Origin of the sequence: Janthinobacterium glycogeni (genome assembly GCF_051380725.1) — a bacterium.
GTDB lineage: Bacteria > Pseudomonadota > Gammaproteobacteria > Burkholderiales > Burkholderiaceae_D > Janthinobacterium.
Map to the genome: position 1 here is coordinate 1079168 of NZ_JBNYXP010000001.1, position 57671 is coordinate 1136838.

Here is a 57671-nt window from a genome sequence, read left to right on the forward strand (position 1 = left end):
ATCTGCGCGGCGATCTGCTCGGTTTTCACGCGCTGGTCGAAGGGATCGAGTTCGGCGATCACATCGCCCTCTTTCACGATCTGATTGTCGTCGATGAAGACCTTGGTGACGACGCCGGAAATGCGCGCCGAGACGGGATGCACATGACCGGCCACATAGGCGTTTTCCGTTTCCACGAAATAGTGGCTGCGGTACCACATGCGCGCGCCGGCGCCCAGGGCGACCAGGACGATCAGGCCGGCGATGATTTTCACGCGGTTGTTAGGTGGGGCGGAGCTGGCGGAAGCGGCGGGCGTGGAAGGTGCGGCCGGGGCCGCGGGTGGGACGGCGCTCAGCACCTTGTGCTCTGCTTGGCCTGGCTGGTTGGACATACTCGCTCCGAAAATGAAATGATATAGGTTCATTATTGGGCAAAGAAAAGCCAAAGTCAAGAAATGAAACGATTGCATTTCATTTTAATTTGCACTACAGTGTGAGCCATCACTTACCTTTCCACTTATAAAGAGACCCAGACCATGTCCGATCCCGGCCTCAGCGACACCTTGCCTACCGATACAGAATCCGACGACGCCGCCCAGGAGCTTTCCTGCTGCGGCAAGCCAGCCGGCCGCCCGCGCGCGGCCGACATGGAAGCGCGCATGGACAACCTGCTGCACACGGCCGGCTGTTTGTTTCTGGAAAAAGGGTATGGAAAGGTGAGCCTGGAAATGATCGCCCGCGAAGCCCATGTGGCCGTGCGCACGATTTATGTGAAATTTGGCGGCAAGTCGGGACTCTTCAATGCCGTGGTGGAATTGCGCCGCGCCGCCTACTTCTCGACCATGCCGGCGCTGGAAACGGATATGCGGCCCCTGGCCACCATCCTGGGTGAGTTCGGCCTGCTGTTCGTGCAACTGGTTACCATGCCGGCGGCGATCCGCCTCAATCGCATGGTGGTGGCCGAAGCGGCCACGCACCCGGAACTGGCGGAAACATTCTACAAGGTGGGGCCGGGGCAGACGCGCGAGATGCTGGTCAAGTTTTTCAGCCGCCCCGACATCGCGCCCCTGTTCCGCGCGGAACTGACGCCCTCCATGCTGGCGCTGCACCTGCTCAATTGCCTGCTGGGCGACCAGATGTCGCGCCTGCTGTTTCCGCCACAGGCGCAACCGGACGTGGCGCAATTGCGCGCAAAGGTGGCGGTCAGCCTCGACCTGTTCCTGCGCGGCACCCTGCGCCAGCCGCTGGCGGGCTGACGCGGGACGGCTGGCCGCGGAAGTCAGCCAGGACGGCTGCAGTCTTCCGGCAACGCCGTTTTGGCATGGTCGTCGCTCAAGCCCATCGCGCGCAGGAAGGGCTGGGCCGCCGACGCGCCATCGAGAGCGAGTGAAGACTCACTGCCATCGTAGCGCTCCGGGCCGTAGCGCATCAGGTCGAACGAGGTTTCAAAGCGTTGCGCCAGGAAATACGTGCGGAAGTAATCGAAGGAAAACGCCACCTGGCCATCGTCCCGCGCCAGCAAGCCATGCGCATACAGCGGCGCCAGCCAGTCCCCGGCCACCATGCTCCAGCCCTTCACGCCGCAATAGTCGCTGGCAAAACGCTCGAGTTCCGCCTCGCTGAGGAACACGCTCTTGGCTTCGAACATCACGAACGCCAGCTCGATGAGGAATTCGCGCGCATCGGCAGCGACGCCGGCGTCCTCGTGCCGCTGCGCGCCCGCCTTGCCCAGCAGGCCATCGAGATAGACGCGATCGCCTGCCAGCTGCGGCAGCAAGGTGGCAAACACATACTCGGCATCCACCGACCCCGTTTCCTGGCCGTTCGGCGTGTACAGCACCGACAGGGCGAAGTTCTTGCTCACGTCATCGAACTCGCGCAGCGACACCGTCCACTGCGTGCCTGCCCCGCCGCCATCGGCCGCACCCGTGCCGAACTCAAGCACGGAAAACGCCGCCATCTGGCCATTCGCGCCGTACAGGCTGCCGGGATTGCTCTTGTACAAGATGCCCAGCGACTTCATCAGCGAACTGGCATCGCCCGTATGCTGATGGCCATGGAACACGGCGTGGACATTCTTGTAGTGCGCGCGCTGCTCGGCACTGGCGTGCTCGTCGGCGGAGAAAAAGCTGAAGCCGGCATCGCCCAGCGTCGCCGCGGCGACACCCTGCGCGCGGCTGCCCGGCACCAGGTAGAAACGCGCGCCCGGCAGGCTGGCCGCCTGCAGCAAGGGGCGCAGGAAGTATTCGTAGACGTACACGGGCGTCGTGCCGGCACAGGCGTCCGGCGCCACCAGCTGGCCCGTGAAGAAAATCGCATCGATCCTCTTGCCCGCCGCCAGGATAGCGGCCACATCCTGGTACAAGGCATGCAGCATCACGGCTTGCTCTTGCTCATCAGCCCTGCGCAAACGGACATCGGCGATATGGAGGGCGGTAAATTCTTTCATCGTTGCAAACCTTCTCAGTACAGCGGAACTTGACCGACTCCCACGCTGGCAACATTCCTGGAAAAATCACACGCTTCCATAGAAGCAAAACATGGTTACAGACCGCCATTCTGCCATTTTTTCCATACGGCAATACTCACCAATTTTCACATGGTGCCGCCGTGCCACGTTTTTTACCATACTGAAGGTCAAGAGAAATAAAAAAACCCGGGAACACGTCCCGTTTTTTGTACTGAAAGTTAATTTTTTATCAGCGCTTGCGCGGGGGCAAGTCCGTGCACACGCCTTCGTCCACTTCGGTGCGCTTTTGCCAAGCTGCCGATCGACTCGCCCAGGGTCGGGTGCGGGTGCGGGTGCCGACGCTGCCGCCGCCGGTGAGGTATTTAATCGTATTTGGACAATAAAAAACCCCGCAATCGCTTGCGGGGTTTTGAGTGTCACAGCGCTACAGCATCAACGCTTGCGCGGCGGCGGCAAGTCCGTGCATACGCCTTCGTAGACTTCGGCCGCCATCCCGATCGACTCGCCCAGGGTCGGGTGCGGGTGGATGGTCTTGCCGATGTCGGTGCCGTCGCAACCCATTTCGATGGCCAGCGCGATTTCGCCGATCATGTCGCCCGCATGCGTGCCGACGATGGTGCCGCCGATGATGCGGTGCGTTTCAGCGTCGAACAGCAGCTTGGTGAAGCCTTCGGCGCGGCCGTTGGCCACGGCGCGGCCGGAAGCGGCCCACGGGAAGTGGCCCTTCTCGACCTTGATGCCCTTGGCTTTGGCTTCGTCTTCCGTGATGCCGGCCCATGCCACTTCCGGATCCGTGTAGGCGACCGACGGGATCACCTTGACGTCGAAGTGCGACTTCTGACCGGAAGCCGCTTCCGCGGCCACGTGGGCTTCATGCACGGCCTTGTGCGCCAGCATCGGCTGGCCCACCAGGTCGCCGATGGCGAAGATGTTCGGCACGTTGGTGCGCATCTGGCTGTCGACTTCGATGAAGCCGCGGTCGGTGACGTTCACGCCGGCCTTGTCGGCAGCGATCTTCTTGCCGTTCGGGCTGCGGCCCACGGCGACGAGCACCAGGTCGTAGACTTGCGGCGCCGGTGCCGTCGCACCCGCTTCGGCCGCTTCGAACGTGACCTTGATGCCTTCCGGCAACGCCTCGACGGCGACCGTCTTGGTCTTGGTCATGATGTTATCGAAGCGCTTCTCGTTGAACTTCTGCCACACCTTGACGGCGTCGCGGTCCGCGCCCTGCATCAGGCCATCCATCATTTCGACCACGTCGATGCGCGCGCCAAACGTGGAGTACACGGTCGCCATTTCCAGGCCGATGATGCCGCCGCCGATGACCAGCATGCGTTTCGGGATCTGGCGCAATTCCAGCGCGCCCGTCGAATCGACGATGCGCGGGTCTTCCGGCACGAAGGGCAGCTTCACCACGGACGAACCGGCGGCGATGATCGCCTGCTTGAACTGCACGACCTTTTTAGAACCGTCGCCAGCCGTCACTTCGATGTGGTTCGCGGACAGGAACTGGCCCACGCCGGTGACGACTTGCGTCTTGCGCGCCTTGGCCATGCCGGCCAGGCCGCCCGTCATGTTCGAGATCACGCCTTCCTTGTACTTGCGTACCTGGTCGATGTCGATCGTCGGCTTGGCGAACGTCACGCCCGTGTTGGACATGTGCGCCGTTTCATCGATGACGGATGCCACGTGCAGCAGCGCCTTCGACGGGATGCAGCCCACGTTCAGGCACACGCCGCCCAGGGTGGCGTAGCGCTCGACGATGACGGTGCTCATGCCCAGGTCGGCCGCGCGGAACGCCGCCGAGTAGCCGCCGGGACCGCCGCCCAGGACCATCATGTCGACGTCGATGTCGACCTGGCCGCTGTAATTGCCGGCCGGGATGGCGGCGACAGGTGCCGCCGGTGCCGCAGCCGGTGCCGCAGCGGCTGCAGCAGGCGCAGGAGCGGCCGTAGGAGCTGCCGCAGCCGCGCCTTCGGATGCTTCCACCACCAGCAGCGCGCTGCCTTCGGCGATCTTGTCGCCGACCTTGACTTTCAATTCCTTGACAACGCCCGCGTGGGTCGACGGAATCTCCATGCTGGCCTTGTCCGATTCGACCGTGATCAGCGACTGGTCCACCTTGATGGTGTCGCCCACCTTGACCATCAGTTCGATGACTTCGACTTCCTTGAAGTCGCCGATATTCGGTACTTTTACCTCTACTGTGCTCATCAATCGCTCCTTACAGCAGAATTTTGCGCATGTCGGCCAGGACTTCGCCGAGGTACACGGAGAATCGCGCGCCCATCGCGCCATCGACCACGCGGTGGTCGTAGGACAGCGAGGTGCCCATCATCAAACGTGGCTGGAAGGCCTTGCCATCCCATACCGGCTTGATCGAGGCTTTCGACAGACCCAAAATGGCCACTTCCGGCGCATTGACGATAGGCGTGAAGTGCGTGCCGCCGATGCCGCCCAGGGACGAAATCGTGAAGCTGGCGCCCTGCATGTCGGCCGGTTTCAGCTTGCCTTCGCGCGCCTGCAGCGACAGTTCCGTCATTTCGCGGGCGATCTGCGAGACCGACTTCTGGTCCGCGCCCTTGATCACCGGTACCACCAGGCCGTTCGGCGTGTCGGCAGCGAAGCCGATGTTGTAGTACTGCTTGAGGATCAGGTTCTCGCCCTTGGCGTCGAGCGACGCGTTAAACGCGGGGAATTTCTTCAGCGCGGCGACGGAGGCCTTGATGACGAAGGCCAGCATGGTCAGCTTGGCCGCATCCTTGTTCTTCGCATTGGCCGCGTTGGTGTCGACGCGGAACGCTTCCAGGTCCGTCACGTCCGCTTCGTCGAACTGCGTGACGTGCGGGATCATGACCCAGTTGCGGTGCAAATTCGGACCCGAGATTTTCTTGATGCGCGACAGCGGCAGCAATTCGGTCGTGCCGAATTTGCTGAAGTCCAGCGACGGCCATGGCAGCAGGTCCAGGCCCACGCCCGAACCGCCTTTGGCAGCGACCGGCGCGTTTGGCGCGGCAACGGCGCCCGACATCACGCCCTTGACGAAGTTCTGCACGTCTTCCTGGGTGATGCGGCCCTTCGGACCGGAACCGCCAACCAGCGCCAGTTCCACGCCCAGTTCGCGCGCGAACTTGCGGATCGATGGCGACGCGTGCGCCAGCTTGCCGTTCACGGCAGGCACGGCGGCAGGTGCTGCGGCAGGTGCGACCGGCGCCGAAGCGACGGCGGCCGCAGGCGCGGCGGCAGCTTGCGCGGCCGGTGCAGGCGCGGCGGCAGGGGCGGCAGCGGCAGGAGCGGCAGCGCCGCCGGTCGTTTCCACGACCAGCACCAGACTACCCTTGGCGACCTTGTCGCCGACCTTGACCTTCAATTCTTTCACGACACCGGCGTGGCTCGACGGGATTTCCATGCTGGCCTTGTCCGATTCGACCGTCAGCAGCGACTGGTCGACCTTGATCGTGTCGCCGACCTTGACCATCAGTTCGATGACTTCGACTTCCTTGAAGTCGCCGATATCGGGCACGGTCACGTCGACCAGGGCCGGCGCGCCGGCAGGGGCGGCAGGCGCAGGCGCGGCCGCAGGAGCGGCGGCGGGGGCAGCTTCAGCTGCAGGTGCCGGGGCGGCAGCGGCGGCTGGCGCAGGGGCCGAGGCGTCGTCCGCCACTTCCAGCAGCAGGACCAGCGAACCTTCGGCGATCTTGTCGCCCACGTTGACTTTCAATTCCTTGACGACACCGGCGTGGCTCGATGGAATTTCCATGCTGGCCTTGTCCGATTCGACGGTAATGAGGGACTGGTCGACCTTGACCGTGTCGCCTGGCTTGACCATCAGTTCAATGATCTCGACTTCCTTGAAATCGCCGATATCCGGGACTTTGACTTCCACAATGCTCATAGCTTGCTCCGTTATTTTATTTGTCAGATGGACCCGCACACACGCCAGGGCGGCACTTTCGCACCGCCCTGGCATCATCGGGTCCGCACAACGATTACTGGGTCACCGGATTCGGTTTGTTCGCGTCGATGCCGTACTTGGCAATCGCCTGCTCCACCACCGACACGTCGATCTTGCCTTCGTCAGCCAGCGATTTGAGCGCGGCCACGGTGACATAATAACGGTTCACTTCGAAGAACTCGCGCAGCTTGGCGCGGCTGTCCGAGCGGCCAAAGCCATCGGTACCGAGCACTTTGTAGGTGCGGCCCTTCGGCATGAAGGCGCGGATCTGTTCTGCAAATGCGCGCATGTAGTCGGTCGTGGCGACGATCGGGCCGTCCGTGTCCTGCATCAGCGACGTCACGTACGGCACGCGCTGCTGTTTCGACGGGTTGACCATGTTCCAGCGTTCCGCATCCTGGCCATCGCGTGCCACCAGGGTGAGCGACGGCGCCGACCATACGTCCGCGGCCACGCCCCAGTCGTTTTCCAGCAATTCAGCGGCGAAGATCGATTCGCGCAGGATGGTGCCGCAACCGATCAGCTGTACGCGCAGCTTGGCGTCAGCCTTGCCTTCCTGCAGCTTGTACATGCCTTTCAGGATGCCTTCTTCCTGGCCTGGCTTGATGCCTGGCTGGGCGTAGTTTTCGTTCATGATCGTGATGTAGTAGAACACATCTTCCTGGTTGGCGATCATGCGGCGCAGGCCGTCCTGGATGATGACGGCGACTTCATGGCTGAAGGTCGGGTCGTACGGCATGCAGGTCGGGATGGTCGCGGCGAAAATATGGCTGTGGCCATCTTCGTGCTGCAAGCCTTCGCCGTTCAGGGTCGTGCGGCCGGCCGTGCCGCCCATCAGGAAGCCGCGGGCGCGCATGTCGGCCGACGCCCATACCTGGTCGCCGATGCGCTGGAAGCCGAACATCGAGTAGAAGGTGTAGAACGGGATCATGATGCGGTCGTTGGTCGAATACGACGTCGCCGCGGCGATCCACGAGCTCATGCCGCCCGCTTCGTTGATGCCCTCTTGCAGGATCTGGCCGGCCTTGTCTTCGCGGTAGTACATGACCTGGTCCTTGTCGACCGGCTCGTACAACTGGCCTTTCGGATTGTAGATGCCGATCTGGCGGAACAGGCCTTCCATGCCGAAGGTACGCGATTCATCGACCAGGATAGGCACGACGCGCTGGCCCAGGTTCGGGTCTTTCAGCAGGGTCGAGATGACGCGCACGAAGGCTTGCGTGGTCGAGATTTCACGGCCTTCAGGCGTGGCTTCCAGCACGTTCTTGAACGCGTCCAGGCCAGGCACGGGCAGGGTTTCTTCCGACTTCTGGCGGCGCTGCGGCAGGTAGCCGCCCAGGGCCTTGCGGCGCTCGTGCAGGTAGACCATTTCCGGCGCGTCGTCGGCTGGCTTGAAGAACGGGATGTCGGCCAGCTTGTCGTCAGGAATAGGCAGCGAGAAGCGGTCGCGCATTTCGCGGATGGCTTCATCGTCCAGTTTTTTCGTCTGGTGCGCCGTGTTGCGCGCTTCGCCCGACTTGCCCATGCCGTAGCCCTTGATGGTTTTCACCAGCAGGACGGTAGGCTGGCCCTTGTGTTCCTGGGCGATCTTGAAGGCCGCGTAGATCTTGTGCGGATCGTGACCGCCACGGGTCAGGCGCCAGATGTCGTCATCCGTCATGTTGGCAACCATTTCCAGCAGCTTCGGATGCTTGCCGAAGAAGTGCTTGCGCACGTAGGCACCGTCTTTCGCCTTGTAGTTCTGATATTCGCCGTCAACGGTTTCCATCATCACGCGCTGCAGGATGCCTTCCTTGTCCTGTGCCAGCAGGGCGTCCCAGCCCGGGCCCCAGATGACCTTGACGACGTTCCAGCCGGCGCCGCGGAATTCGCCTTCCAGCTCCTGGATGATCTTGGTGTTGCCGCGCACAGGGCCGTCCAGGCGCTGCAGGTTGCAGTTGACCACGATGACCAGGTTGTCGAGCATGTCGCGTGCGGCCAGGCCGATCGCGCCCAAGGACTCCGGCTCATCCATCTCGCCATCGCCGCAGAAGGCCCAGATCTTGCGGTTGTCGGTTTTCGCGATGCCGCGTGCGTGCAGGTATTTCAGGAAGCGCGCCTGGTAGATCGCCATGTGCGGGCCCAGGCCCATCGACACGGTCGGGAACTGCCAGAAGTCAGGCATCAATTTAGGATGCGGGTACGAGGACAGACCCTTGCCGTCGACTTCCTTGCGGAAGTTCAGCATTTGCTCTTCCGTCAAACGGCCTTCGAGGAAGGCGCGCGCGTAGACGCCGGGCGAGGAGTGGCCCTGGATGTACAGCAGGTCGCCGCCGTGGTCGGCCGTCGGCGCGTGCCAGAAGTGGTTGAAACCGATGCCCAGCATGTTCGCCAGCGAAGCGAACGAGGACAAGTGGCCGCCCAGGTCGCCGTCGGCGCGGTTGGCCTTGACGACCATGGCCATGGCGTTCCAGCGCATCCACGAGCGCAGGCGCTCTTCGTATTCCAGGTTGCCGGGACAGTGTGCTTCTTGCTTGGTGGGGATGGTATTGACGTAGGCGGTGGTGCTGGAGAACGGGATCTGGGCGCCGCGGCGGCGGGCCAGGTCAACCATGCGCTCCATCAGGTAATGCGCGCGTTCCGGACCTTCATTTTCCAGCACGGCTTCGAGCGCGTCCAGCCACTCCTTGGTTTCCTGCATATCCGGGTCGGTGCCGATCTGTGTCGTTACCTGGTTCAGTTGAGCTGACATCTGTTGAGTCTCCTTTGTGAACGCCCCACCCCGATTTTCCGGATCGCTGTCGGACGGTATTTCGCTGATTATTTACTATTAAGTCGGTTTAGTGTGGGGATTCTAACAGCGTATTTACTATTTTTCAAATTACGATATAGCATTTCATATTATGAAATTACCCTATGAAATTTATGCTGCACTGCCGCAAATTCTGCCCGGAAATTAGGATGATCAAAGTGCCAAAAACGGCGCCAAGAGAACCGAAGGCCCTTGCGCTCCCTAGGCCACCAGCACACCAGAAAAACGCATTAACGCCGCAGTCGTCGGCACAGGCATACCGGGCCAAGCGGGCCTGAAAAATGTCGAGTGCAAGGCGCGGCGACGCAGACAGTACGCCAGTACGGCAAGGAGCCGCAACGCCGCCATCGGCATTTTCTCAGGCTCGCGTCTCTGGCCCGCATTTATGCCGGGCCAGGCGGGCCTGAAAAACGTCGAGGGCAAGGCGCGGCGACACAGACAGTACGCCAGTACGGCAAGGAGCCGCAACGCCGCCATCGGCGTTTTCTCAGGCCTGCGTCTCTGGCCCGCTTTTATGCCGGGTCAAGCGGGCCTGAAAAATGTCGAGGGCAAGGCGCGGCGACACAGACAGTACGCCAGTACGGCAAGGAGCCGCAACGCCGCCATCGGCATTTTCTCAGGCCCGCGTCTCTGGCCCGCTTTTATGCCGGACCAAGCGGGCCTGAAAAACGTCGAGGGCAAGGCGCGGCGACACAGACAGTACGCCAGTACGGCAAGGAGCTGCAACGCCGCCATCGGCATTTTCTCAGGCCCGCGTCTGTGGCCCGCTGTTGTGACGGCTTTGCATAGCCAAAACCGCCCCTTTGCGCCGCCCGGCTTTATAATCTGTCTTTTCCCTCCCACACAGCCTCCCTACCATGCCAGCACAACTGATCGACGGAATCGCCCTCTCCCAAAAACTGCGCAGCGAGATCGCCACGCGCGCCGCCGCCCTCACGGCCAAGGGCACCCAGCCCGGCCTGGCCGTGATCCTCGTCGGCGAAGACCCGGCCAGCCAGGTGTATGTCCGCAACAAGGTCAAGGCGTGCGGCGACGTGGGTTTCCACTCGGTGCTGGAAAAATATGAAGCGGACCTGTCCGAAGCCGACTTGCTGGCGCGCATCGCCAGCCTGAATGCCGACCCGGCCATCCACGGCATCCTCGTGCAGATGCCCTTGCCCAAGCACATCAACCCGCACAAGGTCATCGAAGCGATCGCCACGACGAAAGACGTCGACGGCTATTCCGTGCTGAGCGCCGGCGAACTGATGACGGGCCTGCCCGGCTTCCGCCCTTGCACGCCGTACGGCTGCATGAAACTGATCGAAAGCACGGGCGTCGACTTGCGCGGCAAGCACGCCGTCGTCATCGGCCGCAGCAACACGGTCGGCAAGCCGATGGCCCTGCTGCTCTTGCAAGCGAACGCTACCGTCACCATCTGCCATAGTGCGACCCCGGACCTGGGCCTGTACACGCGCCAGGCGGACGTGGTCGTGGCCGCCGTCGGCCGCCGCAACACCCTGACGGCCGACATGGTCAAGCCGGGCGCCATCGTCATCGACGTGGGCATGAACCGCGACGATGACGGCAAGCTGTGCGGCGACGTGGATTTTGCCGGAGTGAAAGACGTCGCGTCCCACATCACCCCGGTACCGGGTGGCGTAGGTCCGATGACCATCACGATGTTGCTGATGAATACCGTCGAGGCCGCAGAGCGCGTGTAAAAACACCGGGGCGGCCTGACCGCCCCTTTTAATATATGGAACCGACGATGACTACCAATCCCCTGCTTGATTTTTCCGGCCTGCCACGCTTCGACGCGATCACGCACGAGCATGTCACGCCTGCCATCGATACCCTGCTTGCCCAAGCGCGCGCCACGGTGGCGCAGCTGGAAGCGCCCATGGAAGAAGTCAGCTGGGACAACTTCGTCGCGCCCCAGGACCAGATCGCCGAAACCCTGGGCCGCGCCTGGAGCATCGTCAACCACCTCAACAGCGTGATCGATACGCCCGAGCTGCGCGCCGCCTACAATGCCAACCTGCCCAAGGTGACGGAATTCTGGACCGAGCTGGGCCAGAACGACATCCTGTTCGGCAAATACAAGCAATTGCAGGCGAGCCCCGCTTTCGCCAGCCTGTCGCCGGCGCGCCGGCGCATCGTCGACAATGCCGTGCGCGACTTCCGCCTGGGCGGCGCCGAGTTGCCCGAGGACAAGAAAGAGCGCTTCGGCGCCATCCAGGAAGAACACGCGGCCGTCTCGACGCGTTTTTCCGAAAACGTGCTCGACGCCACGAATGACTACAAGTTGCTGGTCGAGAAAGAAAGCGACCTGGCCGGCCTGCCCGACGACGTGAAAGCCGCCGCGCGCGCCGCCGCCGACAAGGCCGGCAAGCAAGGCTATGAATTCTCGCTGCACTTCCCCTCGTATTACCCGATCCTGCAATTTGCCGACAAGCGCGCGCTGCGCGAAACCATCTACCGCGCCAATGCCACCAAGGCATCGGACCAGGGCGACGTCTTCAGCAAGAAGGACGAGTGGGATAACACGCAGAACATCGTCACCCTGTTGCGGCTGCGCAACGAAGAGGCACAACTGCTCGGCTACGCCAATTTCGCCGAAGTGTCGCTGGTCTCGAAGATGGCCACCTCGCCCGCGCAAGTCATCGCCTTCCTGGAAGACCTGGCCAAGCGCGCGCGTCCGTTCGCCGAGAAGGACCTGGCCGAACTGAAGCAATTCGCCCGCGAAGAGCTGGGCATCGACGAACTGCAGGCGTGGGACGTGCCGTATGCCTCCGAAAAGCTGCAGGAACGCCGCTACGCGTTCTCGGCCCAGGAAGTCAAACAATATTTCCCTGAACACAAGGTGATCGACGGCCTGTTCCGCCAGATCCAGAACCTGTTCGCCGTCGAGGTCAAACTGGATACGGCACCCGTCTGGCACCCGGACGTGCGCTTCTACCGCATCGAGCGCGACGGCCAGCTGGTCGGCCAGTTCTACCTGGACCTGTATGCGCGCGCGGGCAAGAGCGGCGGCGCCTGGATGGACGACGCGCGCGGCCGCCGCGCCGACACGCAACACGTGCAAACGCCGATCGCCTATCTCACCTGCAACTTCACGGAACCGGCCGTGGTCGACGGCAAGGCACAGCCTGCATTGTTCACCCACGATGAAGTGATCACCCTGTTCCACGAATTCGGCCACGGCCTGCACCATATGCTCACCGTCGTCGACGAGCTGGGCGTGTCGGGCATTGCCGGCGTCGAATGGGATGCCGTAGAACTGCCGTCGCAATTCATGGAAAACTTCTGCTGGGAATGGGAAGTGCTCGAACACATGACGGCGCACGCCGTCACGGGCGCGCCGTTGCCGCGCGCGCTGTACGACAAGATGCTGGCAGCCAAGAATTTCCAGTCCGGTCTGCAAACCCTGCGCCAGGTGGAGTTTTCCCTGCTCGACATGCATTTGCACTATGACTATGACGCCGGCACGGGCCAGAGCGTGCAGCAGCTGATCGACGGCGTGCGCGCCAGGTTTGCGCTGATCATCCCGCCCGCCTTCAACCGCTTCCAGAATTCCTTTGGGCATATCTTTTCCGGCGGCTACGCGGCCGGCTACTACAGCTACAAATGGGCCGAGGTGCTGTCCGCCGACGCCTATGCGGCGTTCGAGGAAGCCCGCGCGCTGGGACCGGCCGCCACCACGGCGGCAGGCAAGCGTTATCTGCAGGAAATCCTGTCCGTCGGCGGCTCGCGCCCCGCGCTGGAATCGTTCACGGCCTTCCGCGGCCGCGAACCGTCGATCGACGCCCTGCTGCGCCACAGCGGCATGGCCGCTTGACCGTCATGAGCCGCGTCGATTTTCACAGCAACGTGCCCGACAAGCTGGCCTACGCCTGCCGCCTGGCACGCAAGGCCTACATGGCCGGCAACAAGGTCGTCGTGCTGGTGGCTGACGGCGCCCAGCTCGACGCCCTGAACAGCGCCATGTGGACCATTTCCGCCACGGACTTCCTCCCGCATGTGCTGGCCGGCGATCCGCTGGCGGCGCAAACGCCCATCATCCTGACCGATGACGCGGCGGCCGAGCTGCCGCACCACGACATCCTCGTCAACCTGTCGCAGTTGCCGCCCGCCAATTACGCGCAATTCCAGCGCGTCTTCGAGATCGTCTCCATGGATGAGCAGGATGCGCAGGCAGGCCGCCAGCGCTTCCTGCACTACCGCCAGCAGGACGTGCAGCCGACGCATTTCGTGGCGGGTAAAGCATGAACCAGCCGCCATTCGACCAGGGCATCCCCCTGCTGACGGAGGTGCTGCTGGGACCGGAAATAGCTCCCGCCATCCCGGTAGAGCCTGCTGTCGCGGCACCGCCGGCATTGCCGCCAGCGGTGGCGCAACCCGACTGGGACGCCATCGAACAGCGGCTCACACAGCGCATCCTGCATCAGGTGCAGGGCAAGATCGACCATCTGCTGGAAGAGCGCATCGCCCATGTCCTGCAGACGGCCCTGCAAAACGCCCTGATCGGCATGCGCGGCGCCCTGCGCGAAGACTTGCAGCAATCGCTGGAACAGATCGTGGCGCATGCCGTCAGCCATGAATTAGGTCACCTGCACCCACCCGCATAGCCCTGAGCAGTCGGCTTACGCGCTGCGCGCTAACCCGACCTACGCACCTACATCCGCCCGCGCAGTAGCTGCATGTCCGTCTGTCGGTGGGACCATTTCACCCACCGGCAAAAATCCGGGGTCAGACCCGACGGGTCTGACCCCGGCATTCCCCCTACACCTTTCCCCCTCCCAACGCCATTCTTTGGTGCGCTCGCGCCTGCGAAATCGGTGCATCGCTCCTCACTTTGGTGATTGTTGCGACAAAATGCAAAAAGCCCGAAATGCGGCTTTGCGCCGCCTGTTTTTTGTTGTACCTTTCTTCACACGCACCGCCTGTCGAAGCGGTTTTTCACGAGACGCCGCCGTATCTTTATCCATTGGAGAATGTTTATGCTGCTCAAGACCAAAGTCCTTCCTCTCGCCGTCGCCCTCGCCTTTGCCGGCCATGCGGGCGCGCAGGAAATCATCAAGATCGGGCACGTCGCCCCGGTCTCTGGCGCCAGCTCCCACCTGGGCAAGGATAACGAGAACGCGGCCAAGATGGCCATCGAAGATTTGAACGCCAAAGGCTTCAAGATCGACGGCAAAGTCGTGAAATTCGTGCTGGTGCCCGAAGATGACGCGGCCGATCCCAAGCAGGGCACGGCCGTGGCGCAAAAGCTGGTCGACGCCAAGGTCAACGGCGTGGTCGGCCACCTGAACTCGGGCACGACGATTCCCGCCTCGCGCATTTACTTCAATGCCGGCATTCCGCAGATTTCACCGGCCGCCACCAACCCGACGTATACCCAACAAAAGTTCAATACGGCCTTCCGCGTCGTCGCCAATGACAACAAGCTGGGCGGCACCCTGGGCGCGTATGCCGTGGGCAAGCTGCAGGCGAAGAAAATCGCCGTCATCGATGACCGCACGGCCTACGGCCAGGGCGTGGCGGAACAGTTCGTCAAGGGCGCCAAGAAGGCGGCGCCAGGCGTGCAAATCGTCGGCAAGGAATTTACCAATGCCAACGCCACCGACTTCAATGCCATCCTGACCAGCATCAAGTCGAAAAATCCCGACCTGATCTTCTTTGGCGGCATGGATTCCGTGGGCGGCCCCATGCTGCGCCAGATGAAGGCGCTGGGTATCAAGGCCAAGTTCATGGGCGGCGACGGCCTGTGCACGGAACCGCTGGGCAAGCTGGCGGGCGACGCCGTGGGCGAAGACATGGTCACCTGCGCGGAAGCGGGCGGCGTGACGGGCGCGCAGCAAAAAGGCATGGACGATTTCCGCGCCCGCTACAAGCAAAAGTACAATATGGAAGTGCAGCTGTACGCGCCGTACGTGTACGACGCCGTGATGACCATGGCCACCGCCATGGCCGACGCCAAATCGTCGAAACCGTCCGTCTACCTGCCCTTCCTGGCCAAGGTGCACTACCAGGGCGTGACGGGCCCCATCTCGTTCGACGCCAACGGCGACATCAAGGATGGCGCGCTGACCTTGTTCACCTATCGGGATGGCAAGAAGACCAAGATGGAAGTGGTCAAATAATAGAACCTACTGCGCGGCGCGATTTGCGGCCTGCGATGCTCACTGTGCATTCGCACAGCTCCGCTTCTCAGCCACAACTCACATCCGCTCGCTACGGTTCTTGCTGTCCGGCTACATAAGCCAGCAAGCCTTCGGCCAGCGCGTCGAAGGTGGCGCGGCAGCGCAGGCTGCCGCGCAAGTCGGCATGCATGGTGACCCAGGTTTCCATGGGCAGCGAAAACGCTTGCGGCAACACGCGCCGCAGGGCCGGATCGCGCGCCGCCAGCCCCGCCTGGCACACGCCGATGCCGGCGCCCGCGCGGATCAGGGCCAGCTGCGCCAGGTCGCTGTCGCTGCGCCAGGCAAAGTTGTCCCGCGAAAATCCCTGGAAGGCCGCGCCCGCGTTGCGCACGAAGGGGCTCGCCTCGTCGTAACCGATGACGGCATGCCGTGCCAGATCGGCCAGTGCCAGCGGCGTGCCATGGCGCGCCAGGTAATCCGCGTGCGCATGCAGGCCCAGTTCGATATCGCCCACCTTGCGCGCCACCAGCTGTTCCTGGCGGGGGCGCAGCATGCGCACGGCGATGTCCGCTTCCCGGCGCAGCAAATCCTGCACCTTGTTGCTTAATACCAATTCAATGATCAAGTCAGGATGGCGCGCGCGCAGCCGGGCCAATATCGGCGGCAGCACCTCCACGCCCACCACTTCGCTGGCCGCGATGCGCACGGTGCCGGCCACGCCCTGTCCCTGGCTGCTGGCGGCACGCTCCATCAGGGCGGCCGTGTGCTCCATGGTTTCCGCATGGGGCCGCAGCGCCAGCGCCACTTCCGTGGGCAGCAAGCCCAGCTGCGAACGCGTGAACAGGGTCGCGCCCAGCGCCTGCTCGAGCGCGGCGATATGCCGGCCCACGGTGGGTTGCGTGATGCCCAGCGCGCGCGCGGCGCCGGACAGGGAGCCGTGCTGCAGCACGGCCAGCAGCGAACGGTAGTATTCCCAGGCGATGGATGTGGCGGTCATACATAAATGTATAGCTTGTGCTCGATGCTCGTCAATTCCCAATCAGCCTTGCGCGGCAGATACTGGCGCCATCAACCACACGGAGGTCAGGATGGAAAACACGAAAACGGCATTGGTACTGGGCGCCACGGGCGGCATCGGCGGCGAGATGGTGCGCCAGCTCCTGGCGGCAGGCTGGCGGGTACGCGCCCTGACGCGGGGAGAAACGCCATCGCCACGGAGCGATAACATCGAGTGGCTGCGCGGCGATGCGCTGGCGCGCGCGGACGTGCTGGCGGCCGCCAAGGGCTGCGCCGTCATCGTGCACGCCGTCAATCCGCCCGGCTACCGCCACTGGGGCCGGCTGGTGCTGCCCATGCTCGACAACACCATCGCCGCGGCGATGGCCGAGGGCGCCACCATCGTGCTGCCCGGCACCGTGTACAACTTCGGCCCCGACGCCTTTCCTGTATTGGCGGAAGACGCGCCGCAGCATCCGCTCACGCGCAAGGGCGCCATCCGCGTGGAACTGGAAGCGCGGCTGGAACGGGCCAGCACGCAGGGCGCCAGGGTGCTGATCGTGCGCGCGGGCGACTTCTTCGGCCCCCGCGCCGGCAACAACTGGTTTTCGCAAGGGCTGGTGAAACCGGGCCACAGCGTGCGCAGCGTGCTGTATCCGGGCGCGCCCGGCGTGGGCCACCAGTGGTCCTACCTGCCCGACGTGGCGCGCACGATGGTGCAATTGCTGGCCATGCGCGCCACCTTGCCCGCGTTTGCGCGCTTTCACATGGCCGGCCACTGGGACCACGACGGCCGGCAAATGACGGGGGCGATTGTCCGCGTGGTGGCACAGGCGACAGGAACCGCGCCCGCCATCCGGCGTTTTCCGTGGTGGCTGGTGGCGCTGGCGTCGCCGTTCGTGGCGACCCTGCGCGAAATGCGCGAGATGCGCTATCTGTGGCAAACGCCTTTATCCTTGGACAATGCGCGGCTGCTGGCCTTGCTGGGCCAGGAGCCCCATACGCCGCTCGACGAGGCGGTGCGGGCGACATTGGAGGGCATGGGCAATCTGCAACAGGCGACGGACAAAAAAAACGCGCCGGGATTGCCGGCGCGCTAATTGCAGTACTGCGGCACAGATTATTTCTGTGCCAGTACCCATTTAACCAGGGTGTGGGCTTCCGCATCGCTCACTTGCGGGTTGGCTGGCATCGGGATCGCGCCCCAGGTGCCGGAACCGCCCTTCATGACTTTCGCCGCGAGCTTGGCTTCAGCGTCTTTCTGACCGGCGTACTTGGCAGCCACGTCCTTGAACGCAGGGCCCACCAGTTTCGTGCTCACCGCGTGGCAAGCCATGCAGTTCTTTGCTTTCGCCAGATCCGGATTGGCCAACGCTGCTTGCGATGCCAGAGCCGATACGGTCAATACACTCACCAACATAAAACGTTTCATTGTCTTTTCTCCAAAGTTACTTCCTGCGGCATTTTACTGTGTTTCCGCAGATGCACCACGAGCCCAGATCAAGCGTTTCAATGTAGTAACGCAATGTCGTCAGAAGGCAGTCCTATTCTGCCCCATCTGCGCGCCCATGACCATGTTGTTTGTAAGGCGATGTAACGACGGCCGGCCCCGTCCAGTCAAACGGGGCCGGCCGTCGCACTTATGCAACAAATCAGCGTTTCTGCTTCTTCAGCTGGGAGAGATCGCGCACGGCGCCGCGGTCGGCCGACGTCGTCAGGGCCGCATACGCCTGCAGCGCCTGCGACACATAGCGGTCGCGGTTGACGGGCAGCCAGGCATCATCGCCCTTCGCTTCCATGGCGGCGCGGCGCGCGGCCAGTTCGGCATCCGTCACGCGCAGGTTGATGGTGCGCTCGGGGATGTCGATGTCGATGAAATCGCCCTCTTCCACCAGGCCGATAGCGCCGCCTTCGGCCGCTTCCGGCGAGGCGTGGCCGATCACCAGGCCCGAGGAGCCGCCCGAGAAGCGTCCGTCCGTGAACAGCGCGCACGCCTTGCCCAGGCCCTTGGATTTGATGTACGAAGTCGGGTACAGCATTTCCTGCATGCCGGGGCCGCCTTTCGGGCCTTCGTAGCGGATGATGACGACGTCGCCCTCATGCACGGTGTCTTCCAGGATGGCAGCGACGGCCGCGTCCTGGCTTTCGAACACGCGCGCCTTGCCCGAGAATTTCAGGATGCTTTCATCGACGCCCGCCGTCTTGACGATGCAGCCCTTTTCGGCAAGGTTGCCGTACAAGACGGCCAGGCCGCCATCCTGCGAGTAGGCGTGGGCCTTGTCGCGGATGCAGCCGGTGGCGCGGTCCGTATCGACGGCGGCGAAGCGCTCCGACTGCGAGAACGCCGTCTGCGTCGGCACGCCGCCCGGCGCGGCGCGGAACAGTTCATGCACGGCCGGATCGTCCGTGCACTTGATGTCGTTTTGCGCGATGGCGTCGGCCAGGGTCGGCGCGTGGATGGTCGGCAAGGTGGTGTTGAGCAGGCCGGCGCGCGCCAGTTCGCCCAGGATGCCCACGATGCCGCCCGCGCGGTGCACGTCCTCGATATGGTATTTGTCCGTCATCGGCGCTACCTTGCACAGGCACGGCACCTTGCGCGAGATGCGATCGATGTCGGCCATCGTGAATGCCACTTCCGCCTCGTGCGCGGCGGCCAGCAGGTGCAGCACGGTATTCGTCGAGCCGCCCATGGAGACGTCGAGCGCCATGGCGTTCTCGAAAGCGGCCTTGGTGGCGATGGAACGGGGCAGCACCGAGTAATCGTCCTGCTCGTAATGGCGCTTGGCCAGTTCCACGATCAGACGGCCCGCGCGCAGGAACAGCTGCTGGCGGTCCGAGTGCGTGGCGAGGATGGTGCCGTTGCCGGGCAGGGCCAGGCCCAGCGCCTCGGTCAGGCAGTTCATCGAATTGGCCGTAAACATGCCGGAGCAGGAACCGCAGGTTGGGCAGGCCGAGCGTTCGATCTCGGCCACGTCGGCATCGGAGACGGTGCTGTCGCCCGCCTTGATCATGGCGTCGACCAGGTCCAGCTTGATGATCTTCTGGCTGCCGTTGACGACCTTGACGACCTTGCCCGCTTCCATCGGCCCGCCGGAAATGAAGACGACGGGGATGTTGATGCGCATGGCGGCCATCAGCATGCCCGGCGTGATCTTGTCGCAGTTCGAGATGCAGACCATGGCGTCGGCGCAGTGGGCGTTGACCATGTATTCGACGGAGTCGGCGATCAGGTCGCGCGAGGGCAGCGAATACAGCATGCCGCCGTGGCCCATGGCGATGCCGTCATCGACGGCGATGGTGTTGAATTCCTTGGCCACGCCGCCGGCCGCCTCGATTTCGCGCGCCACCATCTGGCCCAGGTCCTTCAGATGCACGTGACCGGGCACGAACTGGGTGAACGAGTTGACGACGGCGATGATCGGCTTGTCGAAGTCGCCGTCCTTCATGCCGGTGGCGCGCCACAGGGCGCGGGCGCCAGCCATGTTGCGGCCGTGGGTGGTGGTGCGGGAGCGGTATTGCGGCATGATGGGGACCTTCCAAGAGTAATGGGTGCCGGACTGCGCGGGTTTGCAGTAAAACCCTGCATGCAGTGGGGGTACGCCAGATTGCCTTGCGCGCGCCCCACTGTCAAATATATGATGCACGTGTCTGTGAGTCGTTTTACATATCACAGCATTCAATCTGCATGGAAACGCATATGAACCTTGAGCTGCGCCAGTTGCGCTATTTCGTCACCGTCGCCGAGGAATTGCACTTCGGCCGCGCCGCCGCGCGCCTGCACATGACGCAGCCGCCCCTGTCGCAGACGATCATGGCCCTGGAAGAACTGCTGGGCGCACCGCTGTTCGTGCGCACGCGCCGCGAGGTGCAGCTGACGCCGGCAGGCACGGCCCTGCTGCCCGAGGCGCGCCGACTGCTGGCGCAGGCGCTCGATTTGCCCGCGCTGGTGCGGCGGGCCGCGCAGGGCGAGGCGGGGCGTCTGAGCCTGGCCTTTGTCTCGTCGGCCGACTACAGCGTGCTGCCGCCCTTGCTGCGCGCCTACCGGACGGCCTATCCACAAGTGCAGATCGCCCTGCAGGAAGCCACCTCCGACCTGCAGCTCGACGAATTGCTGGCCGGGCGCACGGATGCGGGCCTGCTGATCCCGCCCCTGCCCGAGAAGGCGAAAGGAGAACTCGATTACCTGCCCGTGCTGGCCGAACCGCTGGTGCTGGCCGCGCCATCCGGCCTCGACATATTGAAGTCGCCCGGCCCCGTGCGCCTGCGCGACCTGCCGCCCCTGCCCCTGATCATCTTCCCGCGCGCGATCTCGCCCGCCCTGCACGACGCCATCCTCGGCGTGTTCCGCGCGGCCGGCATCACGCCGCAGATCGGCCAGGAGGCGATCCAGATGCAAACCATCGTCAGCCTCGTCTCGGCTGGCATGGGCATGGCGCTTGTGCCACAATCGGTATCGAATCTGATGCGCCCGGGCGTAGAATACAGGCCGCTGCAGGACGCCACGCCGCTGGTGGAAACGGGCCTGGCCTGGCGCCGCGACAATCCGTCCGCCGTGTTGCAGGGCTTTCTGGCGCTGCTGCGCAGGCAGATAGGCCACCCAGCACGATAAATTAAGTGGCCGCTAAGGCAAAAAACCGCCAGCGCCCCCATACTACGCAACCTTAGCTTTAAACAAAGAAAGAAACCCCATGCTGATACACCCGATGCCCGACCCGATCGCCATACAAATCGGCCCGCTCGCCGTGCACTGGTACGGCCTGATGTATGTGCTGGCCTTCGCCCTGTTCATTCTCCTGGGCAGAGTGCGCATCAAGCAGCCGCATATCGCCGTGCTGGGCTGGAAGAAGGAAGACCTGGACGACATGCTGTTCTACGGCATGCTGGGCGTGGTGATCGGCGGGCGCCTGGGCGAAGTGCTGTTTTACCGTCCCGAATACTTCCTGCACAATCCGCTCGAGATCTTCATGGTCTGGCATGGCGGCATGTCCTTCCATGGCGGCTTCCTCGGCGTCATCCTGGCCATGTATCTGTGGAGCCGCAAGGCGGGCCGCAACCTGTTCGACGTGCTCGACTTCATCGCGCCGCTGGTGCCGCTCGGCTATGCCGCGGGCCGCCTGGGCAACTTCATCAATGCCGAACTGCCGGGCCGCATCGCCCCGGAAAGCCTGCCGTGGGCCATGCAATGGCCGGGCATTCCGTATCCCGTGCACCCGTCGCCGATCTACCAGATGCTGGTCGACGGTATTTTAGTCTTCATCATCCTGTGGCTGTATGCGCGCAAGCAGCGCCCGCGCATGGCCGTGGGCGCCATGTTCACGCTGCTGTACGGCTGCGCGCGCTTTTTCACGGAATACTTCCGCACGCCGGACTGGGAAGTCGTGTGGCTGGGCGTGCCGATCACGTCGGGCCAGATGCTGTCCCTGCCGATGATCGTCGGCGCCATCGCGCTGCTGGTGTGGGCGTATAAAAGCCAGGTGATGGGCACGCCGCCCACCAAGGCCCGCGCGGCCGGATGAACAGCTTAAGCCTGTAACCTGCTTGTAATCACTTTCCATTGCGCCGGCGTCACCGGCGTGATGGACAGGCGGCTGCCCTTCTTGAGCAGCAGCATGTCTTCCAGCTCCGGCATCTGGCGCATCTCGGACAGGGGCAGCAGCGCCGTCTTCTTCAGGCCCCGCACGTCGACGCTGATCCAGCGCGGCTGTTCAGGCGTCGCCTTGGCATCGAAATACTTGCCGCCCTCTTCAAACTGGCTGTGATCGGGATACGCGCCGCTGGCCACTTCGGCCACGCCCGCCACGCCCGGCTGCGGGCAGCTCGAGTGATAGAACAGCACGCCGTCGCCGACCTGCATGCCGTCGCGCATGAAGTTGCGCGCCTGGTAGTTGCGCACGCCGAACCACGGCAGGGTGTGCTGCGGCGCGGCCATCAGGTCATCGATACTCACTTCATCGGGTTCGGATTTCATCAGCCAGTATTGTTTCATGCAGCCTCCGTATCAAAGCGCCAGACGTAAAAAAACGGTTGCGCAGCGATGCGTCAACCGTTTTCAGTTGTACTTACAGTTGTACTTACAGTTGTACTTACAAACGTAATGCAAATTGGGCCCCGCCTGTGCCGCTATGCCGGCATCCCGAACCAAACGGTTCAAGGTGGTCACGTTAGTTCAATTTCGGGTTCGTCGAACGAGCGACGCTCACTCCCATCAAACAAAATTCGCAACCGATGCGCATAAATGGTTCAAGGAATATATGGCAATCGCGAACACCGCAGGGTAGACCCAAGTTTACTCCTTTGATCGCGCATCGCAAAGACAAATCGTCGCGTGCACGCTTAAAAAAGGTTTTCCTGGGGCGTCAGTGCACTGTCCAGGACGGTGTGCATGGCCGAGATTTTCTGCTTCACTTCCAGTATCGTCAGTTCCGACAGCGGACCTTGCGGCGACTTCACGGAGAGGAATTCCGCGGCCACGCCCAGGGCGGCCAGCACGGCGATGCGGTCGTTGCCCTTGACCTTGCCCGCGTCGCGGATGGCTTTCATTTTGCTGTCGAGATAGATCGCCGCTTCGCGCAGCGCGCGCTCTTCGCCGTCGCGGCACACCATGCTGTAGGACTGGCCCATGATATTGACATCGACACGCGGCATTACGCTTCCTTCTCGTTCTCGGCACTATAGGCGCCCGCTTCCGAAGCTGCCTGCTCCAGGCCGGCTTGCACCAGTTCGGGAATTTTTTCCAGCAACGCCTCGACCCGCTCCTGCGCCTCGCGCATGCGCTGCACATACAGGGCGTTCTCGGCGGCCAGCGCGGCATTGTCCTTGCGCAGTTGCGCGTTTTCACGACGCAGCGCATGGGTCATTTCGGCCAGCAGGCCTATTTTGTCGGATAATTCGTTGAATTCGGAAATCATCCCGCCACTATAGGGCGGACGCTCCATGGGCGTCAATCGAATCACGCCGCTGTCACACATATTTACATCAATGCAGGTCAGTTGCCGTGAAATACACGCTTTTTCCGGCGCGTTTCGCCATCTGCACGCATCCGCCGGCGCCGCGATGGCAGCGTGTTACTCGTCGACGTAATCGGGTTCGATATCGAGTCCGCCATAGCGGTTTTCGCAAGAGCGGCGCGTCAGCGTCTGTTGTCCGCCTTTGCCGTCAAGCACCATCGTCAAGTCGCGGCAAGTGCGGCGGTAGCTGCCAGGTTTGGCGTCCGTCCCCGAGGGCGTCAGGCGCACTGCCAGCGGCGCCGCATTGCCCAGGCCCTTGTTGTTCCACTGGCGGCTCTTGCCATCCTCTTCATCTTTCAGGGTGCGCACGGCGGCCGTCAACAAGGATTTCTGTTCCTTCGCATTGAGCCTGGCGATGGTCACGTCGGACAGGAAGGGCGGAGCCACGACGGGCGCCGGGTCCTTGCCCTGCACATCCCAGCGGCCGCTATTTTGCGAACAGGTGCGGCGGCTCAGGTCCTGCGACTTGCCGGCCGCCGTGACGACGAATTTCAGGTCGCGGCAGACGTGCGCCTTCAGGCTGTGCTCCGTCATGCCGGAGTTACTGAAGTTGTACGTGACTTTCACCGGCACGCCCTTGTCGGCGCCGTTGTCCCATACATGGGCTTCCTGGTCGTCGTCATCCTTGTTCAAATCGTTGAACAAGTCATTGAGCAGCATTTCCTTTTCCAGCGGCGTCAGGGTCGCCACGGTGATCTCGTCGACGATGGTTTGCGCGGCGGCATTGCCCAGGCAGGCGAGGCCGATGAGGGTGGCGCCCAGCAGGCGCAGGGCGGGACGGGAAGTAGTCGATGGCATGGTGTGCTTTCTCGTGCAGGTGGCGATATGTGGCGATATTGATATGCAATTACAATCATCTTATCAAAGTCCATAGTAAAACTCTGTTTCCTGTGCGTACAGGAACGCCCTTCGCCTGACGGGCATGCTAGAGTCGCGCCTGTTGCTGACGCCCGGGAGCAAGGCTTGCGTTTGCGCAAACCCTGCGTAAATGCAGGCTGCGCAGAACGTCTATGCATATCTTCCCGGAGAATAAGCCCTTGAATAAGCCCCCTACCGTCCCTATAATTAGCACTCGTTAGTAGAGAGTGCTAACAAACTCTTTCGTAGCAATCCTCAGGACATGATGGTGTCTGCCGGGCAACAGCAGGGAACGCTACGCGGCGGGCGACGCCGCGATGCCACCACTGCCCAGCGCCGGCATGCACCCGATGCCATGGGGTTTGCTTGACCGTTGCGGGCTGCTTTCAACGGCGGTCACTGAAAGCACGTCTGGCGCTGTGCCAGGCATGTATTCATTTAGCAACACCTATCCATTGAACTTTAAGGAGTTTTGTATGAATCTGCGCCCATTGAACGATCGCGTCATCGTCAAACGCCTCGACCAGGAAACCAAGACTGCGTCCGGCCTCATCATTCCTGATGCAGCTGCTGAAAAACCGGATCAAGGCGAAGTCCTTGCCGTAGGCAATGGCAAGATTCTCGACGACGGCAAAGTCCGTCCTCTGGATGTCAAAGTGGGCGACCGCGTCCTGTTCGGCAAGTACGCCGGCCAAACCGTCAAAGTTGACGGCGATGAGCTGCTGGTCATGCGCGAAGAAGACATCATGGCGATCGTCGTCAAGTAATTGTTTCCACGTTATAGACAGATACATCCCGAAACTCAGGAGAATTGAACATGGCAGCTAAAGAAGTAGTATTCGGCGACGCAGCGCGCGCCAAGATGGTCGAAGGCGTCAACATCCTCGCCAACGCAGTCAAAGTAACGCTGGGCCCGAAAGGCCGCAACGTGGTCCTGGAGCGCTCGTTCGGCGCCCCTACCGTCACCAAGGATGGTGTCTCGGTAGCGAAAGAAGTTGAACTCAAAGACAAGCTCATGAACATGGGCGCGCAAATGGTCAAGGAAGTGGCTTCCCGCACCAGCGACAACGCCGGCGACGGCACCACCACCGCGACCGTGCTGGCACAAGCCATCGTGCGCGAAGGCATGAAGTTCGTTGCCGCCGGCATGAACCCGATGGACCTGAAGCGCGGTATCGACAAAGCTGTTGCCGCCACCGTCGAAGAACTGGCGAAAATCGCCCGTCCTTGCACCACGACCAAGGAAATCGCCCAGGTTGGCGCGATCTCGGCCAACTCGGACTACTCGATCGGCGAGCGTATCGCTGAAGCGATGGAAAAAGTCGGCAAAGAAGGCGTGATCACGGTAGAAGACGGCAAGTCGCTGAACGACGAGCTGGACATCGTTGAAGGCATGCAGTTCGACCGCGGCTACCTGTCGCCATACTTCATCAACAACCCAGAGAAGCAAGTTGCCGTCCTGGACAGCCCATTCGTCCTGCTGTGCGACAAGAAAATCTCGAACATCCGTGACCTGCTGCCGGTACTGGAACAAGTCGCCAAAGCTGGCCGTCCACTGCTGATCATCGCAGAAGACATCGAAGGCGAAGCGCTGGCGACCCTGGTGGTGAACAACATCCGCGGCATCCTGAAAACTTGCGCAGTGAAAGCCCCTGGCTTCGGCGACCGCCGCAAAGCCATGCTGGAAGACATCGCTGTCCTGACCGGCGGCCAAGTGATCGCTGAAGAAGTCGGCCTGACCCTGGAAAAAGTGACCCTGGCCGAACTGGGCCAAGCGAAACGCATCGAAGTGGGCAAGGAAAACACCATCGTTATCGATGGCGCTGGCGAAGCTGCCTCGATCGAAGCACGCGTGAAACAAGTGCGTGTACAGATCGAAGAAGCGACCTCGGACTACGACCGTGAAAAACTGCAAGAGCGCGTGGCCAAACTGGCCGGCGGCGTTGCCGTGATCAAGGTTGGCGCAGCCACCGAAGTCGAAATGAAAGAGAAAAAAGCCCGCGTTGAAGATGCACTGCACGCGACCCGCGCTGCCGTGGAAGAAGGCATCGTGCCAGGCGGCGGCGTAGCCCTGCTGCGCGCACGCGCCAACATCACGGTCAAGGGCGACAATCCTGATCAAGATGCCGGCATCAAGATCGTCCTGCGCGCAATGGAAGAGCCACTGCGCATGATCGTGCAAAACGCTGGCGAAGAAGCTTCGGTCGTCGTGGCAGCCGTACTGGCTGGCACGGGCAACTACGGCTACAACGCTGCCAACGGCACGTATGGCGACATGGTGGAAATGGGCGTTCTGGACCCAGCCAAAGTGACCCGTTCGGCGCTGCAAAACGCCGCTTCGATCGCTTCGCTGATGCTGACGACCGACTGCATGGTCTGCGAAATCGCTGACGACAAGGCAGCCGGCGGCATGGGCGGCGGCATGGGTGGTATGGGCGGCATGGGCGGCATGGACGGCATGATGTAATCCAGGCGGCCGCGCGCGCAGGCGACGGCGCGCGCGGCCGCCACGCCGGGACAGGACAGGCAGACCAAAAGCTGCCAGCGCCTTCCCGGCAGCCCCGAGAGCCATCTTCCACGGAAGGTGGCTTTTTTTCGTCTTGCTTTTTAGAAATTTCAACGATTGCCCGCCTGCACGTTTTGCTTTAGCATGGCCGCCATCGTCCCTCTTTCTCACGCCACCATCATGCCGCCACGCGCCTCTTCTTCCAAAACCACCATCATCGCCGGCATCCTGGCCGGCTTGCTGGCCGCCGGGCTCGGCGCTTTCTACCTGCACCGGCAGGCCGCGCCGCACGATGGCAATGCCCCGGCCGCGAACAGCCAGGCGGCGCCGGAACAGAGCGCGCGCGCCGTCGACGCGCTGATGGCCTTGCCGGAAATCAAGGCCTGGTCGGCGCATATCGAAAAGGCGTCGGGCGGCCGCGCCCATGGCGCCGTGATGGAAACGTCGCCCGACGTGCGCCTCATCGATGGCAAGCCCTACTATGACCTGAACTTTGTGGAAAACACGCCGGACGCGGCGCACCGCTGGGAGAGTTTCGTTGTCTCCCAGGATGGCAAGCGCATCCTCGTCGACGATGTCGTCAGCGGTGAGCTGATCAGCCTGGAACAATGGCGCAAGGACAATGCGCCCATGCAGCGCATCGCCACCCAGTAAGTGCCTACGCCGGCGCCCCCTGCGGCGCTGCGGCGCGCACGCGCGCCACCCACCACACCGTCCACAGCGACAAAGCCGCCGCCAGCCAGCCATTGATGCCATAGCCGCTGATGTGACCGGCCGCGTCCGTCTGCAGGCTCAAGCCGCCCAGCCAGGCGCCCAGGCCGCTGCCCAGGCTTTGCAGGGCCGAATTGGCGCTGAGAAAGGCGCCGCGCTTGTGCGGTTCCGGGATGGTCGTCAGCAGCGCCTGCAGCGGCACCATGCGGCCCGAGACGAGGGCCATAAAGAAGGGAAACGCCAGCATCAGCCCCAGCAGCGGTAGCTGGGGCAAATGGGTCATGAACAGCAGCGGCGCGATCGACAGCAGCGACACCCAGCGGTACACCTGCTGCTTGCCGGCCCGGTCCGCCCAGCGGCCGATCAGGCGCGCCGTGAAGATCGTGGCGCAGCCGCCCGCCAGGTACACCCAGGTGACGTCGGCCGGCGCCAGCCCCATATTGCCCACCAGCACGGGTGAAATGAAGGGAATGACCAGCATGCCCGCCGTCATGTTGACAATCGACAAGGCAAACGCTTGCAGGTGACGCCGCTCGCGGAACAGCGCCAGCAGGTTCGGCAGCACCTGGCGCAGCGGCGTGGGAGCCGCGCCCATGTGCGCCGTGAGCGACGGCAGCACGCGCGCCGCGCCCAGCCAGACCAGCAGCGACAGCACGACCAGCAGGAAAAACGGCGAGGCCCAGCCAAAGTGCGCAGCCAGCACCACGCCGATGGGTACGCCGCCCACGGCCGCCATGGCAAACGAGGTCATGACGATGCCCGTGGCCGCGCCGCGCCGCTCGGCAGGAATCACGTCGCCGATGATGGCCATGACCATGGCCCCCAGCACGCCGCCCGTCAGCCCCGCAAACGCGCGCGACCACAGCAGCACGTGGAAGGTCGGCGCCAGCGCGCAAGCCAGGTTCGACAGGGTAAACAGGCAAAACATGGTCAACAGCAGTTTCTTGCGGTCGAAGCGGTCGATATACGTGGCCGCCAGCAAGCCGGACAGGCCCGCGCACCAGGCGTAGGCCGAGACGGCGCCCGAGACGGCGGCCGGGCCGATATGGAAGGCCTGCATCAGCTGGGGCGCCAGCGGCATCATCACCATGAAATCCATGATGACGGTAAATTGCGTCAGCGCAAGCAGCCACAGCATCGCGCGCTCGCGCGCCGGCGTCAGCACGGGAACGGGCGCGGCCTTCGGCGCGGCCGTCATGCGAGCGCCTCGATCTCGGCACGGGCCTGGCGCAGGATGGCGCGGATGGCGTCCAGGCGCACGGCATCCGGCTCGCCCGCGCGCCCGCGCGCCAGCACGGCCGCCTTCAGTTCGTGCATCAGGTGGCGCAAATCGTCGTCCGCGCCGGCCGGCGCATCGACCCTGGCGGCAATCGCATCGACATAGGCGCGGTTCGCTGCCAGGAAATCCCGTCCCTCGGGCGTGATGCTGTGCAGTTTCTTGTTGCCATCGAGACTGACGGCCACGTAACCGTGGCCCACCAGACCATGCATGAGCGGGTAGATGGCGCCGGGACTCGGGGCATACGCGCCGCCGGCGCGCTGTTCGATGGCCTTGATGATGTCGTAGCCGTGGCGCGGCTTGTCGGCGATCAATTGCAGCACCAGATAGCGCAAGGTGCCCGCGTCAAACATTTTCGGCCCGCGGGCAACGGGATGGCCAGGCGCGCCTGGCGCATCGCCCTGGCCATGGGCTGCCGCGCGCACGGGGTGCATTCCGCGCAGAAGATGGAACATGATGATTCCTTAAGATATATCGCAATAAGATATATCTTATGATCGAAACCACCGCAACGCAAGGTTTACTTTCTGGCATCGAAGCCCGATACTCGCCCACATGCCCGCCACCACCGTCCGCCCCCTCACGCCCGACGACGTTGCCGCCTACCGCGCGCTGCGCCTGGCCGGCATCGCCGAACTGCCCGCCGCCTTCTGCACCACGCATGCGGCGGAAAGCGGCTTGCCGCTGGCACGGATAGCCGAGCGCTTGCGTGTCACTTCATACCAAATAATATTTGGCGCTTTCGACAAGGAACAACTGATCGCCATTGCCGGCCTGCGCCGCGAGCCGATCGCCGTCGTGCATGACAAGGCCAGCCTGTGGGGCGTGTATGTGGCACCGCAGGCGCGCGGGCGCGGCGCGGCACGGCAACTGGTGCAGGCGGCCATCGCCCATGCCTGCGCCATTCCCGAACTGGCCCGCGTGCGCCTGGCCGTGGCGCAGGACAACCACGCGGCGTTGACCCTGTACCTGGGCTGCGGCTTTACCGTGGCGGACGGCCCCGCAGCGGACGGCATGCTGCAAATGCAGCTCATGCTGCCCCGCCCGGCGCGTGCCAGTGTCAGTGCAAGTGCCGAAAGTAATGTCTTTATGAAAATCAATACCTTACAAATCCCTGCGAAATAGCGGACAGGCCGTTTTTTCTGTTGCAAGCAAACGCGGCAGGCCTTAGCATCGCGGCTTACAAAAAAAACTTGGGGGAGAGCCAATGTCATCGGCCGAGACACAAACCGCCACGGGCAAAATGCCGCGGCAAATACCGTACATCATCGCCAACGAAGGCTGCGAACGCTTCAGCTTTTACGGCATGCGCAACATCCTGACGCCATTCCTCATCAGCACCCTGCTGCTGATGATCCCGATCGACCAGCGCACGGGCGAAGCCAAGCACGTGTTCCACACCTTCGTCATCGGCGTGTATTTCTTCCCGCTGCTGGGCGGCTGGCTGGCCGACCGCTTCTTCGGCAAATACAACACCATCTTCTGGCTCAGCCTCGTGTATTGCGCCGGCCACGCCTGCCTGGCCCTGTTTGAAAACAGCGTCAACGGCTTCTATTTCGGCCTGTTCCTGATCGCCTTCGGTTCCGGCGGCATCAAGCCGCTCGTCGCGTCCTTCGTCGGCGACCAGTTCGACCAGACCAACAAGCACAAGGCCAAGCTGGTGTTCGACCTGTTCTACTGGATCATCAACTTCGGCTCCTTCTTCGCCTCGCTGCTGATGCCGATGTTCCTGCGCGACTTCGGTCCGTCGATCGCCTTCGGCATTCCCGGCCTGATGATGCTGGCCGCCACCATCGTCTTCTGGATGGGCGCCAAGAAATACGTGCACGTGCCGCCGGCGCCGCCGAATCCCGATTCGTTCACCCGCGTGGCCCGCACGGCCCTGCTGGCGCGCATCGACGGCGGTTCGCGCCCTGGCCTGTACGTGGCGTATGTCGGCGTGATCGGCGCCCTGTATGCGTTCTACAGCATCCCGGAATGGGGCTTCGTGATTTCCGCGTGTACCGCGCTGGTCCTGCTGCTGGCCTTCGGCAGCATCGGCACGGCCATGCAGCTGGAACGCGCGCGCGGCATCCACCCGGACGAAGCCGTCGAAGGCGTGCGCGCCGTGTTGCGCATCCTCGTCATCTTCGCCCTCGTCACGCCCTTCTTCTCGCTGTTCGACCAGAAGGCCTCGACGTGGATCGTGCAGGCGAACACCATGGAAAAACCAAGCTGGTTCCTGCCGGCGCAGATGCAGGCGCTGAACCCGATGCTGGTGATGCTGCTGATCCCGTTCAACAACCTGGTGCTGTACCCGATGCTCAACCGCTTCGGCCTGGAAGCGACGGCCCTGCGCCGCATGACGGCCGGTATCGGCTTTTCCTCGCTGGCCTGGATCGTCATCGGCTTGCTGCAACTGGCCCTCGACAGCGGCAACGCCGTCTCCATCATGTGGCAGATCCTGCCGTATGCCCTGCTGACGTTCGGCGAAGTGCTGGTCTCGGCGACAGGACTGGAGTTTGCGTACAGCCAGGCGCCCGTCTCGATGAAGGGCGCCATCATGAGCTTCTGGAATCTGTCGACCACGGTGGGCAACCTGTGGGTGCTGATCGTCAACCGCAGCGTCATGAACGAAGGCGTGATCGGCAAGATCGCCGAAAGCGGCATCAGCGTGACGGCCTTCCAGATGTTCTTCTTCGCCGCCTTCGCCGCCGTCGCGATGCTGGCCTTCGGCCTGTATGCGAAGCGCTACAAGATGGTCGACAACTACCGCCAGACGGCCATCCCGGCAAAAGCGTGATGGCAGTTTAATCAGCCGCAATGAAGAAGGGCGCCCTCGGGCGCCCTTTTTTTACGTCGTCACGGTCGGCGCGTCGCGCCCCGTGCGCTCGCGGATCTGCGCCACCTGCTCGGCCACGGCGATCAGTCCCGCCAGCGCTTGCTGGCTCGGGATGTCATGCTGCGCGGGATCGGCTGCGTAGCGCTCCAGGTACAGGCGCAGGGTGGCGCCTTCGGTGCCCGTGCCGGACAGGCGCAGCACGATGCGCGCGCCGTCCGTCATGATGATGCGGATGCCCTGCTGCGTCGCCACGGAGCCGTCGACGGGGTCCGTGTAGCTGAAATCGTCGGCCAGCGCCACCGTGTAGCCATCGAACACCTGGCCCGGCAGGGCGGCCAGCTGGCCGCGCACGGCTTCCATCAGCTGTTGCGCGCCGGCGCTGTCGATTTCTTCGTAATCGTGGCGCGAATAATAGTTGCGGCCATACGTGGCCCAGTGCGCGCGCACGATGTCTTCCACCGACTGTTTTTTCTCTGCCAGCAGGTTGAGCCAGAACAGCACGGCCCACAGGCCATCCTTTTCGCGCACGTGGTTCGAGCCGGTGCCGTAGCTTTCTTCGCCGCACAGGGTGGCCATGCCGGCGTCGAGCAGGGTGCCGAAGAACTTCCAGCCCGTCGGCGTCTCGTAGCAGGGGATGCCCAGCGCGCTGGCGACGCGGTCGGCCGCTCCCGACGTCGGCATGGAGCGGGCGATGCCCTTCAAGCCGGCGCGGTAGCCGGGCGCCACGCTGGCATTGGCGGCCAGGATGGCCAGGCTGTCCGACGGCGTGACGTCGAAGCGCCGGCCGACGATCATGTTGCGGTCGCCGTCGCCGTCCGAGGCGGCGCCGAAATCCGGCCCATCGCCGGCCGCCATGATGGCGATCAATTCCTGCGCGTTGACGGGGTTCGGGTCGGGATGGCCGCCGCCGAAGTCTTCCAGGGGCACGCCGTTGATGACGCTGCCCTTGGTCGCGCCCAGCATGCCTTCCAGGATGGCCGTCGCATACGGGCCGGAAACGGCGTGCATGCCGTCAAAGCAGATGCGCAGGCCGCCCGCGAACAGGGCGCGGATGGCGTCGAAGTCGAACAGCTGCTGCATCAGCTCCGCGTAATCAAGAACAGGATCGATCACTTCGACCGTCATCTGCTCGATGCGCACAGTGCCCAAGGCGTCCAGGTCAATGTCGGCCGCGTCGCTGATGCGGTATTCGGTGATCGTTTGCGTGCGCGCAAACATGGCTTCCGTGACCTTTTCGGGCGCCGGACCGCCATTGGCGATGTTGTACTTGATGCCGAAATCGCCATCGGGGCCGCCCGGATTATGGCTGGCCGACAGAATGAGGCCGCCGCTGGCGCCATGCTTGCGGATCACACAGCTGACGGCCGGCGTCGACAGGATGCCGCCCTGCCCCAGCAGCACGCGCGCGTAGCCGTGCGCGGCCGCCATGCGCAGCACCGTCTGGATGGCCGCGCGGTTGTAGAAGCGGCCGTCGCCGCCCAGCACCAGGGTCTGGCCGCGGCAGTCGCCGAGCGTGTCGAACACGCTTTGCACGAAGTTTTCCATGTATTGCGGGGCGCTGAAGACCGCCACCTTCTTGCGCAAGCCCGACGTGCCGGGGCGCTGGCCGGCAATCGCTGCCGTATTAATAATTTGAATAGCCATCTTGCCTCCCTGTTAACTTCCCATGTTAACCGATGCCGGCCGCCCGGCAAAGCGTTGTACGCCTGCCACGGTGCGGCAAGCCGCTTAACGCCGCATCCCGGCCTATCGTATAATGAGAATCATTCTCATATGCGGCATTCCTGGCTGCGGACTCATACATCGGACGCCGTGGTTGCACGCTATTACCAAGAACTATTGAACTTTTGCTGGCGCAGCTTGCGCAACCGCGAGGCTGCCTTGGACCTGGTGCAGGAAAGCTATGCGCGCGTGCTGGGCGAACAGGCCGTGCGCGAACCGCGCGCGCTGCTGTACCGCACGGCGCGCAACCTGATGATCGACCAGCATCGCCGCGCCGCCCTGCGCCAGCACGAGCAACTTGACGCCCTGCCGGAAGCCGCGCATCCGGCAGGGCCGCTGCAGTTGCAGCCGGAACAGGAGCTCGAAAGCAGCCAGGACTGGCAAGCCTGCGTGGCCGCCATCGACGCCCTGCCGCCCCGCTGCCGCGACGCCTTCGTGCTGCACGTGTTCGAGGAATTGCCGCACGCGCAGATCGCCGCGCGCATGGGCATTTCCGTGAGCATGGTGGAAAAACATATCGCACGGGGCATGCTCAGTTGCCAGGCGCAGTTGCAGCAGTTGCATTCCTTGCGGGAAGCCACATAATGGCGCCCATGACCGCCCAACCGCCCCGCCATGATTTCGGCCCCTCCGCCCAGGAGCAGGCGGACTTGCGCGAGCACGCCGCTTTTACCGCCGCACAAGACCCGCTGGCGCTGGCGGCCGCCACCTGGTTCAGCCGGCGCAAGAACCTTGATGTGCAGCAACAGGCCGAGTTCGCCGCCTGGCTGGCGGCCGATGCGCGTCACGCCCAAGAATATGCGCGGCTCAAAGACACGCACCGCGCCGTGCGCCGGATTCCAGCACACGTCGCCGCGCGCTGGACGGTGCCCCAGCCTTCCCCTGCGCCAGTGTCCGCTCCCGCCCGGCACTGGCTGCGCACCCTGCCGTATGCGGCGGCCGCCATGCTGCTGCTCGGCGTGGGCGCGGGCGGCTACCATTGGTGGCAGCAACCCGTCTTCAGCCATTCGTACGCCACCGTGCGCGGGCAGCGCCTGGCCGTCGCCCTGCCCGACGGCAGCCAGGTGCAGCTCGACACGGCCACGCAGCTGCACGTCACCGTGTACCGCCAGCGGCGCGAAGTGCGCCTGGCGCAGGGCGAAGCGCTGTTCCAGGTGCAAGCGAAGCAGGGCCAGCCCTTCGACGTGCTCAGCGGCCCTTTGACGGTGACGGTGGTGGGCACGCAGTTTGCCGTGCGCAATACACTCGCACACGATGGCCAGCTGCGCGTGGCCGTGCAGCATGGCCATGTGCGCGTGGCGGGCGCGCGGCAAGAGCAAGTCGACCTGACGGCCGGCCAGGGCGTCGCGGCCGACGCCAGCGGCCGCCTGTCTGCGGTGGCCAGCCTGGCGCCGGACAGCATAGCGCCCTGGCGCAACGGCAGGATCACCTTCGACAACGTGCCGCTGGGCACGGCGCTGGCCGAATTCGAGCGCTATGGCGACACGGGCTTCATCGTGCGCGATCCGGCCGTGGCGCGCCTGCGCATCGGCGGCAGCTTCAGCCTGACCCAGCTCGACCGTTTCGGCGCCGCCCTGCCCCAGCTGCTGCCCGTACAGATCGTGCGCAGCGGCAGCGCCAACGAAATCCGCATGGCGGCAAAAATGCCTGCGCAGGCGCCGGCCATGCAACTGCAACAAAATAAATGAAAATAAGTCGCATTCGCAGGTGAGGATTTTCTCCGCTGCCGCGTCTACCAGGTGAATCGATAACAAATTAACCTGGAGAAATGCAACATGTGGTCCCCTCGCCTCAATCTGACACCCGCTCCCCTCGCCCTGGCCGCCATGCTGGCCCTGGGCACGCTCAACGTGGCGCAGGCGCAATCCTTACCTGCCGTCACACTGGCCGTCGCCGCCCAGCCGCTGGGACAAGCCCTGAATGAACTGGCGCGGCAAGCCAATCTGCAACTGCTGTTCGCACCGGAGCTGGTGGCCGGCAAGACGGCGCCCGCCGTCAGCGGCACGCTGAGCGTGGCCGACAGCCTCGAGCGGCTGCTGGCCGGCAGCGGCCTGACGGCTGTCATCGACGGCAACAGCGTCATCATCCGCCCGGCTCCCGTCGCCTCGGGCAAGGTGGCGACCCTGGCGGAAATCACCGTCAGCGCACGCCAGGACGCGACCATCGATACCGAGCTGACCAAGTCGTATGCGGCGCAAGCGGTGAGCATCGGCAAGGGCCGGCAAAGCCTGCGCGAGATTCCCCAGTCCGTCTCCGTGCTGACGCGCCAGCAGCTGAACGACCAGAACCTGCTGAACCTGGACGACGCCATGCGCGGCGTGACGGGCATCACTGTCGAAGCCAGCAGCACGGGCGGCAACCACGGCAACTTTTATTCGCGCGGCTATGCGCTTGACGCGGTGCAGGTCGATGGCGTGATGACGCCTGCCAGCACGGGCAACGACCTGTCGGCCGGCTTCGGCCTGGCCATCTATGACCGGGTGGAAGTGCTGCGCGGACCGGCCGGTCTGTTTCAGGGCGCGGGCGATCCGGGCGGCACCATCAACCTGGTACGCAAACGGGCGCGCGACACCTTTGCCGCCAGCGGCGTGCTCAGCGCGGGTTCCTGGGACCGCTACTACGCGGAAGCGGACGTGACGGGTCCCCTGAGCGCGGATGGCAAGGTACGCGGCCGCCTGGTGGCCGCCCATGAGCACCGGCGCTCCTTCGTCGATCACGTGTATGCGGAAAAACCGCTGCTGTACGGCACCGTCGCCGTCGACGTGGCGCCCGGCACCGTGCTGACGGGCGGCGTCACCTGGCAGCAATACAAAGGCCGCCCCGCCTTCGGCCTGCCCGCGTATGAAGACGGACGCCTGCTCGACGTGCCCCGCTCCACCTATCTGGACCCGGCCTGGAACCACATCACGGAACAGGTCACCGAGTACTTTGCCGAACTCGATCACAAGCTGGACAACGGCGGCCAGTTCAAGGTGACGGCCCTGTACCGCGAACAGGATGAGCCGTCGCGCAACTTCGGCTGGTCCGACTGCTCGGCCGATCCCGTCACGGGCGACAGCTGCCTGGTCAGCTGGAACTACCGCAGCCACTGGAAGACGCAGGGACTCGACGCTTACCTGGCCACGCCCTTCCAGGCGTTTGGCCGCAGCCACGACCTGATCGTGGGCGCCGACTACCGCCAGGTGCACAAGCATTTCCGGTACGGCGGCGGCGACAATGCGCCCATCAACATCTTCCATCCAGATAACAATATCGCGCAGCCGAGCTACACCTTTTCCAACGGCAATGACAACCGCACCAAGCAGTTCGGCCTCTACGCGCGCACCCGCCTGCAAGCCACCGACCGCCTGGCCGTCAACCTGGGCGGGCGCCTGACGCACTGGGACAACCACACCGTCAACCGCAACGCATATTTCAACCAGTTCACCGACGTCAGCAACAAGATCAACGCCAGGTTCACGCCCTACGCGGGCCTGGTCTATGAGCTCGACAAGCAGGTGTCGGCCTATGGCAGCTACACGCGCATCTTCTCGCCCCAGTCGACCACGGACGCCGCCGGCCAGACCCTGAAGCCGCGCAAGGGGCAGCAGTTCGAACTGGGCCTGAAGGCGGAGCTGTTCGACAAGAACGTCAACGCGCATGCGGCCCTGTTCCGCATGGAAGACGAAAACCGCGTCATGCCCGATCCTGCCAATCCGCTGTTTTCCATCGGCGCGGGCAAGATGCGCAGCCAGGGCGTGGAAGCCGAGTTGAGCGGCAGCCCCCTGCCGGGCTGGAATATCACGAGCGGCTATTCCTACACCAGCACGCGCACCCTGGAAGGCAGCGACGAGCAGAAGGCGCAGCTGTATTCCTTCATCGCACCGCGCCATAACTTCAACCTGTGGACCCATTACCGGCTGGCCGGCGCGCTCGACAAGGTCAGCGTGGGCGGCGGCTTGCGCAGCGTCAGCAGCATGTACCGCCTGAACGGCCCCGTGAAATTCGAACAGGGTCCCGTCACCACGGTGGGCTTGCAGGCGGGCTACCGCCTCAGTCCCGCGCTGGAGCTGTCGCTGACGGTAAACAACCTGTTCGACAAAAAATACTACACGCGCGTGTGGGCCGCCTACGGCTCGAACTTCTACGGCGAACCGCGCAACGCCATGCTGACCCTGCGCGGCCAGCTGTAAACGCCCGCGCTCCCGCGCACGCACGGCCGCCGCCAGGAAGGGGGCGGCCGTGCGCGTTTACAGCGTTTACAACATCGTACTCTTGCATGTCTCACAACCCCGTACTATAATAAGAATAGTTCTCATTCACATTTGCAATTCCCACCCGAGTCTGCGCACAGTCGCCGACCGATGCGCGGCTGGATGACATGCTGCGCCAGCCAGGCACCACCGCCAAGCAAGCCTCCCATACCAAAAACGCCAGCCGCCCGACGGCGGGCACACGAGAAGAAGGATGTTTCATGGCGCGAGCAGTTTCGCTGGCCGGCATGGTGGCCGGCCTGTTTTTCCCAACCGTTGGCCAAACCGCCCTGCGTCCGCTGGCCGCCGCCGTGCAGGCGGCATTGCTGGCGGCGACGCTGGGCGCCGGCACGGCCCTGGCCGCCGATACGCCCGCCAAGCCAGAGGAAGCCACCCTGAGCGAAATCAAGGTGCTGAGCCAGCAAGACCAGGCTTCGACCGAGCACACGGGTTCCTACACCACCAGACAGATGGCCACGGCCACGCGCATGGGCCTGTCGATGCGCGAAACGCCGCAATCGATTTCCGTGGTGACGCGCCAGCGCATGGACGACATGGGTTTGAACAGCCTGGCCGAGGTGCTGGTGCAGTCGACGGGCGTGACGGTGCAGGAAAACGACAGCGAACGCACGAACTTTTCGGCACGCGGCTTTTCCATCGGCAATTACCAGATCGACGGCGTGGCCGTCAATTCCGGATCGAACGCGCTGTTCGACACGGCCATCTATGACCGCATCGAAATCGTGCGCGGCGCGACGGGCCTGGTCAGCGGCAATGGCGACCCGTCGGCCACCATCAACATGCTGCACAAGCGTCCCGGAAAGGAATTTTCCGCCTCGGCCGGCCTGACCGTCGCTTCCTGGAGCAAGGTCCGGCTCGAAGGCGACATCAGCGCGCCGCTGAACGCCGATGGCAGCATCCGCGGGCGCATCGTCGTGGCCGGCCAGAACCGCCATTCCTACATGGACCTGTACAAGGAACGCAAGCTGGCGGGCGCCGTCATCGTCGAGGCGGACCTGACGCCGGACACCTTGCTGACGGCCGGCATCGACTATCAAAAGAACACGCCGAAAGGCACGAGCTGGGGCACCACGCCCCTGTTCTTCTCGGACGGCACGCCGGCCAACATGCCCCGCTCGTTCAACATGGCGGCCAAGTGGAGCAGCTGGGAGCGCGAGTTCCAAAACAGCTATGTCTATCTCGAACACCGCTTCGCCAACGACTGGAAGCTCAAGGCCGCCTACGGACGCCTCGACAGCTCCTCGAACGGCAAGCTGTTCTACGGCGGCAGCGGCTATCCGAAGCGCGACGGCAGCGGCCTGGAAGTCTGGAGCGGCGCCTTCCCCTACGAGGAAAAACAGGACAACTTCGACCTGTCGGCCAATGGCGCCTTCCCCCTGTTCGGCCGCCGGCACGACCTGGTGCTGGGCGTGAACGGCTGGAAGCGCACCGGCACGACGAATGAAACCTTGCTGCCCGATCCGCTGCCGTTCGCCACCACCATCCCCGACTTCCGCCACTGGACGGGCGACGTGCCCGAGCCGGCGCTCACGCGCACGGGCGCGCGCGAGGTCGTCACCACCAGACAGTCGGGCGCCTTCATCGCCACCCGCATCAACGTCATGGACAACTTCAAGGTGCTGGCCGGCGCGCGCGTCTCCAGGTGGGAAACGTATAACGACCGCTACGACACCCAGGGCCGTTTCGTCAAGCGCAGCTCCGCGTACAAAACGGACGATGTCGTCACGCCGTACGCGGGCCTGGTGCTCGACGTGAGCAAGAGCACGTCACTGTACGCCAGCTACACGGACCTGTTCAAGCCGCAGAACCTGAAGGACAAGGGCAATGCCTTCCTCGACCCGATCACGGGCAGCAACGTGGAAGCGGGCGTGAAGAGCGAATTTTTCGACGGCGCCGTGAATGCCTCGTTCGCCGTGTATGAAGCGAAGCAGGACAATCTGGGCGAGGAAGATAAGTCGGTGTCGCCGACCTTCGTGCTGCCGGACGGCAGCCGTCCGTATGTCTCTTCGGGCAAGGGCACGAAAAGCAAAGGTTACGAAGCAGAAGTGTCGGGCAGCCCCTTGCGCGGCTGGCAGCTGTTCGCCGGCTATACGCACAGCAAATCGAAGACGGGCAAGGGCGTGGTGACCAACACCATCCAGCCGACCAATATGCTGCGCGTTTCGACCACCTACCGCCTGCCGGGCGAGCTGCAAAATCTCACCGTCGGCGGCGGCTTGAACTGGCAGAGCGACATCTGGACGATGGCCACCCTGCCGAACAAAAGCAAAATCCGCGTCAGCCAGGGCAGCTACGTGCTGGCCAACCTGATGGCGCGCTACCAGATCAGCGCGAAACTGTCGGCCAGCCTGAACGTCAACAACCTGTTCGACAAGACGTATTTCCGCCGCGTGGGCTTCTATAACGGCGGCTATTACGGCGAGCCGCGCAACGTGGCGCTGAACCTGCGCTACCAGTACTGATGCACCACCGGCCGCTTTTTCCACTCACATAACAAGATAAGGGATACACCATGCACCTCACTTCCATCGCGCGCCCCGGCGCCCTCGCCACCGCCCTGCTGGGCGCGGCCCTCGCCTGCGGCAGCGCCAGCGCGCACCAGATCTGGCTGCAGCAGGACGGCAAGGCGGCCAGCGTGTACTTCGGCGAATTCGGCGACAACCTGCGCGAAGCGTCGCCCGGCCTGCTGGACAAGTTCAGCATCAGGAACGTGACGTGGCTGTCGGCCAAGGGCGCGCAGCCGCTGCAGGCCAGCAAGACGGCCGGCGCCTTCCTCCTCAATGGCAAGGCGGGCGCCGGCGAAAGCATCATCGTCGAGGAAAACGAGTACCCGTCGTGGGAAGAGAAGAAGGATGGCAAGACCACGCGCACCGTGTGGGTGCCGGCCGCGCGCCTGATCGCCGACGCCAAGGCGCAGGCGCCCGCGCTGACCCTGGACCTGGTGCCGACCGGCAAACCGGGCCAGTTCCAGGTCAGCTACCAGGGCAAGCCGCTGGCGCAGGCCAAGGTCAACGCCGTGGTGCAATCGGGCTGGGGCAAGGAGGCGTGGAGCGATGCGCAAGGCCTGGTCAGCTTCCCGCTGCCATGGAAGGGAAGCTATGTGCTGGAAGTGCAGCACACGGACAAGACGGCCGGCCAGCGCGGCGCGCAAGCGTATGACAAGGCCATGTTCGTGACCACCCTGAGCCTGGTGCAGCCGCACGGCGTGACGCCGCTGCCGGCCGGCCCGGCCCTGCCGCCGAGCAAGGATCACGACTGACCATGCAAGCGCCAGCCACCACTGAAACGATTGAAAAACCTGCGCGCCTGCGCCTGTCCGCCGACGCGGTGTACCGCCTCGGCGTGGCTTCGCGCAGCGTGGCGGCCATCGTCGGCGGCTACGTGCTGGCCGCGCTGGTCACCATGCTGCTGTCGATGAGCCTGCCCATGGCCCGCTCCGAAGCCGTCATGACGGCCACCCTGCTGTCGTTTGCCATCTACACCTGCGCCGTGATGTGGGTCTTTGCCACGCGCAGCGCCCTGCGCGCCTGGCTGGGTCTCCTGATTCCGGCCGCCGTCATCGCCGCCATCCTGCAGTCGATGGACGCACTATCCTGGAGTCTCGCATGAAAGAAGGTTTCCGCCAGTCGATGGCATGGCTGCACACCTGGTCCGGCCTGCTCGTCTGCTGGATTTTGCTGCTGGTGTTTTGCGCCGGCACGGCCAGCTACTACCGCAATGAAATCACCTTGTGGATGCAGCCCGAACTGCACGGCGCCGCCTCCGGTCAGGTGAGCACCGAGGAAGCGGCCAAGGTCGCGCAGCAGGCGATGCAGGAGCGGGCCGAAGGCGCCACGCGCTGGTTCATCAGCCTGCCCGGCGAGCGCAGCCCTGCCACGCAACTGGGCTGGAGCAAGCCATCGAAGCCCGGCGAAAAGAAGCGCGGACGACGCGGTAATTTTCATAGCGAAAAAGCCGATCCGGCCACGGGCCAGGTGCTGTCCAAGCCGCGCGACACGCGGGGCGGCGAATTCCTCTACCGCCTGCACTTCGACCTGCACTACATGCCGGCCATCTGGGCCCGCTGGATCGTGGGTTTCTGCGCCATGTTCATGTTCGTCTCCATCATCAGCGGCATCGTCACGCACAAGCGCATCTTCAAGGACCTGTTTACCTTCCGGCCGAAAAAGGGCCAGCGCTCGTGGCTCGACGCGCACAATGTGACGGCCGTGCTGGCCCTGCCCTACCACATCATGATCACCTACACAGGCCTGGTCACCCTGATGTTCCTGTACATGCCGTCCGGCGCCACGGCCGCCTACAAGGGCGACCAGGACGCCTTCTTCGCCGAAGCGTTTCCCGGCCGCTCGGGCGACAGCAAGCCGGCCGGCGTGGCCGCGCCGCTGACGCCGATCGCGCCGCTCGTGCGCCAGGCGGAACTGCAGTGGGGCGGCAAGGTCGAGCGCATCTCCGTCAATCATCCGGGCGACACCAACGCCACCATCACGCTGACGCGCGCCGGCGGACGCGATATGTCGTCGAAGCAGCCGTCGATGGAATTTGACGGCGTGTCCGGCAAGCTGCTGTCGACCGACGGCGAGGCGCAGCCTGGCGCGGCCGCCACGCACGGCGTGATGGTCGGCCTGCACGTCGCGCATTTCAGCGGACCGCTGCTGCGCGCCCTGTTCTTCCTGTCAGGCCTGGCCGGCTGCGCCATGGTCGCCACGGGCGCCCTGCTGTGGGCCGTCAAGACGCGCCAGAAACAGGCCAAGGCGCTGGCCGCCGGCAAGCGCGCCAGCTTCGGCCTGCGCCTGGTCGAGGCGCTCAACATCGGCGCCATCGCCGGCATCCCGATCGCCTTCGGCGCCTACTTCTGGGCCAACCGCCTGCTGCCGGTGGCGATGGAAGACCGGCCGCAAGAGGAAATCGCCTGCTTCTTCGGCGCCTGGGCCCTGGCCGCCATCATCGCCCAGCTGCGCCCGTCGCGCGCCATGTGGCGCATGCAGCTGGCCGCCGGCGCCTTCCTGCTGGCGGCGCTGCCCGTGCTGAACGTCTTCACGAGCGATGCGCACCTGGGCGTGACCCTGTTCCTGGGTCGCGGCCCCGTGGCGGTGGCCGCCTTCGACCTGGTGGTGCTGGTGCTGGGCCTGGGCCTCGCGTATGCGGCGTTCAAATTGAAACCGCTGCCCGCGAAGGCGGTCCGGGCGGCGCCGGCAAAACCGGCGCAGACGATGGAGGCCGCGTGATGGAACTGCTGTCGAACTTCCTCGTCTTCGCCCTGTGCTATGCGGGCCTGTCCTCGCTGTGCCTGGCCATGGACCGCCACTATGCCGACCTGCACGGGCGCGGCGCCGAACCGCCCGCGCCGCTGCGCCGCCGCCTGCAATGGGCCGGGTCGCTGGCGCTGGCGGCCGGCCTGGCCTGGGCCATGCACATCGCCGGCGGCGGCTATGGCCTCGTCTACTGGGTCGGCAGCCTGACGGGCTGCGGCTTGCTGCTGATCTGGCTGCTGCCGTATGCGCCGCACCAGGCCATGCGCCTGGCGCGCGTCATCGGCGGCGCGGCCGTACTGGCCGCCGTCGCGCTGGCGGTACTGTAGCTATCGTGGCCATGCCAGACAGTCCGTTCGCGCCCTCCTCCCTGCTGCCCACGCAGCTGGAAAGCCATTACCGCGCACACCACGGCTGGCTGGCACACTGGCTGCAGCGACGCCTGGGCAATGCTTTCGATGCGGCCGACCTGATGCAGGATACCTTCGCGCGCCTGCTGGCCGGCGCGCCAGTGCAGCCGCACACGCCGGCCCTGCGCGCGCCGAAGGCTTACCTGGCGACCATCGCCAAACACCTGCTGATCAACCACCTGCGCCGCCAGTCGCTGGAACGCGCATGGCTGGCCGCGCTGGCCGCCCTGCCCGAACACCATGCCCCGTCGACCGAGCGGCGCGCGGAAATCCTGCAGGCGCTGCAAGCGGTCGACGCCATGCTCGACGGCCTGAAACCGAAGGTGCGCGCCGTCTTCATCCTGGCGCAGATCGAAGGCCATGCCTACGCGGACATCGCCGTGCAGCTGGGCATCGGCGAGCGCTCCGTGAAGCGCTACATGGCCGAGGCGCTGACCGAATGCGTGCTGCTGGCGCCGGACTTGCTGCCATGAGCACCGCCGCTCCGCCATCGCCTCCGCTGTCGCGCAAGGTGGCGCGCCAGGCCGTCGAATGGTATTTGTTGGAGCAATCGGGCCAGGCCACGCCGGAAGACCTGGCGGCATCGGCCCAATGGCGCGCGCGCGACCCGGAACATGCGCGCGCCTGGCACAGGGTGCAGCAGGTGAGCCGGACGGCCGGCCTGCTGCCGCCGGATCTGGCCGTGCCAGTGCTGCGCCGGCCGCAGCGCCGCGTGGCCGTGCAAGTGCTGCTGGCGCTGATGGCGGCGCCCGCCGCCTGGCTGCTGGCGCGCCACGACGTGCTGGCCGATTACCGCAGCGGCGTGGGCGAACGGCGCGAGATATCCTTGCCCGATGGCGGCACCCTGGTGCTCAACACGGACAGCGCCGTCGATGTGGCGTATGGCGCCGCCGAACGCCGGCTGACCCTGCGCCGCGGCGAAGTGCTGGTGCAGACGCGCCCCGATCATGCGGGCAGCCGCCCTTTCATCGTCGCCACCTGCCATGGCCGCATCCGTGCGCTGGGCACGCGCTTCACCGTGCGCGTCGACGACGACAGCAGCCGCGTGACGGTACTTGAACACGCGGTGGAAATCACGCCGCGCGCGCCCTCGGCCACCGTGCGCACGGTGACTAAGGGCCAGCACAGCCGCTTCGACGCCAACCACACCGGTCTGCCCACGCCGGCGCCGCTGCAAGCCGATGCATGGGCACGCGGCATGCTGGCGGCGCAGGACATGCGTCTCGATGCGTTCGCCTTTGAACTGTCACGCTACCGCCCCGGCCTGTTGCGCGTGGAGCCGCAAGTGGCGGGCTTGCGCCTGTCGGGCGCCTTCCAGCTCGACGACACGGACGCCGTGCTGGAAAGCCTGGCGCGCATGCTGCCCGTCGACGTGCTGTACCGCACGCCGTACTGGGTCACCCTCACGGCCCGCAAAAAATAGTTTATAAAAGTTGGCCCTTTTTTTCACCATGGCCTGTCCTGTTGGTATTGCAACGACACTCCACCGGAAAGGCCAGACCATGCATCCACCCCGTTTGACTCCCCTCGCGCGCGCCATCGGCAGCGCCGTGATCCTGCTGTCGCTGGCGCAGGCGCCGGCCATGGCAGCCGAAGCCGCCGCGCCGGCCGCCGCGCAAACAGTCTTTAACGTGCCGGCCGGCGAGCTGTCCGCCGCCATCGCCAGCTTTGCCATCGAAGCAAGAGTGAGCGTAGGCGCGGCGGCCGAACTGCTGCAAGGCGTACGCACGCCGGGCTTGAGCGGCAGCTACACGGTGCCGCAGGCACTGGCCCGCCTACTGGCCGGCACGGGCCTCGAGGCACTGCCCAGCGGGGAACGCAGCTACGTGCTGCGCAAGGCAGGCACTGCATCGCTCGGCGCGCCGATCGCAGCCACCCTGGATGAAGTGGCCGTCAGCTCCAGCGCCCTGCGCGACGGTACCACGGAAGGCAAGCGCGGCTACGCGGGCCTGACCAGCGCCACGCGCCTGAACCTGTCGCTGCGCGAAACGCCGCAGGCCGTCAGCGTCATCACGCGCCAGCAGATCGACGACCAGGGTTTGCGCACCTTGCAGGACGTGCTGGTGCAAGCGCCCGGCATCACGGTCGACCATTCCTCGAGCACGCGCGAATACGACCAGGTGTTTTCACGCGGCTTCGAAGTGACGTCGTACATGTTCGACGGCATCCCGACCAGCAAGAACCTGGAAGCGCGCACCTTCGACATGGCCATCTACGACCGGGTCGAAGTCATCCGCGGCGCCACGGGGCTGATCAGCGGCACGGGCAGCCCGTCGGCCGCCGTCAACCTGGTGCGCAAGCGTCCGGGCCGCAGCTTTGCCGCCACGGCCGGCGCGCAGCTCGGTTCATGGGACCGCTATCGCATCGAAGGCGACGTCTCGACGCCATTGACGATGGACGGCAAGGTGCGCGCGCGCATCGTCGCCGCGCATGAAGACCAGCACTCGTTCATCGACCGCTACCGGCAGAAGAAAGACGTACTGTATGCCATCGTCGAAGCGGACCTGACGCCATCGACGGTGCTCGGCGCTGGCGTCAACTACCAGAAGGAAAAGCTCAAGGGCGCAGGACGCGAGTTCCCCATCTTCTACAGCGACGGCTCGCAGACCCGCTTCCCCCGCTCGATGAACGGCACGGCCGCGTGGAGCACATATGAGCGCGAACAGAGCATGCTGTTCGCCACGCTCGACCACTACTTCGCCAACGACTGGATCGCCAAGCTGGCCGTGAGCCGTAGCAGCAACCAGTACGACGCCTTGCAGGGCTTTTCCGGCAATGGCTACCCGGACCGCGTGACGGGTGGCGGCATGCGGCTGTGGCTGGCCAACTGGCACAGCAAGCCGCAACAAACCTCGCTCGATGCCTATGTCAGCGGCCCGTTCCAGGCCTTCGGCCGCCAGCATGAACTGGTGCTGGGCGTGAGCGCCTCCGAACTCAAGACGAATAGCCCTATCTACCCGGGCTGGCGCCTCGATGGCTACAACCATACGGTGCCGGATATCCACGCCTGGAATGGCGCCATGCCGGTGCCCGACTACAGCGGCACGCGCCTGGGCAGTTCGTACGACAAGGAACGGGAAAGCGGCCTGTATTCGACCCTCCGCCTGCGCCCGACGGACGCGCTGTCGGTGATCCTGGGCGCGCGCCTGTCGTACTGGAAGCGCGACATCCGCAGCGATTATGTCAATGACACGGACCTGTACGACGCGATGCGCGAACACGGCAAGATCACGCCGTATGCGGGCCTCGTCTACGACCTGGGCCGGCATTGGTCGGCCTACGCCAGCTACACCAGCATCTTCACGCCGCAAAGCCAGCGCGACGCCAACAGCCGCTTCCTGGCGCCGCTGGAAGGCAAGAACTACGAAATGGGCGCCAAGGGCGAATTTTTCGGCGGCAAGCTTACCGCCAGCGCAGCCCTCTTCCAGTTGAAGCAGGAAAACCTGGCCGAAGCCGATCCGGGCAATGTCTGGATCATCGGCACGGGCGGCGGCTCCTACGCCTACCATACGGTCAAGGGTGCTACCACGCGCGGCTTCGAAGCGGAATTGTCGGGCCAGTTGCGCCCCGACTGGCAGCTGACGGCCAGCTATGCCCACAGCCGCATCCGCAATGCGGCAGGCGCGCGCATCCAGACCAACCAGCCGCAGAACATGGCCAAGCTTTGGACCACCTGGCGCCTGGCGCCAGGCGTGCCTGGCCTGGTGCTGGGCGGCGGCGTGAACTGGCAAAGCGATATTTACATGGACGACCGCGGGCCGAACGGTGAGCGCTTCACGCAGAAGGCATATGCGGTGGCGGGACTGATGGCGCAATATCAGGTCAGCAAGCAGCTGGTGGCGACCCTGAACGTCAACAATGTCTTCGACAAGCGCTACTATTCGACGGGCATGGGCGGCTACTACGGCGATCCGCGCAACGCCATGCTGTCGCTGCGTTATCAGTTCTGAATGACGTCACTACTTTTGAGCAGCACATGGATGCCTTCGGGCGCCATGGCGCGGCCGAGAAAATAGCCAAACGCCTCGTCGCAGCCCATTTCGGCCAGCAGTTCCAGCTGCGCGCCGCTTTCCACACCGCCGGCGATGGTGCGCAGTCCGAGCGTGCGCGCCATCGCCACGATGGCGCGCACCATGGCGCCATCGCCGCCCGGCTTGTCCAGGTCGTCAATGAAACACTTTTCGATCTTCACGGCATCCGTGGGAAAGCGTTTCAGGTAAGTGAGCGAAGCGTCGCCCGTGCCGAAATCGCTGATGGCAATCGCCATGCCCAGCTGGCGGAACTGGCGCAGTATCAGCTCGCAGTTCTGGTTGCTGTCGATCAGGATGCCGGCGGCGATTTCCAGTTCGATGCAATGGCCCGGCACGCCGGCCGCCTCCAGCGCGGCGGCGAAATTGCGCGCGATATCGCGCTGGTAGAACTGGCGCGCCGACAGGCTGACGGACACCGTCAGCATCTGCCCCTGCGCAATCCAGATGCGCGCCTGCTCCACGGCCGTGGCCAGCACCCAGGCGCCCACCGGCAGGATCAAGGCGCTTTCTTCCAGCACCGGCAAAAAGTCGAGCGGCATCATCAAGCCCAGTTCCGGATGTTTCCAGCGCAGCAGCGCCTTCACGCCCGTGATCCTGCGCGTCTTCAAGTCCATGCGCGGCTGGTAGTACAACACGAACTCGTTGCGTTCGAGCGCGTGGCGCAGGGCCGTCTCGAGGATGGTGCGCGAATACGACTGCGTCTGCATGCGCGGCGCATAGCGCTGGCAGGTACCGGGGGCGTGGCGCTTGGCCGCATACATGGCCAGGTCGGCCTTTTCGATCAGCGCATTGACGTCGTCGTCGTCGTCCGGATACAGGGCCACGCCCACGCTGGCCGCCACCGACAGGCTGTATTCGCCGATGACAAAGGGCGCGGCGATGGCGGCGACGATCTTTTCCGCCACCCGCTCCGCATCGTGCGCCGTGCGCAGTTCCGTCAGCAGGATGATGAATTCGTCGCCGCCCTGGCGCGCCACCGTATCGACCTTGCGCACGCACTGCTGCACCCGGCGCGCGAACTCCGTCAGCACCTGGTCGCCCACGTCGTGCCCCAGGCTGTCATTGATGGATTTGAAACGGTCGATATCGACGAACAGCACGGCCAGCAAAGCCTGGTGGCGGCGCGCGTAGGCGATGCCGTGCTCGAAGCGGATCTGGAAATGCAGGCGGTTCGGCAGTCCCGTCAAGCCATCGTGGTGGGCGATGAATTCCAGCTGCTGCTCGGCGCGCCGGCGGGCCGACACATCGTGCAGCAGCAGCACCGCGCCGCCCTGCGCCAGCGGCGCGCAGCTGTACTGCACGTCGATGCGCTTGCCGTCGAGATGGCGCAGCAGCACGGCGCCGCGCGCCACTTCCAGCACCTCCTGCCGCGCCACGCAGTCGCGCACCTGGCGCGCCGCATCGATGGGCGTGCCGTCATGGAACAGCGGCAGCAGCCCGGTCACGGGCTGGCCCAGGCCATCGTCGCCCAGCAGCCCGCCCATGGCGCTGGCGCGGGGATTCAGATATTGCACCACGCCGTCGTGGTCGGTGCCGATGACGGCCGCCGGCAAGGCGTACAGCAGCGCCAGCGCATCGGCCATGCGCCGCGCCTGCGCCGCCTGCAGCACCGCGCCGGTCGCATGGCGCATGCGCCACGTGCGCGCCGCGCGCCACTGGCAGGCCAGCAGCACGGCGAGCACCATGGTCAGGGTCAGGCACAGCGCCAGCAGCAGCGCCGTCATGCGTCACCCGGCAGGCGGAAAGGTCGGAACATGGTTTTCCTTTGCAACGCGCGCCATGCGGCCGGGCGCAGATACATGCTGAAAGGAAATAATATAAGAATTTTGGCGCAATACTTGCCTGATCGGGCGCCGCTTGACTGGCATCAAGCGGCGCGTTCCATGCGGGCTTCAGGCCAGCGACAGCGTCCGCGCCAGGGCGGCGCCGGCAGGTAGCGCCGCGCCGGGCGTGCCGTGCAGCTTGAAGACGCTGACGGCGTCGGCCAGACTGGCCGCCTGCTGCTGCAGCGCGTCCGCGGCGGCGGCGGCCTGCTCCACCAGGGCCGCGTTCTGCTGCGTCACGCCATCCATCTGGCTGATGGCGATGCTGATCTGCTCGATGCCGTCGCGCTGTTCCACGCTGGCCACGGCGATCTCGCCGATGATGGCGTTCACGCGCTGCACGCTGCTCACCACCTCATCCATTGTGCGCCCGGCCTGGCCGGCCAGCACGCTGCCCTCTTCCACCGTGCGCACGGATTCGCCGATCAGCTGCTTGATTTCCATGGCCGCCGCGGCCGAGCGGTGCGCCAGGCTGCGCACTTCGCTGGCCACGACGGCGAAGCCGCGTCCCTGCTCGCCCGCGCGCGCCGCTTCCACGGCCGCATTCAGGGCCAGGATATTCGTCTGGAAAGCGATGCCGTCGATGACGGCGATGATGTCGACGATGCGCTTCGAGGAGGCATTGATATGGTTCATGGTCTGCACCACCTGCGCCACGGCCGCGCCGCCGCGCTGCGCCACGTCGGACGCGCCGCCGGCCAGCTGGCGCGCCTGGTCGGCGTTGTCGTTATTCTGCCGCACGGTGGTGGTCAGCTCGATCATCGAGGCGGCCGTTTCTTCCAGCGAACTGGCTTGTTCTTCCGTGCGCGACGACAGGTCCATATTGCCGCTGGCAATTTCACCGGACGCCATGGCGATGGCGTCCGTGCCGACGCGTACCCTGCCGACGATGGCGGCCAGGTTGCCGCTCATCGCTTTCAGCGCACGCAGCAGGTCGCCGATTTCATCGCGGCTGCCGTCGGCCACCACGGCGCGCAGGTCGCCGGCCGCCACTTGCTGGGCGATGCCGACGGCCGCGTCCAGCGGCACCGTGATGCTGCGGATCAGCCACCACACGGTGACGCTGCCGACCACCAGGGTCACCAGCACGGTGACGAGCATGGCGATGCTGGCGCTGCGATGCGCGGCATCATCCTGCTCCTTCATCTGCGCCATCAGGCTGTGCGACTGCTTGCCGATGGCCGCGACGATGGCGTCGATCTGCCGCGTCGGTTCGCGGTCCATGCCCTTGACCAGCGCATCGACCGTGTGGGCGCTGTCGGCGCGCGCGCCATCAAATTTTTGCAGCGCTGCCAGGTAGCTCACACCCAGCGCGTCGTGCGCCTGCAACGCCTGCTCCACGGGCGCCGTGTCGAGTTTTAATGCGCCCATCATCGCCTGCAGGCCTTTCAATTCATTGCGCGTCTGCGCGCCGCTGGCGACGAACGCTTCGCGGTAGCGCTGGAAGGCGGCCGCGTCGCCGCCGCGCAGCAGGATGTTTTTCCACTCTTGCACCTGGATCTTGAATTCCACCTGCGCGCTGCGCGCCGCGTCGACCGCTTCCGTCAGTGCCACGGAGCGCTGCATGGCCTCCGCGCTGCGCGCGCTGGCCGCGTCGAGCGCGCTCCAGCCACGCACGCCGACGAACACCAGCGCAAGAAAGAAGAAGGCGCCCAGCAGACCCAGGCGGACGGAGATTTTCAGATTCGCGAGTTGCATATGTTTCTCCCGGCGGCAAGAACAGGATGGCAACAAAGGCGCCGCCAAATCTATCCAATTCCCACCAAACAGGGAAATCATGCGGCCCGCCCCGCAAAAAACCAAGCGGCGCTTTCGCCAGGGAAACACTTTCAACATAGAAACAACAAATTACACAGGAAGATTGACTGTCTGGCCATATTGACGCGCCCGCGGCATGGTCAGGCCGGCAATCTTGCCGGCCCCGTCAGCGCGTTGCCGCCGCCGCGCCCGCGAATTCTTCGCGCAACAGCGGATACAGACGCCGGTAGCGCGCCAGGCGCTCGTCCAGCACGCCGGACGCCTGCGGCGCCACCGTTTCCTGCACGGCCGGGCGCGTGCACACTTGCGCAGGCGGCAAGCCCGTCGCCGCCATCTGCGCCAGGCGCGCCGCGCCCAGGGTGCCGCCGGCCACGCCGTGGTCGTGGCGCAGCACGTGCAAGCCCGAGGCATTTGCGCACAGCTGGGCCCAGAAGCGGCTGCGCGAACCGCCGCCGACGAACGACGCTTCTTCCAGCTGCGTGCCGGCGCTGCGCAAGGCCGCATTGCCGTCGGCCATGGCAAAGGCCACGCCTTCCATCACGCTGTAGGCCAGCTCGGCGCGCCCGTGTTCCGTCGACAGGCCGAAGAACACGCCGCGCGCGGACGCATCGTTGTGCGGCGTGCGCTCCCCGCTCAAATACGGCAGGAAGACGGGCGCCGTGCGCGCCTCGACATTTTCCGCCAGCGTCACCAATTCGCCGATGTCGTTCGACTGCGTCAGCCGCGCCACCCAGCTGAGGCTGGACGCGGCGCTGAGAATCACGCTCATCTGGTGCCAGCGCTCGGGCAGGCAATGGCAGAACGCGTGCACGCCCTGGCCCGGATTGGGCGCGAAGCCGTCGCTGCCGGCGAACAGCACGCCCGAGGTCCCCAGCGACAGCAGGCCGGCGCCCGGCTCCGCCACGCCCAGGCCGACAGCCGCCGCGGCGTTGTCGCCCGCGCCGCCGGCCAGCACGACCGCGTGCGCGATGCCCCATTCCTGGCACAGCGAGGGGCGCACCTGCGCGGCGGCATGGCTGCCTTCGACCAGGCGCGGCATATGCTCACGCGTGAGGCCGGTGGCCGCCAGCATGCGCTCGGACCAGTCGCGCCTGGCCACGTCCAGCCACAGGGTGCCGGAAGCGTCGGACATATCGGAGACATATTCGCCCGTCAGGCGCAGGGCCACGTAATCCTTGGGCAGCAAGACCTTGGCCGTGGCGCGGAACAGCGATGGCTCGTACTTTTGCAGCCACAGCAGCTTGGGCGCCGTGAAGCCGGGCATGGCCTGGTTGCCCGTGATGGCGCGCGACTCGGGCACCAGCGCCTCGAGTTCCACGCATTCGGCAAAGGCGCGCGTGTCGTTCCACAGGATGGCCGCGCGCAGCACGTGCTGCTGCTTGTCGAGCAGGGTGGCGCCATGCATCTGGCCCGACAGGGCGATGCCGCGCAAGCCGGAAAACGCCACCGGCTGCGCGGCGCGGATGGCGGCGATCACGTCCAGGGTGGCGTGCCACCAGTCTTCGGGATTCTGTTCCGACCAGCCTGGATGGGGGCTCGAGACGCGCAGGGTCACGCCGCTGCTGGCAAGGATGGTCTGCGCGTCATCGGTGAGGATGGCCTTGACTTCGGAAGTGCCGATATCGATACCGAGATAAGTCATTTGATTCCAAAAGAGAGTTAAGAATGGCCGTCGCCGGACGGCTCGGGCATGTTCATCAGCAGGCAGGAGCGGAATTTCGACGGCGACATCTGCTTGTGCGCCAAAAACTGGCGGTTGAAATTGGAGAGGTTGTTGAATCCCGTGCGGTAGCAGATGTCAGTGACCTTCATGTCCGTGTTCATCAGCAGCTCGCAGGCCAGCGCGATGCGCTCCTGGTTCACGTATTGAATGAACGAGGTGCCCGTATGCTTGCGAAAAAAGCGCGTGAATTTCAGGGTGTTCATCTCCGCCACGTCGGCCACGTCCTGCTCGCAAAAATCGAGCGTGATGTTCTGCTTGATGTAGGCCAGCACCAGGTTGATGGTCGACGACATGTAGCGCCCCGCCTGCGCCAGGTAGGTGACGCTGGCCAGCGGACGCCGCTCGCGGCACTCGCACAGCTCGCCGAACAGGCGCGTAAACAGTTCGACCCGGCGCAAGCCCTGCGCCGTCGTCAATTCCTTCATCAGCGGCACCAGGCGCAGGCCCAGCGCATCGGGAAATTGCAAGCCCCTGGCTGCCTCGCCCAGCAGGCTTTTCAGGGGCGCCATTTCCGGGAACAGCAGCGCGCAACGCTCGATGAAGTCGCTGGAAAACTGCAGCACCAGGTCGCGCTCGGGCAGGACCACGCCTTCCGGCAGTTCGCTGACCCAGTTGTGCGGCAGGTTCGGCCCCGTCAGGATCAGATTGCCCGCCCCGTAACTGCCGATATGGTCGCCGATGAAGAATTTGCCGTTCGAGGTGATGATGAAGTGCAGTTCGTACTCGGGATGAAAATGCCATTTCGCCACGGTGTGCGGAAAGCCGTGCGCCCATGCGCGAAACGATTCATGGATCGGTTTGTGGATCAGTTCCAGGTCAGGCGTCACGGCAGTTCCTTGCGCGGTCTCGTTGCCAGCTATTCTACCCACTTACCTGACCACCGACCGCCACGGCCAGTCCGCTGTCGGCGTCGAACAGGTGCATATGCTCTTCATCGAAAGCCAGCGCCAGGGTCTGCCCGACCTGCGCCGCGCTGTTGGCCGCATTCGCCGGCAGCAGGGCCGACAGGCTCAAGGCGCCGCACTGGAAGCTGATCAGCGCTTCGGCGCCCAGCAGCTCGACCAGGTCGATCACGCACGCCAGGCCATGCGTGCCTGACGGCTGCTGCGTTTGTGCCGGGACTTGCGCCGCGCGCAAATGATTCGGGCGCAGGCCGAAGACCACGCGCATGCCCGCCGGCAGCGCGGCGAAGCGGGGCGACGTCAATGGCCAGCGGTAGCCGGCGCACACGAGCACCGTTTGCCCGCCGTCTTTTTCGACGACGCCATCGATGAAGTTCATGGCAGGGGTGCCGATGAATCCTGCCGCAAACAGCGTGCGCGGATGGTTGTACAGGTCCGCCGGCGTGCCGATCTGCTCAATGTGCCCGCCCTTCATCAGCACCACGCGGTCGGCCAGGGTCATGGCCTCGAGCTGGTCGTGCGTGACGTACAGGGTGGTGGTGCGCAGGCGCCGGTGCAAGCGCTTGATGTCGGCGCGCAGCTGCGCGCGCAGCTTGGCATCGAGGTTCGACAGCGGCTCGTCGAACAGGAACACTTGCGGCGTCTTGATCATGGCGCGCGCAATCGCCGTGCGCTGCTGCTGGCCGCCCGACATGGCGCGCGGCTTGCGATCGAGCAGGCTGTCCAGGCTGAGAATGGCAGCCACCTCGCGCACGCGGCGTTCGATCTCGTCGTTCGGCACCTTCAGGCGGCGCAGGCCGAAGGCGATATTGTCGTACACCGTCATGTGCGGATACAGCGCGTAGTTCTGGAACACCATCGCCACGTTGCGCGCGCGGGGCGGCAAATCGTTGACGATGGCGCCGCCGATCAGCAGCTCGCCGCCGCTGATGTCTTCCAGTCCCGCGATCATGCGCAGCAGGGTCGACTTGCCGCAGCCCGATGGCCCCAGCAGGACGATGAATTCGCCGTCGGCGATTTCCAGGTCGAACGGCTGCAGCACGGCCGTCTTCTGGTCATAGGTCTTGTGCAGCTGCCTGCAGGCGATATTTGCCATGATCAGTCTCCTGCCAGTTCGATCTGGATCTTGACGTCGCGCGGATGGCCCTGGGCCGCTTCCTCGAACGCCCGCACGCCGTCGGCAAAGCCGAAGGTGCGCGAAATGAAGGGTTTCACGTCGATCTTGCCGGAGGCCAGCAAGGCGATGGCGCGCGGGAAGATGTTCGCGTAGCGGAACACCGATTCGATGCGCACTTCCTTGGCCTGGATGGCGACGATATCGAAGGGGACGTTCTCGGGCGGCATGCCGACCAGCACCAGGCAGCCGTTCGGGCACAGCAGGTCGGTGATGTTGTCGTAGGCGCGCATGCTGCCGCTGGCCTCGAAGACGATGTCGGCGCCCCAGCCATCGGTGGCCTCGCGCACGGTGTCGGCCAGGCTGGCCTGGCGCACGTCGACCGTGGTGACGGCGGGGTTATCGGCGAACAGGGCCAGTTTTTCCGGCACCAGGTCGGCCAGGATCACGCGCGAGCAGCCGCCCGCCAGCGCGGCCAGCGCAGTCATGGCGCCGATGGTGCCCGCGCCGATGACCACCGCCACGTCGCCCGGCTTGATGGCCGCCTTCTTCGCCGCCTGCAGGCCGATGGCAAGCGGCTCGACGATGGCGCCTTCGCCGAAGCTGACGTTGTCCGGCAGCTTGAAGGTGAACGCGGCAGGATGCACGACGTACGGCGTGAGGCAGCCGTGGATGGGCGGCGTGGCCCAGAAGCGCACGGCCGGATCGAGGTTGTACAGGCCGCGCATGGTGGCCGGCGAATCGAACTGCGGCACGCCCGGCTCCATGCAGACGCGGTCGCCCGCTTTCAAATGCGTCACCTCATCGCCTACTTCCGCCACCACGCCGGACGCCTCGTGACCGAGCACCATGGGCGCCTCGACGGCGAAGGGGCCGATCTTGCCGTGCTTGTAGTAATGCACGTCGCTGCCGCAGATGCCGACAGTATGAATCTTGATCTTCACGTCGCGCGGGCCGACGACGAGCGGCACGTCGATGTCGCGCAGGGTGATGGAATGCGCTTGTTCCAGTACGAGTGCTTGCATGATAGCCTTCCTTATTTATGTTTGAGCATGGAGTTGAGCAGCCGTCCCAGGATGCCGACGAACAGCAGCGGCGGCAGCGCCAGCAGCACGGTGGAAGCGTTCACCACGCCCCACGGCACTTCCTGTCCCATTGACGTGAAGGCCGACGCCACCACGGGCAGGGTCATGCTCTTCGAGGAGGTGAGCGCCAGCGCGATCATCAGTTCATTCCAGACCAGCACGAAGCTGAAGACGATGCCGCCCATCAGGGTCTTCGACGCCACCGGCAGGGCCACGTGCCAGAACACCTGGTAAGGGCCGTAGCCGTCGAGCGCGGCGGCTTCCTCGATTTCCTTCGGGATGCGGGCAAACGCAGGAATCGACAGCCAGATGATGGTCGACAGGGTCACCAGCAGATACGTCACCACCATCGACAGGCGCGAGTCGTACAGCCCCAGGTCGATCCATATCGAGATCAGGGGAATGGCGACGGCCACGGGCGGCAAAAAGCGCAGGGACAGCAGAAAGAACTGGATATCCTTCTTGGCCGGGATCGGATAGCGGGCGATCGCATACGCGGCCGGCACGCCCAGCACGGCGCCCAGCAAGACTGCCACGCCGACAATGGCCACGCTGTTGCCCAGTCCCGTCAGCACTTCCGGGCTGGCCAGCACCTGCTGGTAGTTGGCCAGGGTCGGGCTGAAGAAAAAGCGCGGCACGGGCGTGACGATGTCCATCAGCTCCTTGAAGGAATTGAGCACGGCCCACAGGATGGGGAACAGCGCCACCAGGACAATCACGGTGGTGATGGCGGTGGTGGCGAGATGATCCGCACCGCGCCTGATCGTTAATTTTCCCATTTGGCGACCCGCTTCCAGAGTAAGGTGAAGATGACGGTGGTGGCCAGCATCATCAGCACGGCCATGCTGGACGCATACGAGACCTTGCCCATCAGGCCGATGCCTTGCGCGTACGCGTACATGTCCAGCGTTTCGGTGGAGATGCCGGGGCCGCCCTTGGTCATCACGTAGATCAGGTCGAACGAGCGCAGCGACTCGACCATCTTGATGAACACGAGGCTCATGATCGGCACCTTCAGCATCGGCAGCGCGATGTAGGCATACACCTGCAAGGTGCTGGCGTAATCGAGGCGCGCCGCTTCCAGCGGTTCGGCGGGCAGGGTTTCCAGCAGCTTCAGGATGACGGCGCCGAAGAACAGGCCCCACTGCCAGATATCGACCAGCGCCACCGCGTACAGGGCCGTGGCGGGGTCGGACAGCAAGGCCGTGCCGCCCAGGCCCACGCATTCGAGCAGCCAGTTAAGGATGCCCATCAGCGGCGAATACATGAACTTCCAGATGAAGGCGGCCGAGACGCGCGGCAGCAGCACGGGCACGATCAGCAGCAGCGCGAGAAGATCGCGGGTACGCCCCTTGACTTTCTCGAACAGAAACACGGCCAGCAGCACGCCGACGAGCAGCGAGCCGGCCACGGTGACCACTTCCCATATGGCCGACACCTGCACGGCATTGAGGAAGCGGCGGTCGCCGAACAGGCGGAGAAAATTGGCGAAGCCGACGTAGTCGCTGTCGCTGTAGCGCAGCACGCGGTTTTGCAGGGCCAGGTTGATGGCGGCGATGCTGGGCACCAGGCCCAGTACCAGCAGGACCAGCAGCGGCAGCGTCAGAAAGACGGCCGGCAGCCAGGTGTGGCGTTTTTTACGGATAGAGTGCGGCATGGTGATGGCTTTCAAACGAGAACGGACAAGCAAACAGGCTGCGTTACGACACCTGACAAAACCGTAGCGAGCGGAAGGTAGAGGTGGCCGAGAAGCGGAACTGTGCTTTATGCACAGTGAGCATCGCAGGCCGCCTATACCGACGCGCAGCAGGTTTGGTCAGATGTCTCTATTTGCGCTTGCTGGCCCGTTGCATCACTTCCGTCGCATACTCATTCGCTTCATCGAGCGCGCTCTGCACGTCGCCGCGCGTACCCGTAAACACTTCTTCCAGCACCACGCCCAGGTTGTCGCCGATGTCCGGCCACTCGGGGCTGGGCCAGATGGTGACGCGCGAGACGGGCGTGGTGTCCGTCAGGCCCGCCTGGATCTGCGGCTTGACGTGCTTGCGGAAGTAGTCGCTGGCGATGGTGCTGCTGCGGTTGTAGTCGCTGAAGACGTTGTCC

Annotated in this window: 49 protein-coding genes and 1 other RNA gene (2 of these 50 running past the window's edge); 25 read left to right on the forward strand and 25 right to left on the reverse strand. The window is 64.5% G+C overall.

Annotated elements, in window-relative coordinates:
* Positions 1-371 carry the beginning of an HlyD family secretion protein gene (locus tag ACQ4W4_RS04985; protein WP_436541002.1) on the reverse strand. Its footprint begins 829 nt before the window's first position, so only the first 371 of its 1200 coding nucleotides appear in the window; the start codon lies at positions 369-371; its stop codon lies off the left edge, out of view.
* 144 nt (positions 372-515) lie between these two features.
* On the opposite strand from ACQ4W4_RS04985, the gene ACQ4W4_RS04990 reads away from it, so the two are divergent.
* Positions 516-1235: a TetR/AcrR family transcriptional regulator gene (locus tag ACQ4W4_RS04990; RefSeq protein ID WP_436541003.1), complete on the forward strand. Its 720-nt coding sequence runs from the start codon at positions 516-518 to the stop codon at positions 1233-1235.
* Between the two features lie 23 nt (positions 1236-1258).
* Here the strand turns inward: ACQ4W4_RS04990 and ACQ4W4_RS04995 are convergent, their stop codons facing one another.
* The 4 genes from ACQ4W4_RS04995 to aceE all read right to left on the reverse strand — a co-directional run bounded on the left by ACQ4W4_RS04995 (position 1259) and on the right by aceE (position 9135).
* Positions 1259-2428 carry a hypothetical protein gene (locus tag ACQ4W4_RS04995; protein ID WP_436541004.1) on the reverse strand — a complete coding sequence of 390 codons (1170 nt, stop codon included), beginning with the start codon at positions 2426-2428 and terminating at the stop codon, positions 1259-1261.
* A 453-nt stretch (positions 2429-2881) separates the two neighbouring features.
* The gene (lpdA, locus tag ACQ4W4_RS05000; RefSeq protein WP_436541005.1) at positions 2882-4663 is read right to left on the reverse strand and encodes a dihydrolipoyl dehydrogenase; all 1782 of its coding nucleotides are present in this window, start codon (positions 4661-4663) and stop codon (positions 2882-2884) included.
* Between the two features lie 10 nt (positions 4664-4673).
* Positions 4674-6344: a dihydrolipoyllysine-residue acetyltransferase gene (gene aceF, locus ACQ4W4_RS05005; RefSeq protein WP_436541006.1), complete on the reverse strand. Its 1671-nt coding sequence runs from the start codon at positions 6342-6344 to the stop codon at positions 4674-4676.
* Between the two features lie 94 nt (positions 6345-6438).
* Positions 6439-9135, reverse strand: a complete 2697-nt coding sequence (gene aceE, locus ACQ4W4_RS05010) for a pyruvate dehydrogenase (acetyl-transferring), homodimeric type (RefSeq protein WP_070289208.1) — start codon at positions 9133-9135, stop codon at positions 6439-6441.
* Between the two features lie 917 nt (positions 9136-10052).
* On the opposite strand from aceE, the gene folD reads away from it, so the two are divergent.
* The 5 genes from folD (at position 10053) to ACQ4W4_RS05035 (ending at position 15320) form a co-directional block, all read left to right on the forward strand.
* A complete protein-coding gene (gene folD / locus ACQ4W4_RS05015; protein WP_034786559.1) occupies positions 10053-10898 on the forward strand; it encodes a bifunctional methylenetetrahydrofolate dehydrogenase/methenyltetrahydrofolate cyclohydrolase FolD in 846 nt (281 codons plus the stop codon).
* A 47-nt stretch (positions 10899-10945) separates the two neighbouring features.
* Positions 10946-13015, forward strand: coding sequence for a M3 family metallopeptidase (locus tag ACQ4W4_RS05020; protein ID WP_436541007.1), 2070 nt, complete (start codon positions 10946-10948; stop codon positions 13013-13015).
* A 5-nt stretch (positions 13016-13020) separates the two neighbouring features.
* A complete protein-coding gene (locus ACQ4W4_RS05025; protein WP_436541008.1) occupies positions 13021-13446 on the forward strand; it encodes a DNA polymerase III subunit chi in 426 nt (141 codons plus the stop codon).
* Positions 13443-13805: a DUF2486 family protein gene (locus ACQ4W4_RS05030; protein ID WP_436541009.1), complete on the forward strand. Its 363-nt coding sequence runs from the start codon at positions 13443-13445 to the stop codon at positions 13803-13805. The genes ACQ4W4_RS05025 and ACQ4W4_RS05030 overlap by 4 nt, the downstream gene beginning before the upstream one ends.
* Before the next feature lie 372 nt (positions 13806-14177).
* Positions 14178-15320, forward strand: a complete 1143-nt coding sequence (locus ACQ4W4_RS05035; RefSeq protein WP_436541010.1) for a branched-chain amino acid ABC transporter substrate-binding protein — start codon at positions 14178-14180, stop codon at positions 15318-15320.
* A 91-nt stretch (positions 15321-15411) separates the two neighbouring features.
* On the opposite strand, the gene ACQ4W4_RS05040 is transcribed toward ACQ4W4_RS05035, so the two are convergent.
* Positions 15412-16317, reverse strand: a complete 906-nt coding sequence (locus tag ACQ4W4_RS05040; protein WP_436541011.1) for a LysR family transcriptional regulator — start codon at positions 16315-16317, stop codon at positions 15412-15414.
* A 91-nt stretch (positions 16318-16408) separates the two neighbouring features.
* Here ACQ4W4_RS05040 and ACQ4W4_RS05045 point away from each other — a divergent pair, with 91 nt between their 5' ends.
* A complete protein-coding gene (locus tag ACQ4W4_RS05045) occupies positions 16409-17416 on the forward strand; it encodes an NAD-dependent epimerase/dehydratase family protein (protein WP_436541012.1) in 1008 nt (335 codons plus the stop codon).
* 20 nt (positions 17417-17436) lie between these two features.
* Here ACQ4W4_RS05045 and ACQ4W4_RS05050 read toward each other — a convergent pair whose 3' ends face one another.
* Positions 17437-17748, reverse strand: a complete 312-nt coding sequence (locus tag ACQ4W4_RS05050) for a c-type cytochrome (RefSeq protein WP_070221905.1) — start codon at positions 17746-17748, stop codon at positions 17437-17439.
* 220 nt (positions 17749-17968) lie between these two features.
* Positions 17969-19840: a dihydroxy-acid dehydratase gene (ilvD, locus tag ACQ4W4_RS05055; RefSeq protein WP_436541013.1), complete on the reverse strand. Its 1872-nt coding sequence runs from the start codon at positions 19838-19840 to the stop codon at positions 17969-17971.
* A 173-nt stretch (positions 19841-20013) separates the two neighbouring features.
* Here ilvD and ACQ4W4_RS05060 point away from each other — a divergent pair, with 173 nt between their 5' ends.
* Together ACQ4W4_RS05060 and lgt are read left to right on the forward strand one after the other, a co-directional pair.
* Entirely contained in the window at positions 20014-20925 is a 912-nt protein-coding gene (locus ACQ4W4_RS05060; RefSeq protein WP_436541014.1) for a LysR family transcriptional regulator, read from the forward strand.
* A 79-nt stretch (positions 20926-21004) separates the two neighbouring features.
* Positions 21005-21832: a prolipoprotein diacylglyceryl transferase gene (gene lgt / locus ACQ4W4_RS05065; RefSeq protein WP_436541015.1), complete on the forward strand. Its 828-nt coding sequence runs from the start codon at positions 21005-21007 to the stop codon at positions 21830-21832.
* A 5-nt stretch (positions 21833-21837) separates the two neighbouring features.
* On the opposite strand, the gene ACQ4W4_RS05070 is transcribed toward lgt, so the two are convergent.
* The 5 genes from ACQ4W4_RS05070 to ACQ4W4_RS05090 form a co-directional block, all read right to left on the reverse strand.
* Positions 21838-22302 carry an EVE domain-containing protein gene (locus ACQ4W4_RS05070; protein WP_436541016.1) on the reverse strand — a complete coding sequence of 155 codons (465 nt, stop codon included), beginning with the start codon at positions 22300-22302 and terminating at the stop codon, positions 21838-21840.
* Between the two features lie 115 nt (positions 22303-22417).
* A non-coding RNA gene (gene ssrS / locus ACQ4W4_RS05075) (6S RNA) lies at positions 22418-22595 on the reverse strand.
* 54 nt (positions 22596-22649) lie between these two features.
* The gene (locus tag ACQ4W4_RS05080) at positions 22650-22961 is read right to left on the reverse strand and encodes a cell division protein ZapA (RefSeq protein ID WP_034747344.1); all 312 of its coding nucleotides are present in this window, start codon (positions 22959-22961) and stop codon (positions 22650-22652) included.
* Positions 22961-23224, reverse strand: a complete 264-nt coding sequence (locus ACQ4W4_RS05085) for a hypothetical protein (RefSeq protein ID WP_034786548.1) — start codon at positions 23222-23224, stop codon at positions 22961-22963. Before ACQ4W4_RS05085 ends, ACQ4W4_RS05080 begins: the two co-directional genes overlap by 1 nt.
* A 156-nt stretch (positions 23225-23380) precedes the next feature.
* Positions 23381-24121 carry a hypothetical protein gene (locus tag ACQ4W4_RS05090; RefSeq protein WP_436541017.1) on the reverse strand — a complete coding sequence of 247 codons (741 nt, stop codon included), beginning with the start codon at positions 24119-24121 and terminating at the stop codon, positions 23381-23383.
* 536 nt (positions 24122-24657) lie between these two features.
* Here ACQ4W4_RS05090 and groES point away from each other — a divergent pair.
* From groES to ACQ4W4_RS05105, 3 genes are all read left to right on the forward strand, one after another.
* Complete coding sequence (gene groES, locus ACQ4W4_RS05095; RefSeq protein WP_010400979.1) at positions 24658-24948, forward strand: co-chaperone GroES; 291 nt, start codon at positions 24658-24660, stop codon at positions 24946-24948.
* A gap of 50 nt (positions 24949-24998) precedes the next feature.
* Positions 24999-26648 (forward strand): chaperonin GroEL, encoded by a 1650-nt coding sequence (gene groL, locus ACQ4W4_RS05100; RefSeq protein ID WP_128142111.1) that lies wholly within the window; start codon positions 24999-25001, stop codon positions 26646-26648.
* Between the two features lie 183 nt (positions 26649-26831).
* Positions 26832-27341, forward strand: a complete 510-nt coding sequence (locus tag ACQ4W4_RS05105; RefSeq protein ID WP_436541018.1) for a hypothetical protein — start codon at positions 26832-26834, stop codon at positions 27339-27341.
* 4 nt (positions 27342-27345) lie between these two features.
* On the opposite strand, the gene ACQ4W4_RS05110 is transcribed toward ACQ4W4_RS05105, so the two are convergent.
* On the reverse strand, positions 27346-28596 hold the full coding sequence (locus ACQ4W4_RS05110) for an MFS transporter (RefSeq protein ID WP_436541019.1): 1251 nt from the start codon (positions 28594-28596) through the stop codon (positions 27346-27348).
* Positions 28593-29132 (reverse strand): PadR family transcriptional regulator, encoded by a 540-nt coding sequence (locus ACQ4W4_RS05115; RefSeq protein WP_436541020.1) that lies wholly within the window; start codon positions 29130-29132, stop codon positions 28593-28595. Before ACQ4W4_RS05115 ends, ACQ4W4_RS05110 begins: the two co-directional genes overlap by 4 nt.
* 100 nt (positions 29133-29232) lie before the next feature.
* Between ACQ4W4_RS05115 and ACQ4W4_RS05120 the strand changes: the two genes are divergently transcribed.
* Positions 29233-29802, forward strand: coding sequence for a GNAT family N-acetyltransferase (locus ACQ4W4_RS05120; protein ID WP_436541021.1), 570 nt, complete (start codon positions 29233-29235; stop codon positions 29800-29802).
* Between the two features lie 118 nt (positions 29803-29920).
* Entirely contained in the window at positions 29921-31459 is a 1539-nt protein-coding gene (locus ACQ4W4_RS05125) for a POT-type proton-dependent oligopeptide transporter (protein WP_436541022.1), read from the forward strand.
* Positions 31460-31510: 51 nt separating this feature from the next.
* Here ACQ4W4_RS05125 and ACQ4W4_RS05130 read toward each other — a convergent pair whose 3' ends face one another.
* On the reverse strand, positions 31511-33142 hold the full coding sequence (locus ACQ4W4_RS05130) for an alpha-D-glucose phosphate-specific phosphoglucomutase (protein WP_436541023.1): 1632 nt from the start codon (positions 33140-33142) through the stop codon (positions 31511-31513).
* Positions 33143-33271: 129 nt separating this feature from the next.
* Here ACQ4W4_RS05130 and ACQ4W4_RS05135 point away from each other — a divergent pair, with 129 nt between their 5' ends.
* From ACQ4W4_RS05135 to ACQ4W4_RS05185, 11 genes are all read left to right on the forward strand, one after another.
* Complete coding sequence (locus tag ACQ4W4_RS05135) at positions 33272-33805, forward strand: sigma-70 family RNA polymerase sigma factor (RefSeq protein ID WP_436541024.1); 534 nt, start codon at positions 33272-33274, stop codon at positions 33803-33805.
* 8 nt (positions 33806-33813) lie between these two features.
* The gene (locus tag ACQ4W4_RS05140) at positions 33814-34908 is read left to right on the forward strand and encodes a FecR family protein (RefSeq protein WP_436541025.1); all 1095 of its coding nucleotides are present in this window, start codon (positions 33814-33816) and stop codon (positions 34906-34908) included.
* A gap of 87 nt (positions 34909-34995) precedes the next feature.
* A complete protein-coding gene (locus tag ACQ4W4_RS05145) occupies positions 34996-37392 on the forward strand; it encodes a TonB-dependent siderophore receptor (RefSeq protein ID WP_436541026.1) in 2397 nt (798 codons plus the stop codon).
* A gap of 281 nt (positions 37393-37673) precedes the next feature.
* Positions 37674-39935 (forward strand): TonB-dependent siderophore receptor, encoded by a 2262-nt coding sequence (locus ACQ4W4_RS05150; RefSeq protein ID WP_436541027.1) that lies wholly within the window; start codon positions 37674-37676, stop codon positions 39933-39935.
* Positions 39936-39985: 50 nt separating this feature from the next.
* Entirely contained in the window at positions 39986-40732 is a 747-nt protein-coding gene (locus ACQ4W4_RS05155) for a DUF4198 domain-containing protein (protein ID WP_436541028.1), read from the forward strand.
* 2 nt (positions 40733-40734) lie between these two features.
* Positions 40735-41082, forward strand: coding sequence for a DUF3649 domain-containing protein (locus ACQ4W4_RS05160; RefSeq protein ID WP_436541029.1), 348 nt, complete (start codon positions 40735-40737; stop codon positions 41080-41082).
* Positions 41079-42698 carry a PepSY-associated TM helix domain-containing protein gene (locus tag ACQ4W4_RS05165; protein WP_436541030.1) on the forward strand — a complete coding sequence of 540 codons (1620 nt, stop codon included), beginning with the start codon at positions 41079-41081 and terminating at the stop codon, positions 42696-42698. Before ACQ4W4_RS05160 ends, ACQ4W4_RS05165 begins: the two co-directional genes overlap by 4 nt.
* On the forward strand, positions 42698-43051 hold the full coding sequence (locus ACQ4W4_RS05170) for a DUF3325 domain-containing protein (RefSeq protein ID WP_436541124.1): 354 nt from the start codon (positions 42698-42700) through the stop codon (positions 43049-43051). The genes ACQ4W4_RS05165 and ACQ4W4_RS05170 overlap by 1 nt, the downstream gene beginning before the upstream one ends.
* 11 nt (positions 43052-43062) lie before the next feature.
* On the forward strand, positions 43063-43605 hold the full coding sequence (locus ACQ4W4_RS05175) for a sigma-70 family RNA polymerase sigma factor (protein WP_436541031.1): 543 nt from the start codon (positions 43063-43065) through the stop codon (positions 43603-43605).
* Complete coding sequence (locus tag ACQ4W4_RS05180) at positions 43602-44555, forward strand: FecR domain-containing protein (RefSeq protein WP_436541032.1); 954 nt, start codon at positions 43602-43604, stop codon at positions 44553-44555. The genes ACQ4W4_RS05175 and ACQ4W4_RS05180 overlap by 4 nt, the downstream gene beginning before the upstream one ends.
* A gap of 79 nt (positions 44556-44634) precedes the next feature.
* Positions 44635-47082, forward strand: a complete 2448-nt coding sequence (locus ACQ4W4_RS05185) for a TonB-dependent siderophore receptor (protein WP_436541033.1) — start codon at positions 44635-44637, stop codon at positions 47080-47082.
* On the opposite strand, the gene ACQ4W4_RS05190 is transcribed toward ACQ4W4_RS05185, so the two are convergent.
* The 9 genes from ACQ4W4_RS05190 to ACQ4W4_RS05230 form a co-directional block, all read right to left on the reverse strand.
* A complete protein-coding gene (locus ACQ4W4_RS05190; RefSeq protein WP_436541034.1) occupies positions 47073-48887 on the reverse strand; it encodes a putative bifunctional diguanylate cyclase/phosphodiesterase in 1815 nt (604 codons plus the stop codon). The genes ACQ4W4_RS05185 and ACQ4W4_RS05190 overlap by 10 nt on opposite strands.
* Positions 48888-49055: 168 nt before the next feature.
* Positions 49056-50684: a methyl-accepting chemotaxis protein gene (locus ACQ4W4_RS05195; RefSeq protein ID WP_436541035.1), complete on the reverse strand. Its 1629-nt coding sequence runs from the start codon at positions 50682-50684 to the stop codon at positions 49056-49058.
* A 226-nt stretch (positions 50685-50910) separates the two neighbouring features.
* The gene (gene xylB / locus ACQ4W4_RS05200) at positions 50911-52386 is read right to left on the reverse strand and encodes a xylulokinase (RefSeq protein WP_436541036.1); all 1476 of its coding nucleotides are present in this window, start codon (positions 52384-52386) and stop codon (positions 50911-50913) included.
* 17 nt (positions 52387-52403) lie between these two features.
* The gene (locus ACQ4W4_RS05205; protein ID WP_070289188.1) at positions 52404-53294 is read right to left on the reverse strand and encodes an AraC family transcriptional regulator; all 891 of its coding nucleotides are present in this window, start codon (positions 53292-53294) and stop codon (positions 52404-52406) included.
* Positions 53295-53328: 34 nt separating this feature from the next.
* On the reverse strand, positions 53329-54465 hold the full coding sequence (locus tag ACQ4W4_RS05210; RefSeq protein WP_436541037.1) for an ABC transporter ATP-binding protein: 1137 nt from the start codon (positions 54463-54465) through the stop codon (positions 53329-53331).
* 2 nt (positions 54466-54467) lie between these two features.
* On the reverse strand, positions 54468-55508 hold the full coding sequence (locus tag ACQ4W4_RS05215) for an NAD(P)-dependent alcohol dehydrogenase (protein ID WP_436541038.1): 1041 nt from the start codon (positions 55506-55508) through the stop codon (positions 54468-54470).
* A gap of 11 nt (positions 55509-55519) precedes the next feature.
* A complete protein-coding gene (locus ACQ4W4_RS05220) occupies positions 55520-56347 on the reverse strand; it encodes a carbohydrate ABC transporter permease (protein WP_436541039.1) in 828 nt (275 codons plus the stop codon).
* Positions 56335-57225, reverse strand: a complete 891-nt coding sequence (locus tag ACQ4W4_RS05225) for a carbohydrate ABC transporter permease (RefSeq protein ID WP_436541040.1) — start codon at positions 57223-57225, stop codon at positions 56335-56337. Before ACQ4W4_RS05225 ends, ACQ4W4_RS05220 begins: the two co-directional genes overlap by 13 nt.
* 169 nt (positions 57226-57394) lie before the next feature.
* A protein-coding gene (locus tag ACQ4W4_RS05230; RefSeq protein WP_436541125.1) for an ABC transporter substrate-binding protein crosses the window boundary here: on the reverse strand, positions 57395-57671 show its 3' end. The gene runs 968 nt beyond the window's last position; the window shows 277 of its 1245 coding nt (coding positions 969-1245); its start codon lies beyond the right edge, outside the window; it ends in the stop codon at positions 57395-57397.

Coding starts and splice junctions, on each gene's coding strand:
- ACQ4W4_RS04990 (WP_436541003.1), top strand. CDS start 516: ATGTCCGATCCCGGCCTCAGCGACACCTTGCCTACCGATACAGAATCC.
- ACQ4W4_RS04995 (WP_436541004.1), bottom strand. CDS start 2,428: ATGAAAGAATTTACCGCCCTCCATATCGCCGATGTCCGTTTGCGCAGG.
- lpdA (WP_436541005.1), bottom strand. CDS start 4,663: ATGAGCACAGTAGAGGTAAAAGTACCGAATATCGGCGACTTCAAGGAA.
- aceF (WP_436541006.1), bottom strand. CDS start 6,344: ATGAGCATTGTGGAAGTCAAAGTCCCGGATATCGGCGATTTCAAGGAA.
- aceE (WP_070289208.1), bottom strand. CDS start 9,135: ATGTCAGCTCAACTGAACCAGGTAACGACACAGATCGGCACCGACCCG.
- folD (WP_034786559.1), top strand. CDS start 10,053: ATGCCAGCACAACTGATCGACGGAATCGCCCTCTCCCAAAAACTGCGC.
- ACQ4W4_RS05020 (WP_436541007.1), top strand. CDS start 10,946: ATGACTACCAATCCCCTGCTTGATTTTTCCGGCCTGCCACGCTTCGAC.
- ACQ4W4_RS05025 (WP_436541008.1), top strand. CDS start 13,021: ATGAGCCGCGTCGATTTTCACAGCAACGTGCCCGACAAGCTGGCCTAC.
- ACQ4W4_RS05030 (WP_436541009.1), top strand. CDS start 13,443: ATGAACCAGCCGCCATTCGACCAGGGCATCCCCCTGCTGACGGAGGTG.
- ACQ4W4_RS05035 (WP_436541010.1), top strand. CDS start 14,178: ATGCTGCTCAAGACCAAAGTCCTTCCTCTCGCCGTCGCCCTCGCCTTT.
- ACQ4W4_RS05040 (WP_436541011.1), bottom strand. CDS start 16,317: ATGACCGCCACATCCATCGCCTGGGAATACTACCGTTCGCTGCTGGCC.
- ACQ4W4_RS05045 (WP_436541012.1), top strand. CDS start 16,409: ATGGAAAACACGAAAACGGCATTGGTACTGGGCGCCACGGGCGGCATC.
- ACQ4W4_RS05050 (WP_070221905.1), bottom strand. CDS start 17,748: ATGAAACGTTTTATGTTGGTGAGTGTATTGACCGTATCGGCTCTGGCA.
- ilvD (WP_436541013.1), bottom strand. CDS start 19,840: ATGCCGCAATACCGCTCCCGCACCACCACCCACGGCCGCAACATGGCT.
- ACQ4W4_RS05060 (WP_436541014.1), top strand. CDS start 20,014: ATGAACCTTGAGCTGCGCCAGTTGCGCTATTTCGTCACCGTCGCCGAG.
- lgt (WP_436541015.1), top strand. CDS start 21,005: ATGCTGATACACCCGATGCCCGACCCGATCGCCATACAAATCGGCCCG.
- ACQ4W4_RS05070 (WP_436541016.1), bottom strand. CDS start 22,302: ATGAAACAATACTGGCTGATGAAATCCGAACCCGATGAAGTGAGTATC.
- ACQ4W4_RS05080 (WP_034747344.1), bottom strand. CDS start 22,961: ATGCCGCGTGTCGATGTCAATATCATGGGCCAGTCCTACAGCATGGTG.
- ACQ4W4_RS05085 (WP_034786548.1), bottom strand. CDS start 23,224: ATGATTTCCGAATTCAACGAATTATCCGACAAAATAGGCCTGCTGGCC.
- ACQ4W4_RS05090 (WP_436541017.1), bottom strand. CDS start 24,121: ATGCCATCGACTACTTCCCGTCCCGCCCTGCGCCTGCTGGGCGCCACC.
- groES (WP_010400979.1), top strand. CDS start 24,658: ATGAATCTGCGCCCATTGAACGATCGCGTCATCGTCAAACGCCTCGAC.
- groL (WP_128142111.1), top strand. CDS start 24,999: ATGGCAGCTAAAGAAGTAGTATTCGGCGACGCAGCGCGCGCCAAGATG.
- ACQ4W4_RS05105 (WP_436541018.1), top strand. CDS start 26,832: ATGGCCGCCATCGTCCCTCTTTCTCACGCCACCATCATGCCGCCACGC.
- ACQ4W4_RS05110 (WP_436541019.1), bottom strand. CDS start 28,596: ATGACGGCCGCGCCGAAGGCCGCGCCCGTTCCCGTGCTGACGCCGGCG.
- ACQ4W4_RS05115 (WP_436541020.1), bottom strand. CDS start 29,132: ATGTTCCATCTTCTGCGCGGAATGCACCCCGTGCGCGCGGCAGCCCAT.
- ACQ4W4_RS05120 (WP_436541021.1), top strand. CDS start 29,233: ATGCCCGCCACCACCGTCCGCCCCCTCACGCCCGACGACGTTGCCGCC.
- ACQ4W4_RS05125 (WP_436541022.1), top strand. CDS start 29,921: ATGCCGCGGCAAATACCGTACATCATCGCCAACGAAGGCTGCGAACGC.
- ACQ4W4_RS05130 (WP_436541023.1), bottom strand. CDS start 33,142: ATGGCTATTCAAATTATTAATACGGCAGCGATTGCCGGCCAGCGCCCC.
- ACQ4W4_RS05135 (WP_436541024.1), top strand. CDS start 33,272: ATGCGGCATTCCTGGCTGCGGACTCATACATCGGACGCCGTGGTTGCA.
- ACQ4W4_RS05140 (WP_436541025.1), top strand. CDS start 33,814: ATGACCGCCCAACCGCCCCGCCATGATTTCGGCCCCTCCGCCCAGGAG.
- ACQ4W4_RS05145 (WP_436541026.1), top strand. CDS start 34,996: ATGTGGTCCCCTCGCCTCAATCTGACACCCGCTCCCCTCGCCCTGGCC.
- ACQ4W4_RS05150 (WP_436541027.1), top strand. CDS start 37,674: ATGGCGCGAGCAGTTTCGCTGGCCGGCATGGTGGCCGGCCTGTTTTTC.
- ACQ4W4_RS05155 (WP_436541028.1), top strand. CDS start 39,986: ATGCACCTCACTTCCATCGCGCGCCCCGGCGCCCTCGCCACCGCCCTG.
- ACQ4W4_RS05160 (WP_436541029.1), top strand. CDS start 40,735: ATGCAAGCGCCAGCCACCACTGAAACGATTGAAAAACCTGCGCGCCTG.
- ACQ4W4_RS05165 (WP_436541030.1), top strand. CDS start 41,079: ATGAAAGAAGGTTTCCGCCAGTCGATGGCATGGCTGCACACCTGGTCC.
- ACQ4W4_RS05170 (WP_436541124.1), top strand. CDS start 42,698: ATGGAACTGCTGTCGAACTTCCTCGTCTTCGCCCTGTGCTATGCGGGC.
- ACQ4W4_RS05175 (WP_436541031.1), top strand. CDS start 43,063: ATGCCAGACAGTCCGTTCGCGCCCTCCTCCCTGCTGCCCACGCAGCTG.
- ACQ4W4_RS05180 (WP_436541032.1), top strand. CDS start 43,602: ATGAGCACCGCCGCTCCGCCATCGCCTCCGCTGTCGCGCAAGGTGGCG.
- ACQ4W4_RS05185 (WP_436541033.1), top strand. CDS start 44,635: ATGCATCCACCCCGTTTGACTCCCCTCGCGCGCGCCATCGGCAGCGCC.
- ACQ4W4_RS05190 (WP_436541034.1), bottom strand. CDS start 48,887: ATGACGGCGCTGCTGCTGGCGCTGTGCCTGACCCTGACCATGGTGCTC.
- ACQ4W4_RS05195 (WP_436541035.1), bottom strand. CDS start 50,684: ATGCAACTCGCGAATCTGAAAATCTCCGTCCGCCTGGGTCTGCTGGGC.
- xylB (WP_436541036.1), bottom strand. CDS start 52,386: ATGACTTATCTCGGTATCGATATCGGCACTTCCGAAGTCAAGGCCATC.
- ACQ4W4_RS05210 (WP_436541037.1), bottom strand. CDS start 54,465: ATGGCAAATATCGCCTGCAGGCAGCTGCACAAGACCTATGACCAGAAG.
- ACQ4W4_RS05215 (WP_436541038.1), bottom strand. CDS start 55,508: ATGCAAGCACTCGTACTGGAACAAGCGCATTCCATCACCCTGCGCGAC.
- ACQ4W4_RS05220 (WP_436541039.1), bottom strand. CDS start 56,347: ATGGGAAAATTAACGATCAGGCGCGGTGCGGATCATCTCGCCACCACC.
- ACQ4W4_RS05225 (WP_436541040.1), bottom strand. CDS start 57,225: ATGCCGCACTCTATCCGTAAAAAACGCCACACCTGGCTGCCGGCCGTC.